General features: G+C 64.5%; 55 protein-coding genes (2 of these 55 only partly in view). 27 read left to right on the top strand and 28 right to left on the bottom strand.

Going from position 1 to position 55,475, the window contains the following annotated elements:
• Together HZZ16_RS08460 and HZZ16_RS08455 are read right to left on the bottom strand one after the other, a co-directional pair.
• On the bottom strand, window positions 1–1,281 hold the 5' portion of the coding sequence (locus HZZ16_RS08460; protein ID WP_197948017.1) for a caspase family protein. The gene continues 543 nt to the left of window position 1, outside the view; the window shows 1,281 of its 1,824 coding nt (coding positions 1–1,281); it begins with the start codon at window positions 1,279–1,281; its stop codon lies off the left edge, out of view.
• Between the two features lie 220 nt (window positions 1,282–1,501).
• Entirely contained in the window at window positions 1,502–2,209 is a 708-nt protein-coding gene (locus HZZ16_RS08455; protein WP_197948016.1) for a hypothetical protein, read from the bottom strand.
• Window positions 2,210–2,431: 222 nt separating this feature from the next.
• On the opposite strand from HZZ16_RS08455, the gene HZZ16_RS08450 reads away from it, so the two are divergent.
• The 4 genes from HZZ16_RS08450 to HZZ16_RS08435 all read left to right on the top strand — a co-directional run bounded on the left by HZZ16_RS08450 (window position 2,432) and on the right by HZZ16_RS08435 (window position 5,637).
• A complete protein-coding gene (locus tag HZZ16_RS08450; protein WP_197948015.1) occupies window positions 2,432–2,761 on the top strand; it encodes a DUF6949 family protein in 330 nt (109 codons plus the stop codon).
• Between the two features lie 85 nt (window positions 2,762–2,846).
• A complete protein-coding gene (locus tag HZZ16_RS08445; protein ID WP_197948014.1) occupies window positions 2,847–3,377 on the top strand; it encodes a gamma carbonic anhydrase family protein in 531 nt (176 codons plus the stop codon).
• Window positions 3,378–3,509: 132 nt separating this feature from the next.
• On the top strand, window positions 3,510–5,204 hold the full coding sequence (locus HZZ16_RS08440) for a PAS-domain containing protein (protein WP_197948013.1): 1,695 nt from the start codon (window positions 3,510–3,512) through the stop codon (window positions 5,202–5,204).
• Between the two features lie 100 nt (window positions 5,205–5,304).
• Window positions 5,305–5,637, top strand: a complete 333-nt coding sequence (locus HZZ16_RS08435) for a hypothetical protein (protein WP_197948012.1) — start codon at window positions 5,305–5,307, stop codon at window positions 5,635–5,637.
• A gap of 241 nt (window positions 5,638–5,878) precedes the next feature.
• Here the strand turns inward: HZZ16_RS08435 and HZZ16_RS08430 are convergent, their stop codons facing one another.
• From HZZ16_RS08430 to HZZ16_RS08405, 6 genes are all read right to left on the bottom strand, one after another.
• Entirely contained in the window at window positions 5,879–6,373 is a 495-nt protein-coding gene (locus tag HZZ16_RS08430) for a hypothetical protein (protein WP_197948011.1), read from the bottom strand.
• A 181-nt stretch (window positions 6,374–6,554) separates the two neighbouring features.
• Window positions 6,555–7,286 (bottom strand): aspartate/glutamate racemase family protein, encoded by a 732-nt coding sequence (locus HZZ16_RS08425; protein WP_197948010.1) that lies wholly within the window; start codon window positions 7,284–7,286, stop codon window positions 6,555–6,557.
• A 20-nt stretch (window positions 7,287–7,306) separates the two neighbouring features.
• Window positions 7,307–8,185 (bottom strand): ABC transporter permease, encoded by an 879-nt coding sequence (locus tag HZZ16_RS08420; protein WP_025037151.1) that lies wholly within the window; start codon window positions 8,183–8,185, stop codon window positions 7,307–7,309.
• A gap of 3 nt (window positions 8,186–8,188) precedes the next feature.
• Entirely contained in the window at window positions 8,189–9,142 is a 954-nt protein-coding gene (locus HZZ16_RS08415; RefSeq protein WP_197948009.1) for an ABC transporter permease, read from the bottom strand.
• A 5-nt stretch (window positions 9,143–9,147) separates the two neighbouring features.
• A complete protein-coding gene (locus HZZ16_RS08410; protein WP_197948008.1) occupies window positions 9,148–10,437 on the bottom strand; it encodes an ABC transporter substrate-binding protein in 1,290 nt (429 codons plus the stop codon).
• Window positions 10,438–10,481: 44 nt separating this feature from the next.
• Window positions 10,482–11,468: an ABC transporter ATP-binding protein gene (locus HZZ16_RS08405; protein WP_197948007.1), complete on the bottom strand. Its 987-nt coding sequence runs from the start codon at window positions 11,466–11,468 to the stop codon at window positions 10,482–10,484.
• Window positions 11,469–11,536: 68 nt separating this feature from the next.
• Between HZZ16_RS08405 and HZZ16_RS08400 the strand changes: the two genes are divergently transcribed.
• Window positions 11,537–12,244 (top strand): GntR family transcriptional regulator, encoded by a 708-nt coding sequence (locus HZZ16_RS08400; RefSeq protein ID WP_197948006.1) that lies wholly within the window; start codon window positions 11,537–11,539, stop codon window positions 12,242–12,244.
• A 42-nt stretch (window positions 12,245–12,286) separates the two neighbouring features.
• On the opposite strand, the gene HZZ16_RS08395 is transcribed toward HZZ16_RS08400, so the two are convergent.
• From HZZ16_RS08395 to HZZ16_RS08385, 3 genes are all read right to left on the bottom strand, one after another.
• Window positions 12,287–13,264, bottom strand: coding sequence for a Bug family tripartite tricarboxylate transporter substrate binding protein (locus tag HZZ16_RS08395; protein WP_197948005.1), 978 nt, complete (start codon window positions 13,262–13,264; stop codon window positions 12,287–12,289).
• A gap of 90 nt (window positions 13,265–13,354) precedes the next feature.
• Complete coding sequence (locus HZZ16_RS08390) at window positions 13,355–14,185, bottom strand: helix-turn-helix domain-containing protein (RefSeq protein WP_197948004.1); 831 nt, start codon at window positions 14,183–14,185, stop codon at window positions 13,355–13,357.
• Window positions 14,186–14,271: 86 nt separating this feature from the next.
• Entirely contained in the window at window positions 14,272–14,499 is a 228-nt protein-coding gene (locus tag HZZ16_RS08385) for a hypothetical protein (RefSeq protein ID WP_197948003.1), read from the bottom strand.
• Between the two features lie 124 nt (window positions 14,500–14,623).
• Between HZZ16_RS08385 and HZZ16_RS08380 the strand changes: the two genes are divergently transcribed.
• Together HZZ16_RS08380 and HZZ16_RS08375 are read left to right on the top strand one after the other, a co-directional pair.
• Window positions 14,624–16,171: an FAD-dependent oxidoreductase gene (locus HZZ16_RS08380; RefSeq protein WP_197948063.1), complete on the top strand. Its 1,548-nt coding sequence runs from the start codon at window positions 14,624–14,626 to the stop codon at window positions 16,169–16,171.
• Window positions 16,172–16,676: 505 nt separating this feature from the next.
• Window positions 16,677–18,458, top strand: a complete 1,782-nt coding sequence (locus HZZ16_RS08375; protein ID WP_197948002.1) for a CYTH and CHAD domain-containing protein — start codon at window positions 16,677–16,679, stop codon at window positions 18,456–18,458.
• Window positions 18,459–18,563: 105 nt separating this feature from the next.
• On the opposite strand, the gene HZZ16_RS08370 is transcribed toward HZZ16_RS08375, so the two are convergent.
• Window positions 18,564–19,190: a transglutaminase-like cysteine peptidase gene (locus HZZ16_RS08370; RefSeq protein ID WP_197948001.1), complete on the bottom strand. Its 627-nt coding sequence runs from the start codon at window positions 19,188–19,190 to the stop codon at window positions 18,564–18,566.
• 155 nt (window positions 19,191–19,345) lie between these two features.
• On the opposite strand from HZZ16_RS08370, the gene HZZ16_RS08365 reads away from it, so the two are divergent.
• Window positions 19,346–19,534, top strand: a complete 189-nt coding sequence (locus tag HZZ16_RS08365; RefSeq protein ID WP_197948000.1) for a hypothetical protein — start codon at window positions 19,346–19,348, stop codon at window positions 19,532–19,534.
• On the opposite strand, the gene HZZ16_RS08360 is transcribed toward HZZ16_RS08365, so the two are convergent.
• The 3 genes from HZZ16_RS08360 to HZZ16_RS08350 form a co-directional block, all read right to left on the bottom strand.
• Entirely contained in the window at window positions 19,521–20,132 is a 612-nt protein-coding gene (locus HZZ16_RS08360) for a PilZ domain-containing protein (RefSeq protein ID WP_197947999.1), read from the bottom strand. The two genes, HZZ16_RS08365 and HZZ16_RS08360, sit on opposite strands and share 14 nt — an antisense overlap.
• A 98-nt stretch (window positions 20,133–20,230) precedes the next feature.
• The gene (locus HZZ16_RS08355) at window positions 20,231–21,391 is read right to left on the bottom strand and encodes an MFS transporter (protein WP_197947998.1); all 1,161 of its coding nucleotides are present in this window, start codon (window positions 21,389–21,391) and stop codon (window positions 20,231–20,233) included.
• A 52-nt stretch (window positions 21,392–21,443) separates the two neighbouring features.
• Window positions 21,444–22,655 (bottom strand): MFS transporter, encoded by a 1,212-nt coding sequence (locus HZZ16_RS08350; protein WP_197948062.1) that lies wholly within the window; start codon window positions 22,653–22,655, stop codon window positions 21,444–21,446.
• Window positions 22,656–22,887: 232 nt separating this feature from the next.
• Between HZZ16_RS08350 and HZZ16_RS08345 the strand changes: the two genes are divergently transcribed.
• Window positions 22,888–23,637 (top strand): class I SAM-dependent methyltransferase, encoded by a 750-nt coding sequence (locus tag HZZ16_RS08345; protein ID WP_197947997.1) that lies wholly within the window; start codon window positions 22,888–22,890, stop codon window positions 23,635–23,637.
• A 224-nt stretch (window positions 23,638–23,861) separates the two neighbouring features.
• On the opposite strand, the gene HZZ16_RS08340 is transcribed toward HZZ16_RS08345, so the two are convergent.
• On the bottom strand, window positions 23,862–25,013 hold the full coding sequence (locus HZZ16_RS08340) for an acyl-CoA desaturase (RefSeq protein ID WP_311973947.1): 1,152 nt from the start codon (window positions 25,011–25,013) through the stop codon (window positions 23,862–23,864).
• On the opposite strand from HZZ16_RS08340, the gene HZZ16_RS08335 reads away from it, so the two are divergent.
• Both HZZ16_RS08335 and HZZ16_RS08330 read left to right on the top strand, forming a co-directional pair.
• Window positions 24,991–26,142: a zinc-binding dehydrogenase gene (locus HZZ16_RS08335; RefSeq protein ID WP_197947996.1), complete on the top strand. Its 1,152-nt coding sequence runs from the start codon at window positions 24,991–24,993 to the stop codon at window positions 26,140–26,142. The genes HZZ16_RS08340 and HZZ16_RS08335 overlap by 23 nt on opposite strands.
• Window positions 26,143–26,147: 5 nt before the next feature.
• Window positions 26,148–26,552: a VOC family protein gene (locus HZZ16_RS08330; RefSeq protein ID WP_311973945.1), complete on the top strand. Its 405-nt coding sequence runs from the start codon at window positions 26,148–26,150 to the stop codon at window positions 26,550–26,552.
• Between the two features lie 6 nt (window positions 26,553–26,558).
• Here the strand turns inward: HZZ16_RS08330 and HZZ16_RS08325 are convergent, their stop codons facing one another.
• A complete protein-coding gene (locus HZZ16_RS08325; protein ID WP_197947994.1) occupies window positions 26,559–27,299 on the bottom strand; it encodes a metallophosphoesterase family protein in 741 nt (246 codons plus the stop codon).
• 272 nt (window positions 27,300–27,571) lie between these two features.
• Here HZZ16_RS08325 and HZZ16_RS08320 point away from each other — a divergent pair, with 272 nt between their 5' ends.
• Window positions 27,572–29,428, top strand: a complete 1,857-nt coding sequence (locus HZZ16_RS08320; protein WP_197947993.1) for a DEAD/DEAH box helicase — start codon at window positions 27,572–27,574, stop codon at window positions 29,426–29,428.
• A gap of 73 nt (window positions 29,429–29,501) precedes the next feature.
• Here HZZ16_RS08320 and HZZ16_RS08315 read toward each other — a convergent pair whose 3' ends face one another.
• Both HZZ16_RS08315 and HZZ16_RS08310 read right to left on the bottom strand, forming a co-directional pair.
• A complete protein-coding gene (locus HZZ16_RS08315; RefSeq protein ID WP_197947992.1) occupies window positions 29,502–29,774 on the bottom strand; it encodes a hypothetical protein in 273 nt (90 codons plus the stop codon).
• 129 nt (window positions 29,775–29,903) lie between these two features.
• Window positions 29,904–30,410, bottom strand: coding sequence for a GNAT family N-acetyltransferase (locus HZZ16_RS08310; protein WP_197947991.1), 507 nt, complete (start codon window positions 30,408–30,410; stop codon window positions 29,904–29,906).
• 365 nt (window positions 30,411–30,775) lie between these two features.
• On the opposite strand from HZZ16_RS08310, the gene HZZ16_RS08305 reads away from it, so the two are divergent.
• Window positions 30,776–31,267, top strand: a complete 492-nt coding sequence (locus HZZ16_RS08305) for a phasin (protein WP_210342388.1) — start codon at window positions 30,776–30,778, stop codon at window positions 31,265–31,267.
• 278 nt (window positions 31,268–31,545) lie between these two features.
• Here HZZ16_RS08305 and HZZ16_RS08300 read toward each other — a convergent pair whose 3' ends face one another.
• Complete coding sequence (locus HZZ16_RS08300) at window positions 31,546–32,334, bottom strand: Crp/Fnr family transcriptional regulator (protein WP_246510012.1); 789 nt, start codon at window positions 32,332–32,334, stop codon at window positions 31,546–31,548.
• Window positions 32,335–32,552: 218 nt separating this feature from the next.
• Window positions 32,553–33,107 (bottom strand): PAS domain-containing protein, encoded by a 555-nt coding sequence (locus HZZ16_RS08295; protein WP_197947989.1) that lies wholly within the window; start codon window positions 33,105–33,107, stop codon window positions 32,553–32,555.
• A 455-nt stretch (window positions 33,108–33,562) separates the two neighbouring features.
• Here HZZ16_RS08295 and HZZ16_RS08290 point away from each other — a divergent pair, with 455 nt between their 5' ends.
• Together HZZ16_RS08290 and HZZ16_RS08285 are read left to right on the top strand one after the other, a co-directional pair.
• Window positions 33,563–34,366, top strand: a complete 804-nt coding sequence (locus HZZ16_RS08290; protein ID WP_376707556.1) for a rhomboid family intramembrane serine protease — start codon at window positions 33,563–33,565, stop codon at window positions 34,364–34,366.
• Between the two features lie 187 nt (window positions 34,367–34,553).
• Window positions 34,554–34,982, top strand: coding sequence for a CBS domain-containing protein (locus HZZ16_RS08285; protein WP_197947987.1), 429 nt, complete (start codon window positions 34,554–34,556; stop codon window positions 34,980–34,982).
• Here the strand turns inward: HZZ16_RS08285 and HZZ16_RS08280 are convergent, their stop codons facing one another.
• Entirely contained in the window at window positions 34,983–36,029 is a 1,047-nt protein-coding gene (locus HZZ16_RS08280; protein WP_197947986.1) for a patatin-like phospholipase family protein, read from the bottom strand.
• 247 nt (window positions 36,030–36,276) lie between these two features.
• On the opposite strand from HZZ16_RS08280, the gene HZZ16_RS08275 reads away from it, so the two are divergent.
• The 3 genes from HZZ16_RS08275 to HZZ16_RS08265 all read left to right on the top strand — a co-directional run bounded on the left by HZZ16_RS08275 (window position 36,277) and on the right by HZZ16_RS08265 (window position 41,458).
• Entirely contained in the window at window positions 36,277–37,350 is a 1,074-nt protein-coding gene (locus HZZ16_RS08275) for an RgsD C-terminal domain-containing protein (RefSeq protein WP_197947985.1), read from the top strand.
• Between the two features lie 380 nt (window positions 37,351–37,730).
• The gene (locus HZZ16_RS08270) at window positions 37,731–37,925 is read left to right on the top strand and encodes a hypothetical protein (protein WP_025037121.1); all 195 of its coding nucleotides are present in this window, start codon (window positions 37,731–37,733) and stop codon (window positions 37,923–37,925) included.
• 1,070 nt (window positions 37,926–38,995) lie between these two features.
• The gene (locus HZZ16_RS08265; RefSeq protein WP_197947984.1) at window positions 38,996–41,458 is read left to right on the top strand and encodes a putative bifunctional diguanylate cyclase/phosphodiesterase; all 2,463 of its coding nucleotides are present in this window, start codon (window positions 38,996–38,998) and stop codon (window positions 41,456–41,458) included.
• Here the strand turns inward: HZZ16_RS08265 and HZZ16_RS08260 are convergent.
• Together HZZ16_RS08260 and HZZ16_RS08255 are read right to left on the bottom strand one after the other, a co-directional pair.
• Window positions 41,444–42,712, bottom strand: a complete 1,269-nt coding sequence (locus tag HZZ16_RS08260) for a serine hydrolase domain-containing protein (protein ID WP_197947983.1) — start codon at window positions 42,710–42,712, stop codon at window positions 41,444–41,446. The genes HZZ16_RS08265 and HZZ16_RS08260 overlap by 15 nt on opposite strands.
• A gap of 63 nt (window positions 42,713–42,775) precedes the next feature.
• Complete coding sequence (locus tag HZZ16_RS08255; RefSeq protein WP_197947982.1) at window positions 42,776–43,339, bottom strand: nitroreductase family protein; 564 nt, start codon at window positions 43,337–43,339, stop codon at window positions 42,776–42,778.
• A 147-nt stretch (window positions 43,340–43,486) separates the two neighbouring features.
• On the opposite strand from HZZ16_RS08255, the gene HZZ16_RS08250 reads away from it, so the two are divergent.
• Both HZZ16_RS08250 and HZZ16_RS08245 read left to right on the top strand, forming a co-directional pair.
• Window positions 43,487–43,789, top strand: a complete 303-nt coding sequence (locus HZZ16_RS08250) for a type II toxin-antitoxin system HigB family toxin (RefSeq protein ID WP_246510010.1) — start codon at window positions 43,487–43,489, stop codon at window positions 43,787–43,789.
• Between the two features lie 10 nt (window positions 43,790–43,799).
• Entirely contained in the window at window positions 43,800–44,171 is a 372-nt protein-coding gene (locus HZZ16_RS08245) for a helix-turn-helix domain-containing protein (protein WP_194408370.1), read from the top strand.
• Between the two features lie 6 nt (window positions 44,172–44,177).
• On the opposite strand, the gene thrS is transcribed toward HZZ16_RS08245, so the two are convergent.
• Entirely contained in the window at window positions 44,178–46,220 is a 2,043-nt protein-coding gene (gene thrS / locus HZZ16_RS08240) for a threonine--tRNA ligase (RefSeq protein ID WP_197947981.1), read from the bottom strand.
• Window positions 46,221–46,406: 186 nt separating this feature from the next.
• Between thrS and HZZ16_RS08235 the strand changes: the two genes are divergently transcribed.
• Window positions 46,407–47,582, top strand: a complete 1,176-nt coding sequence (locus HZZ16_RS08235; RefSeq protein ID WP_197947980.1) for an MFS transporter — start codon at window positions 46,407–46,409, stop codon at window positions 47,580–47,582.
• Between the two features lie 89 nt (window positions 47,583–47,671).
• Window positions 47,672–48,037 carry a hypothetical protein gene (locus HZZ16_RS08230; RefSeq protein WP_197947979.1) on the top strand — a complete coding sequence of 122 codons (366 nt, stop codon included), beginning with the start codon at window positions 47,672–47,674 and terminating at the stop codon, window positions 48,035–48,037.
• A 24-nt stretch (window positions 48,038–48,061) separates the two neighbouring features.
• Here the strand turns inward: HZZ16_RS08230 and HZZ16_RS08225 are convergent, their stop codons facing one another.
• Entirely contained in the window at window positions 48,062–49,396 is a 1,335-nt protein-coding gene (locus HZZ16_RS08225) for an alpha/beta hydrolase (protein ID WP_197947978.1), read from the bottom strand.
• A 361-nt stretch (window positions 49,397–49,757) separates the two neighbouring features.
• Here HZZ16_RS08225 and HZZ16_RS08220 point away from each other — a divergent pair, with 361 nt between their 5' ends.
• Both HZZ16_RS08220 and HZZ16_RS08215 read left to right on the top strand, forming a co-directional pair.
• Window positions 49,758–51,125 (top strand): APC family permease, encoded by a 1,368-nt coding sequence (locus tag HZZ16_RS08220; protein WP_197947977.1) that lies wholly within the window; start codon window positions 49,758–49,760, stop codon window positions 51,123–51,125.
• A 2-nt stretch (window positions 51,126–51,127) separates the two neighbouring features.
• Window positions 51,128–52,342 (top strand): hypothetical protein, encoded by a 1,215-nt coding sequence (locus tag HZZ16_RS08215; protein WP_197947976.1) that lies wholly within the window; start codon window positions 51,128–51,130, stop codon window positions 52,340–52,342.
• Window positions 52,343–52,364: 22 nt separating this feature from the next.
• Here HZZ16_RS08215 and HZZ16_RS38105 read toward each other — a convergent pair whose 3' ends face one another.
• On the bottom strand, window positions 52,365–52,922 hold the full coding sequence (locus HZZ16_RS38105) for a helix-turn-helix domain-containing protein (RefSeq protein WP_197947975.1): 558 nt from the start codon (window positions 52,920–52,922) through the stop codon (window positions 52,365–52,367).
• Between the two features lie 21 nt (window positions 52,923–52,943).
• Complete coding sequence (locus HZZ16_RS08205) at window positions 52,944–53,243, bottom strand: hypothetical protein (RefSeq protein ID WP_197947974.1); 300 nt, start codon at window positions 53,241–53,243, stop codon at window positions 52,944–52,946.
• A gap of 38 nt (window positions 53,244–53,281) precedes the next feature.
• Here HZZ16_RS08205 and HZZ16_RS08200 point away from each other — a divergent pair, with 38 nt between their 5' ends.
• The 3 genes in view from HZZ16_RS08200 to HZZ16_RS08190 are tightly spaced (at most 50 nt apart) and all read left to right on the top strand, a layout consistent with a single transcriptional unit that may run on beyond the window.
• Window positions 53,282–54,595, top strand: a complete 1,314-nt coding sequence (locus HZZ16_RS08200) for an MFS transporter (RefSeq protein WP_197947973.1) — start codon at window positions 53,282–53,284, stop codon at window positions 54,593–54,595.
• Window positions 54,596–54,645: 50 nt separating this feature from the next.
• Window positions 54,646–55,167, top strand: coding sequence for an MOSC domain-containing protein (locus HZZ16_RS08195; protein WP_197947972.1), 522 nt, complete (start codon window positions 54,646–54,648; stop codon window positions 55,165–55,167).
• Window positions 55,164–55,475, top strand: the start of a protein-coding gene (locus tag HZZ16_RS08190) for a PDR/VanB family oxidoreductase (RefSeq protein ID WP_197947971.1). 645 nt of this gene lie beyond the right edge of the window; the window shows 312 of its 957 coding nt (coding positions 1–312); its start codon is at window positions 55,164–55,166; its stop codon lies beyond the right edge, outside the window. The genes HZZ16_RS08195 and HZZ16_RS08190 overlap by 4 nt, the downstream gene beginning before the upstream one ends.

Raw genomic sequence — 55,475 nt, 5'->3', positions numbered from 1 at the left:
CTTCTGCTCACCGTCACGCTGAGCCTTCTCAGCCGCCTGTTTTGCTGCGAGTTCGGCCGCTGCCTTGTCGTTCGCAATCTTCTCGGCGAGCACCTTTTCGGCGGCCTGCTTGTCGGCCAGCGCCTTGGCGACGGCGGCCTCGGCATCCTTCCTGCGCTGCTCGGCAGCAGCCGCTTTCGCTTCCTCGATCTGCTTGGCCCTCTCCGCCGCAATGCGGGCGTCCTCGGCCGCCTTCGCGGCCGCTGCTGCTTTCTCCTGTTCGGCCTTCTTGGCGCGCTCGGCGAGCAGCCGAGCCTTCTCGTCCTCGGCCTGCCTCGCCTTTTCCGCAGCGGCAGCGCGAGATTCTTCGGCGACGATCTTGCTCAGTTGGCCCTTAGCGAGATCGGTGTAGAAGCCGTTGGGGTAGCGGTTGACGAAAGAGGACCAGACGTCTCGGGTGCCGATTTGGAGCGCCAGCTCGTAGTCGCGCCGGATTTCGCTGTCGGGGTTGGCCTGCGGCCCGGTCGCGACCGGTTTGGCCGGGACCAGGGCCACGTCGTCGCCGCCCAGCGAGCCGTAGACATAGGGTTCCTGCTTGTAGCCGGTGGTCTTCAGGACGTCGTCGCGCACGAAGCCGAACGCCTTGCGCAGATCGAGGCCCGGCGTCGGTAGACGTTGGACCAGAGCGCTGGCGAATGGGCTGTTCTTGGCATCGCCGTCCGAGGCGGTCGAGCCCGCCTTCGCCGCGAAGGCGATCATGGTATTTGGGCTGGTCGGCTCGACCTTGGCGAGGCCGCGGCCGATCGCGCGGGAGGCGACCGTGCGCTTCATGGTCTTGGCAAACGGATTGTCCCGGCAGGCGTCGAGGATGATGAGGCGAAGCTGCTTGGCCGGTTCCACGGCAAAAAGTGCGCGATCGAGCGCAATCGTCTCGTCGAGCACATCGCCGTCGGTCTCCAGCGCGGCATCGATGGGAATCAGGTAGTTCGTCCCGTCCAGTTCAATGCCGTGCCCGGCATAGTAGATAACGGCAACATCTGCATCGCGAGTCCGGCCCGCGAACTCACGCAACGACCTGCGCATGTCGGCGGCGTTGAGGTCGAGCTTGATGTCGACGGCGTCGAACCCGGCCTTCCTGAACATGCTCCCGACCAGGGTGGCATCGTTTGCGGGGTTCGCCAGCCGCGCCACGTTCTTGTAGGCCGAGTTGCCCATGACGAGCGCGACGCGCTTCTCGGCCAGCGCCGGTCCGGCTCCAGCCCAGATCGCAAAAATCAACAAAACAAACAGCCGAAGCCGCATTCCAGCCCCCGAATGCAATGCGTCAGATTATTCGCAGCATGGCCAAACGCAATCCGTGCTCAGTGATATCAGTCACACATCAACGCGGCCATCATGCCCTGTTTTGCCCCGAAGGGTCAATCGATTTTCGAAAAATACGAAAAGTGTCGATGCTGCCCACGCTTGGCTACTGTGCATGGGGTTGTTTTCGACGTTTTGTTTTGGAGCCTCCGGCCGCCGCTCAGCCCCGCGGCCCGCGCAGCTGCGCGGTCAGCTTCTCCATCGCCTCCGCCACCTCGCGCCATTGCGACAGCCAAGCCCTCGGAAAGCGGAAGGTGAGGTCGGCGCCGCCGACGCGGCGCTCGGCGAGGCACATGCCCGGGGTGGCGGCATCGCGCGTGCAGCGCGCGGTGAGCGCGGGGTTTGCGGCCGAATAGAGGTCCTCGCTGCCGTAGGGCGTGTCGGTGCGGAACATGCGCATCGTCAGCCCGTCCGCTGGGCTTGCCGCGGCCTGGTCGAGATAGCGCGGATAGATCGTGGCGGTGCGCTGCTCGGGCGAGAGCGCATCGTGATGGGCCGCAATCGACAGGAAGATGCGGTCGATCGATTGCAGCGCCGCTTCCGCCGTGTCGGAGGTGACGTGCTTGGGCGCGCCGGGCGGCTCCAGCGAGGGATAGAGGAAGTCGAGATCGATGCGCTCCTGCGGGCCCGAGTGCCGCTGGATCTTCATCCGGATCGCGGTCACCGGCAGGTTGAACAAGGTGCCGCCGACGCTCACCGGCAGCTTGTCCGGCGCGTTCGCGCCGGCGCTGCCCCAGGTCGGCCACAGCAGATAGGCGACGAGCGCGACCGCACAGGCCGCAGCCGCGCCGCCGAGCACGATCGGGACGACATGCGCCCGGGTGCGCATGCGGGGGGACCTGAGCGGAGCTGCGGAGAACAATGTCATGAATTGCGCGAGGTCGACCGGAGGTCGGCCGATGGCCGACGAATCAGCGGCGAATATGCCATGCGACCGCGATTTCGCGCAGCGTTCCCGGCCGCTCGGATCGGGACGGCCCCTGCACGGGGCGGCTGGCCGCGTTAACCTTTCCTTAAGGATAATGTAGCGTTAAGGCGCACTCTTTGTCACAGGAAGGCACGCGCGTTGCGTAAGGGCGGAGCACTTCCGATGACACCTGAAGCTCTCAACACCTTCTTCTCGATCGGCATCGGTTTCGCGCTCGCGGGCGCGCTCGTGAACGGATACCAGGCGCTGGCACAGCGGCCCGCCGGCTTCGGCCTGCTGCAGGACGGCGTGGCGCCGAAGACTTTCGCGGCGGTTCCCTTCCTGGTGTTCGCCGCGCCCTTCATCATCATGCGCAACACGCTGCGCGGCGTGCGGGTGGAAAGCCGCCGCGTGGAATTCGTGATGATGGCAACCCTCATCGCCGGGTTCTGGAGCATGATGAGCGGCACCTTCTTCCTGATGACGCTGCGCGCCGCCGGTCTTCTGGTCTGATCCGAAGCGCCTTGAGCGCGGCCGGCCCTTTGCGTCGCGGCTGCCGTTTGGCTATGCCAGTCGTCAACGCGACAGGAGACAGCCAATGGCCATCTACGAGCTCGACGGGCAGGCGCCCGACCTTCCCGCCGACGGCAATTATTTCATCGCCGAGACCGCGACCGTGATCGGCCGGGTGCGCTTGATGCCGGGCGCGAGCGTCTGGTTCGGCGCGGTGCTGCGCGGCGACAATGAGTGGATCGAGATCGGCGAGGGCGCCAATGTGCAGGACGGCTCGACCTGCCACACCGATCTCGGCTTTCCGCTTGTCATCGGCAGGAACTGCACCGTCGGCCACAACGTCATCTTGCACGGCTGCACCATTGAAGAGGGCGCGCTGATCGGCATGGGCTCGATCGTGATGAACGGGGCGAAGATCGGCCGCAACAGCATCGTCGGCGCCGGCTCCGTCATCACCGAGGGCAAGGAGTTCCCCGAGCGCTCGCTGATCATCGGCTCGCCGGCCCGCGTGATCCGCACGCTCGACGACGCCCAGGTGCAGAAGATGGGGAGCGCGGCCCGGTTCTACGTGGCGAACGGTCCGCGCTTCAAGCAGGGCCTGAAGCGGATCGGCTGACCTGCCCGACCGGCTGCGGTTCTCCCCAGCCGGGTCACGGCCTATACCGTAAAAATACAGGTCGGTACTTTAATCCTCTGCTAGCGCGATCACGCTTATCGTCCAGCGTTTTCAACCAGGAGGAGCGGCGCCATGGGAGCTGCGGCGCTGGAATCCGGCCTCGGCGCCGGAACCAAATTTTTGAAGAAATTGGTCCGTTTCATACGCGGCTCCGACACGCTCAGCGTTGCGGAGAAGGTCTACAGCATTGCCGCCTTCCTCGCGATCGTCACCACTTTCCTGCTGGTGATGTCGGTCCAGTCGGTGCGCTTGCAGACGACGTATCGCCACCTCCATGCCACCTCCGCTGAGGCGGCGATCGGCGTCGGGCGCATCAACGCCCTGATCTATGCCGTCGTGATGGAATCGCGCGGCATCTACATGTCCGCCGATCGCAACGCGATGAAGCAGTTCGCGGACGGGCTGGTGCGGCGCAACCGCGAGCTCGCCGAGGCCGTGAAGAGCATGGAGAAATACGTCGGCACCAACGACGCCGAATTGTTCGCGAGCTTCCGCCAGCGCATCATGCAGTTCATCGACTTCCGCCAGGAGCTGGTGCGGCGTGGCCTGGAGATCAGCCCGGCCGCGGCCCGCGAATGGGGGGACAACGACGCCAATCGCTCCCTGCGCAACAAGCTCAACAGCGATCTTGAAGCGCTCGAACGGATCTACCGTGAGCGCGCCAGCGAGGCGGACGCACTCGCCAACGAGAACCGCTACGCCGCCGCCTATCTGTTCGCGCTGGGGCTCGCGGCGCTGATGCTCGCGGCGCTGAACGTCGTCGTCATGCGAAACTCGGTGGTCGGCGCGCTCGCCGATATCACGCAGGCGACCGACCGGATCGCGCAGGGCGACGTCAAGAGCGAGGTGCCGCATCTGCGCCGTCACGACGAGATCGGGCGCCTTGCGCGCGCGGTGCAGAACTTCCGTGACGCGGTGGCGCGCATCTTCGAGCTCGAGGAGCTCGAGCTCGGCACTGCGCAGGCGCGCGACGCGGCGATGACCGAGCGCGACAAGTTTAATGACAAGTACCAGGCCAAGAAGTGGCAGCTTTCGGCGGCGATCAACAGCATGCCGCAGGGGCTGATCATGCTCGACGCCAAGGCCAACGTGGTCGCGATGAACGCCAATTACCGGAAGATGTACGATCTGCCCGAGACGATCCAGACCGGATCGAGCTTGCAGGAGATCCTCGAGCACAGGGTCAAGAGCGGATTGTTCAGCGGCGACGTCGCGAAATATGTCGCGGCGGTTCTCGACCGGATCACAAGGCGCGAGCCGACCGCTTACGAGCTCGCATTGAACGATGGTCGCATCGTCAAGATCTATGAGCGTCCGATGGACGGCGGCGGCTGGGTGTCGGTGCAGGAGGACATCACCGAACAGCGCCAGCGCGAGCGCATTCTCCAGCGCACGGAGCGTCTGCTCGCCACGGTCATCGAGAACGTGAGCGAGGGCATCATTGCCAAGGACGCGCGGAGCCTTCGCTACCTCTTCATCAACAAGGCTGCCGAAAAGCAGATCGGCATGTCGCGCGCCGAGCTCGTCGGCAAGACGGCGCGGGAATTGTTTTCAAAGGAGACCGCCGATCTGATCGAAAAACGCGATCAGCAGCTGCTCGCCCAGCGGCAGCAGCTCGAGCCGATGATCGATACGATCAACAACCCGATCCGCGGCCGGCGCAAGGTGTCGTGGCGGCGCCTTCAAATCGGCGGCGCCGGAGAGGATTCGCATATCTTCGTGACCATGGTCGAGGATCTCGGGGCGGAGATGGGCGCTGCTGCGTAGGGGAGGGGCAAGGCTGTCTGGCCCTTTCAAGCTGATGTGAGGGCACTTGTTCCGGAACAGGTCTTCGTCGCGATCGTTGACCGGCAAAGGAGAATTTCCGATGGCCAGGTCGTGCGCTTCGATCAAGACCGCGATCATGATCCTCGCACTCGCGGCGCTGCCGGCCGCGTCCTTCGCGCAAACGGCCGGCGGCTCTGCCGGATCGAGCGGAACCTCGACGGGATCGACGGGAGGCTCGGTGGGATCGACCGGAGGTATCGCCAATGCGCCAGCACCGCCGCCCGGCACCAACAGCCTGGGGACCGCGCAATCATCCGGTCCAGGGTCCGGCGTCACCACCGGCACCGGCGCGGGTAGCGCGGCTGATGCCACTGTCAACGCCGAGAACCGGCAACTCGACAAGAAGCTCAAGAGCATCTGCCGCGGCTGCTGACGCTCGCGCGGAAGCGAGATGCCGTCGCTGTCACGAAGTCAGGATCGAGGCCTCCGCGTGAGGCGGAATACACCTGAAAAAACAAGGTCGTTGACGCAGTATACCGTCAACGACCTTGCCAGCCCCGGATATTGAAATCGGCTCACGCCATCCGGTAAGGGCGAGCATCGCCCGGAATCATACAGGCGAATGTGATCCAGTTCACAAGTGGCGAAAATAAAGTTCCCGCCCGGTGATCGGCTCAGCCGCGCGAGCGCTTGCGTGCGCTGGCCTGGACGCGGTGCCGCGCCGGTTTCCTGCGGGTAACCGATGGCGTCTCGACCTCGGTCGCTCGTGCACTGGCAAAGGACTGCCGCAGGCCGTCGATGGATTCGTTCAAGGCCGTGACCTGCTCGGACAGGCGCTTGGTGTCGGCCTGTTGCGCCGCCATCAGCCGTTTCATCGTCTGAAGCTGGTCCTGCACCACCTGGAGCTGGTCGATCGATTCCTGCTGGGTCGCCTCCAGTCCCTTGGTCTTCTCGACCAGCTGCTCGGAGGCCTGAGCGGTGCGGGCCTGAAGCTGCCGCGATGCCACCACCCGGTCGCTCTCGGGGGCGGCGCCGGTATAGGCGCGCCAGATCGCGATCGACGTCACGCCCGCGATCAGCAGCAGGAGGGCTGCAGCGGTCAGCGCGATCGGCTGGGCGCCAAGGCGAAGGAGGGGCTTGGACGGCGTGTCCTGGGCGAGATCGATCATCGCTGACAAAACCCAAATTGAAACTTGGTGAGTGGCGAAGACCGGCAACCCAAAGGGGCGACCGGGGCGTCCCGAAAGCCTTACGTTTCGGCAAGGAATGGGACCAAAAAGAGGCTGAGTGAGGAAAAAACCAGGAATCAGCGAGCCTTGCCGGCCCCGAACGGTGCGGCAGCGGCAGGGATCAAGGCTGAAATTGCGAAAACGGCCCGGAGTAGCTCTTCGTGCGCGGTACGGCGTAGGGCCCGAGGCGGGAGGTCGTCAGTCCAAGCCGCACCAGTGATTCCCCAAGCGTCACCGCGGCCGCAACGCCGTCGACCACGGGCAGGCCGTGCGTGGCGGCGAGCTCGCCCGCGAGATCGGCCATGCCGGCGCAGCCGAGCACGATCGCTTCGGCGCGGTCGTCACGGATGGCGGCGGTGATCTCCGCCGAGATCTTGCCGAGCGCTTCCGTGTTGCGCTCTTCCAGCGCCAGCACCGGGACCTCGGCGGCACGGACGCGGGCGCAGCGTTCGGCCAGGCCGTACTTGCGCAGATTGTGCTCGATCGGCACGATGGAGACGCCGAGCGTGGTCACCACGGCAAAGCGCGCGGCGATCAGGCTCGCGAGGTGGAAGCCAGCCTCGCCGATGCCGATCACAGGCGCCTTGGCGGCGGCGCGCGCGGCATCCAAGCCGGTGTCGTCGAAGCAGGCGATGATGTGTGCGTCCGCGCCGTCGCGATCGGCCTCGCGGATGCAGCCGAGCATGCCGGGCACCGCGAAAGCTTCGTCGTAGAACCCCTCGATCGAGACCGGGCCCATCGCCGGCTGACGCGCATCGATCACGGTGTCGGCGAGGGCAACGCTGCGCGCGGCAGCGGCGATCTTCGCCGTCATCGATGCCGTTGTGTTGGGATTGACGACGTGAAGCCGCATCGGAACAGACGAGTCCCTTCTCAGACGAGTCCCTTGCCGGCGTCCGAGCCCTTGGCCGCCTGCCGCTTGTTGAGCACGTGGATGGTGCCGAGCGCAAGCGTGATGACCGTGAACGAGACCGCCGAGATCACGGTGCCGAGCGCGTAGATGTCGGGGTTGGTCACGGTGGTGGTGAGGCCTTGAAGATCCAGCGGCAACGTGTTCACGGCGCCGATCGCCTGGCTGGACCGTGCGAGCTCGTCCCAGGACAGCGTGAAGCCGAACAGGCCGATGCCGATCACCGAGGGCAGGATGATCGGCAGCACGACATGGCGGAACGTCTGCCACGGTGTGGCGCCGAGATCGCGCGCGGCTTCTTCCAGCCGCGGATCGAAGCGGTTGAAGATCGCGAACATGATGAGCAGCCCGAACGGCAGCGTCCATGTCAGGTGCGCGCCGAGCCCGGACGTGAGCAGGCCCATCGAAGTCTCGAAATTCTCGTTCCAATGCGCCTTGATGAGGTCGTCGATGATGCGGAACTCGAGCGAGATGCCGAGCGAGGTGATGATCGAGGGCACGATGAGGCTGGCGATCGCCGAGTAGAACAGGATGCTCTGCGCCTTGAACTTGCGCCGGAACGCCATGCCAGCGGCGACCGACAGCACAACGGTGACGATCATCACGACGATGCCGAGCAGCAGCGAACGGCGGAAGGCGGCGCCGAGATCGACGATGCCGGTGCCCTGGAACAATTTCGCGATCCAGAAGGTCGACACGCCGTTCATCGGGAAGGTGAGGCCGCCCTGCGGCCCCTGGAACGACAGCACGTAGATCGCGATCATCGGCCCGTAGAGAAACAGCACATAGGCCGCGAAGAAGATCGCGAGCACGTAGAACGAGCGCGGGCGTCCTTCCTTCATGCTCTAGAGCTCCTTCTTGATGTCGACGATGCGCGACATCATGGTGATGATCAGGAAGGTGATCGCGAGCAGGATCACGGCGTTGGCCGCGGCGGCGGGGAATTGCAGCGCGTTGACCCGCGTCTCGATGATCTTGCCGGCGGCGGCGATCTGCTGGCCGCCCATCACGCCGATGGTGATGAAGTCGCCCATCACGATGGTGATGACGAAGATCGAGCCGATCACGATGCCGGGCTTGGCCAGCGGAATGATGACGTTGACGAGGGTCTGGAAGCCGCTGGCGCCGGCATCATAGGCGGCCTCGATCAACGACTTGTCGATGCGCACCATCGAGTTGAAGATCGGCACCACCATGAAGAAGGTGAAGAGGTGCACCAGCGCCAGCACCACGGAGAATTCGGAGAACAGCAGCCATTCCACGGGATGGTCGATCAGCCCCGTCTTCATCAGGCCGGAGTTCACGAGGCCGTTGCGCCCGAGTAAAGGAATCCAGGCGATCATGCGGATCACGTTGGAGGTCCAGAACGGGATCGTGCAGAGCAGCGACAGGCCCATCTGCCAGGTCTTGGACTTGACGTGGAAGGCGAGGAAGTAGGCGACCCAGAAGCCGATGAAGAGGGTGAGGGCCCAGACCATGAAGCAGAGCTTCAGCGTCATCAGATAGGTCTTGCCGATGGTGCAGAGGTCGGGAAGCTGCGCGATGCAGCCCTCGAACGTGTCGGTGTAGCCGCGGCCGGAGAAAGCCGGCAGCAGCTGGTATTCGTTGTAGTCCCAGAACGAGACGATGACGACGAAGACGAGCGGAATGAGGAAGAACGCGAGAAACACCAGCATCATCGGCCCGGCCTGGAGCCAGGAGATGAAGGACGGCGACAGGCGCGTCGGCTTTGCGGCGCGCGCTGTGCCCGACCCCGGGATCAAGCCCGGGGCTGCGTGTTGCAGGACTTCTTCCGACATGTCCGTTACGCCGCGATGAACTCGTTCCACTTGCGGACCATGTAGTCGTTCTCGTCCATCACGGCGTTCCAGCACGCGACGCCGCCCATGCGATCCTCGTAGGAGCCGCCGTCACGCACCGCGCCGGCCTTTTCCAGCAGCGAGCCGTCGGGCGCCTTGATGTCCTTCTCGGCCGGCTTGCCTTCCATCCAGTAGGCCCATTCGTAGGGCTCCATGTGCGCCTTCGCGGTGGAGAGCACGGCGGAGTAATAGCCCTGGCGGTTGAGGTAGGCGCCGGCAAAGCCCGACAGGAACCAGTTCACGAATTCATAAGCCCATTCGAGCTTGGCACCCGAGACGCCCTTGGACACGCAGAAGCCGGAAGCCCAGGACCGATAGCCTTCCTTGAGCGGCTGGAAGGTGCAGGGGATGCCCATCGAGCGCACCTTGGTGACCGCCGGCGACCACATCGACTGGATCACGGTCTCGCCCGAGGCCATCAGGTTGACGCTCTCGTTGAAGTCCTTCCAGAAGGCGCGGAACTGGCCGGCCTTCTTGGCCTCGGTCATCACCTTCATGGTGAGATCGATCTCTTCCTTGGTCATGTTGCCCTTGTCGGCATATTTGTACTTGCCGGTGGCTTCCACGACCATCGCGGCATCCATGATGCCGATCGAGGGGATGTTGAGGATCGAGGCCTTGCCCTTGAACTCGGGGTTGAGCAGCTCGGCCCAGGTGCTGATCGGACGCTTGATCAGGTCGGGGCGGATGCCGAGCGTGTCGGCGTTGTAGACGGTCGGGATCAGCGTGACGAACTCGGTCGCCGACGTCGCGAACTTCTTGGAGTCCTTGCCTTCGAGATAAAGCACCTTCCAGGGCGCGGTGCCCTGGCCGCCGATCTTCTTGCCGCCGGGCGTCTCGCCCTTGGTGAAGACGGGCGTAATGTTGTCGAACTCCTTGATCTTCTTGGCGTCGAGCGCAAGGATGTTGCCAGACGGCACCAGCTTCTTCAGCGAGAAATATTCGGTATCCAGCACGTCGAAGGAATTCGGCTGGGTCATGACGCGCTTGGTGACGTCGTCCGTCGTCGCGGTGATGTATTCGATCTTGATGCCGGTGTCCTTCAGGCACTGCTTGGCGATGTCGTCGCCCTCGTTCACGGCCGTGCCGAGATAGCGCAGCACCTTCGCATCGGCCGACTTCACGTAAGGAAAGCCGGTGATCGCGCCGGAGCCGGCGGCGAGGCCGGCGAGACCCGCGGTGCCCTTCAATAGCGTGCGGCGGCTGACGCCGGTCTTCCTGGTCGTCTCGGTCATTTCGCTCACTCCTCTGTGTTGCGCATTTTCCGTGGTGAAGGATGCTATTGCAGGCGTTGCGCCTTGGCGGGATCCCAGGTCGCCAGCACGCGATCGCCCGGACGGAACGGATGCACGTCGAAGGTGGCCTCGGGAACGTGGGAGAACAGGGCGGTGCCGTCGTCGAGCGTGAGCGAGACGGCGATGTAAGAGCCCTGGTACTCGGTCTGGGTCAGCAGCGCCGGCGCGCCGAAGGCGCCGTCGGCGAACGGCACGATGCCGAGCTGATCGGCGCGGACGGCGATGAGATTGCCGGCGTCGCTGAGCACGTTGTGGCCGCCGATGAATCGGGCCACGAATTCGGTGCGGGGATGATGGAAGATGTCGCGCGCTGTGCCCTGCTGCTCGATCCTGCCGTGGTTCATCACCACGATGTGGTCGGCAAGGGCCATCGCCTCTTCCTGGCCGTGGGTGACCTGGATGAAGCTGATGCCGAGTTCGCGCTGCAGCCGCTTCAGCTCGCCGCGCATCTTGACGCGCAGGAACGGATCGAGCGCCGAGAGCGGCTCGTCGAGCAGGAGGATCTGCGGCTCGGTGATCAGCGCGCGCGCGAGCGCCACGCGCTGCTGCTGGCCGCCGGAGAGCTGCGCCGGAAGACGGCCTGCATATTGGCTCATCGCGACCAGCTCGAGCAATTCGCCGGCGCGCTTGTGCCGCGTCGCCTTGTCGATGCCGCGCATCTTCAGGGCGAAGGCGACGTTGTCGAGCACGGTCAGGTGCGGAAACAGCGCGTAGGACTGGAACATCATCGCGGTACCGCGCTTGGCCGGCTCGAGGTCGGTGACGTTCTGCGCACCGAGGATGATGTCGCCTTCGCTGACCGCCTCGTGACCTGCGATCATGCGCAGCGTCGAGGTCTTGCCGCAGCCGGAGGGGCCGAGCAGGCAGCAATAGGTGCCGGCCGGGATCTTCAGGTTGACGTTGTCGACGGCCAGCGTGGCCTCGTAGCGTTTGGTGACGGCGACCAGTTCGAGAGCGGCGGGAATGGCCATGGCGTGTCCGAGGAAGCTCGTCGACTAACATTGCAGGCCGAACGTTCGTCGATCGAGCCCTCACAATCATGGCCGCCAAGACCCGCCAGAAACCCGATGCGCCAGATGCGAGCGATCGCGTCAGCCGTATCCGGGAGGGTGTGACCGCCGCGATCCTCGAGCATCGTCTGCTGCCCGGCACCAAGCTCGGGGAGGACGAGATCGGCGACATCTACGGCGCGAGCCGGACGCTGGTGCGGACAGCGCTGCAGCAGCTTGCGCATGAGGGCATCGTCAACATCGAGAAGAATCGCGGCGCTTTCGTTGCGCGCCCGACGCCGGCCGATGCTCGCGAAGTGTTCGAGGCGCGCCGCCTGATCGAGCCTACCATCGTGGACCACGCGATCGACGCGGTCTCACCGGCCTGGCTCGATCGCCTCGGCCGGCATCTCGACGAAGAGCGCGAAGCGGAATCGCGCGGCGATGCCCGCGCCTCGGTGCGGCTCTCCGGCGAGTTTCATCGTCTCGTCGCGGAGATGAGCGGCCACAGCATCTATCTCGGTTTCCTGAAGGAGCTGATCGCGCGCTCATCGCTCATCATCCTGCTCTACCGCCGCCACGACACGCCCGCGTGCGGCACCGATCATCACGCCGAGATCGTCGCCGCGATCCGCAAGCGCGACAAGGCGCGCGCCGGCGCCTTGATGCTGTCGCACCTGAACGAGATCGAGGCGGAGCTGTTCCTGAAGGATCCCGCCGCCGACGAACTGCGGCTGGCGGACGTGTTGGGAGCGTGAGAAGCGCGCGTCGCCAGCGCACGGGATCCGCGAGTGCGAATGCTATTGTGGCTCCAAGCCGAGATTCTTGATCGACTCCAGCCAGACCGGCCCTTCCTTTTCGTAGAGGGCAACCGAGGATGCGCGATCCATTGCCGGCGAGTCGACGCCGAAGGCCTCGAGCAGCTTCTGGACACGCTCGGTCTTGCCGCCTTCGACCATGAGCTTGGCGAGCAGTTCGATCCGGTCGGGCGGCGTCGCAGCGGGCGCCACCAGGGCTGTGAAGCTCGTCAGCTGGAAGACTTTTCCGGTGACCCCCTGCTCGGTGAACGTCTTGGTTTCCGGCAGTTTCTTCATCCGAACCAGTGACGGCACGGCGATCGCGCGGCCGACGCCAGTATCGAGGACTGGAAGCGCGGCCTGATAGCTGCCGGTCGCGGCCTGGATGACGCCGGACGCCAGGTCCTGCCACATTGGCGCTTCGCCGCGGTAGTGCACGATGGAGATGTCGAGGCCATATTGGCGGTTGAGCTCGGCGATCGCGATGTGCGCGAACGAACCGATTCCATACGAGCCTGCCGTGACCTTGTTGCGGCGCGCATATGCGACGAAATCTTCGATGGACTTTGCGCCGGTGGCGGAATGGACGACCAGCGGCAGATGACCAGATGGCGTGACTGCGACAATCGTGAAATCCTTGTCCGGATCGTAGGCGAGCGACTTCAGCAGCAGCCGGTTTCCGAGCAACGTGGACGAGATCGTGTACATCAGCGTATGGCCGTCCGCCGGCGAATCCTTGACCGATTGGGCTGCCAGCGCGCCGCTCGCTCCCGTCTTGTTTTCGACAACGACCGGCTGTCCGAGCTTCTGAGAGATGTAATCGCCGTAGGCGCGGGCGAATGCATCGGTGATGCCGCCGGCGGGCGTCGAGACGACGATCTTGATGGCTCTGCTCGGCCAGGCTTCGGCTGCAGCCCCGTCAGCCGTGGCTATCACCAGGCTTGCGATTGCAGCGCCCAGCATTCCGACGAATGTCCTCATTTGCCCCTCCCGTTTTGCTCTGCGTCATTGGGCGCCCTGCGGTCGCCGGGCAGAGGTGTCACACGAGCGGAGCCAAATAGAAACAACATTTCACTGTGTGAAATGGCAGTCTCCTGACGACGAAGACGGGCCTGCCGCAGCAAGCTTGGCGGCGAGCGCCTCGGCCAGTGCGGAGGCGACCTTCTTCATCTGCGGGACGAAGCGCCGGAGACCTTCCTCGGGGCTGACGGCCTCGCGGAGCATCATGACGTTCATGCTCGCAAAAAGACGGTTCGGAAGAGCGACGGGAACGCCGATGGCCCAGACGGCGCCGCCAAAGATGCTGCGGCTGTAGCTCTCGTCCATGACTGCAAATCCGGATCTCCGGATTGCGCGCAGCACCTTCGTGAGCTTGGCAGGAGTGCGCGCGAGGTCATTCCAGGGCTCCGGGCTGACGGCAAGGCGCGCCGCGATGCGTTCCTGCTCGGCGGGCTCGCAAAATGCCAGATAGGAGCGTCCCATCGAGGTGCCGAGTACGGGAAAGCGAAAGCCTGGCGGACGGTGGAACAGCAGCGAGCCGCCGACTCGCGTCGTGTGTGCGATCACCATGGAGTCCTGATCGAACACGGCCACATCCGACGGCCAGTGGATCTGCTGGCGAAATTGGTTGAGGATCGGTTCGGCAATGCCGCCGATCCAGTTGGGCTCGTCGTAGCCGGTGCTGAGCAGCAGCGCCCGTCCTGTCGGGGCGTAGCTGGGCGGCCCGCTGCGGCGAACTACATAGCCTTCATGCTCCAGCGTCTCGAGCATGCGAACGATCGTTGCCTTGTTGAGCCCCGTCGCCTTGTGCAGCGAACCCACGGTCGATTGCCGTTCCTGGTTGATGACGCGCAGGATCTCGAGGCCTCTCGACAACGCGATGACGGGACGGAATGATGGCATGGCAGCTCTTTGTGAGGACCGTGCCGCCAGTCAATGATGCAATCGCCGGATCAGTCAACAGGCCAGACCGGTGCCGCATTGGCTCCTCAGCGACCGAGTTCGCTTTCGGCGGCAAGCTGCCCCTCTGGCGTGATCTCGTATTCGCCGTCCTGCTTGGTCATCCATCCTGACCTGACCATCTCGCGCGCAAGCTGTATCGAGCAGATCGGATGATTGCCGCCCGGATGATACAGCCTGTCATTTCGGACGAGGAGGTGCCCGTACAATCGCGCCTGACGCAGCGCCCTGCGCATCCCCGGTGATGGACTTTTCATGCCGGTTCAAGCGCGAGCACGATGAAGGTTCCTAATGAATGCGGCTGTCTTTGGCGTTTCGTTCGGCAGCGCACATAGGAACCGCCATTCTGCTGCATCGTTTGTTCTTCCGAGGAGTAGCGCCATGAACGTACGGGATGAGCACACGCAGTCCCTCTGGATGGACGTATCTGTCGCCGAAGCTCCGGTGCTGTCGCGTACGGTCGCCGTGGACGTCGCCGTGGTCGGCTCCGGAATAGCCGGGCTTTCGGTCGCATATGAACTTGCCAGCCATGGACGTTCGGTCGCGGTCATCGATCGCGGCCGCATCGGCAGCGGGATGACGGCGCGCACCACCGCGCATCTGGCGACCGCGCTCGATGACGGTTACGATGCGTTCGTGCGAGTCCGCGGCCCTGATTGTGCGCGGCGTTACTATCAGAGCGTCGCTGCCGCGATCGATCGCGTCGAGGCCATCCAAGGCGCCGAGCACATCGATTGCGGTTTTAAACGCGTCGATGGCTACTGGGTACAGGCACCCGAAACGTCCGCATCCGAGCTGGATAGTGAATTGGACTGCTGTCGCAAGCTGCAGATTCCGGTCGAAAATTGCGTCGAGCCGACACCCTTCCATAACAGGGGTCAGACGCGTTCGCTGCGCTTTCCGCGCCAGGCGCGTCTGCATCCGACTAAATATCTCGCCGGTCTGGCGAGCGCACTGCAGCGCCGGGGCGCCCAGCTCTATGCCGACACCTGCGTCGAGAGCATCCAGCAACGCCAGGGCAGCATGGTCGTCACCACCGCCTCAGGCTACGAGGTTCACGCCGCCGACGTGGTGGTTGCGACCAACTCGCCCGTCAACGTGCAGGTGGCGATCCACACCAAGCAGGCACCTTACCGCACTTATGCGCTCGCCGCGAAGATTGCGGCCGGCGCCGTGGAGGATGCGCTCTATTGGGATACGCTCGATCCTTATCATTATGTCCGCCTCCAACCGTTGTCCGCCGACGAGGACATCGTGATCATCGGCGGCGAAGATCACAAGTCGGGTGAGGCAAATGATGGCGCACAGCGCCTTGACGCGCTTGAGCGCTGGGCGCGCGAGCGATTGCCGAATTTGCGCGAGGTCACTCATCGGTGGTCCGGGCAGGTAATGGAACCGATCGATTTCGCCGGCTTCATCGGTCGCAGCCCTAGCGAAGAACATCTCTTCATGGTCAGCGGCGACTCCGGGCAGGGCATCACCAACGGGCTGGTGGCAGGCATGTTGATCGCGGATCTCGTCACGGCGGGCGCGAGTCCTTGGGAGGAGGTCTACGCCCCGTCACGGAAGATTCACAAGAATATCAGCGAGTTCATCAGCGAGAACATCACGCCTCTAAAGAGTTTCGCGGAGTATCTCACCGCGAGCGAAATCGCGAGTGTCGAACTTTTGCGGCCGGGAGAGGGGCGCCTCGTCCGCAGCGGCCTGAAGAAGATCGCGGCGTGCCGGGACCGCAACGGGCATTTGCATCTGCATTCGGCAAGCTGCACCCATCTCGGCTGCGTCGTGCACTGGAATTCACTCGAGCAGTGTTGGGATTGCCCGTGTCACGGATCGCAGTTCGCACCTGATGGCACCGCGCTCAATGGCCCCGCAGTGGCGCCGCTGGGCGAGGCCGACAAGCCGGCCAATCTTGAAGCCGCGGAGTGAGCGGTCATCACTGATAAATGCGGTCCGGCCCTTGGCTCGTTGAGCGGCGGCTTGGGGATGCGCTGAGTCCTGAGAGTATCGAGCAGCGCGATGCCGACGCTCGAATGATATTTCTACTCCCGACCGCCGGGAACTGGTTTTTTGCGCCGCGAATCAGAGGGAGGCGGCGCATCCGGCGGAGGGCTTGTCATAATTTCGGGCCTGTCATCAGGCAGGTGACTTCTAAGTGTCTCCAGAACCAGAAAGAATTTCTCGGCTAGCATGAACCAAGCTCGTTGACGCGTTCAACTCGATTTCGAGATCTGCGAGATTTCTATACGATCACTTCCTGTACGCGGCGCCAACTTAATCCGTAACGCCGAGCCAATTGTGACATCCCTCGCCGATATTTGCGCTCGGGGATGTCGCATGTGGACGATGATGCGTTGCGACGTCACCTGACTATTCCTCGCGGCGCTGACCGGCTATATGCTGGCGCTCTGTCATCGAATTGTCAGTTGCCCTAATGCTGAAGTTAGATTCAACACCGGCCCGCAAGACTCCGAGCGCGCCGGGTGGGAATCACGCTCCGAAGGAGAACAAGAGTGCGCAAGTCGCCGCCGGCTTCCTGAGGGAGATTGAACCCGCCGCGCCAGGCGCGGTGCCGGCGATCGAGGGCGCTGTGGGTGATCGGGCGCCATCGCAAGAAATGACGCCTGATCTGGAGCCAGCTCAGCCGAGCGCCACCGCGCCTTCCGGCGGCGAAATCGAACTCAAGCTTCTCGTCGATGCCGATCGCATGGCCGTTTTCAGCGCGGCGCCGGTCATCGCGGCGAACGCACGCAACAGGGGCATTCGAAAACATCTCAAGTCCGTCTACTACGACACGCCCGAGCGGGCGCTCCGTCGCGCCGGCCTGAGTTTGCGCGTACGCCAGAGCGGCGCACGCTTCGTGCAGACCGTGAAGACCGACGTCGCCGACGATCCGCTGCGCCGTGGCGAGTGGGAAGCGAGCGTGCCATCACTTGCGCCCGATCCCGCTCTGGCGATGCCTTTCATTCCGGAGAAGCTTCGCGAGCTGCTCGCAACGCAGCCGCTCGAGGCCGTTTTCACCGCGGACATCCATCGTCATGCGCGGATGATCGATCTGCCGACCGGGACGGTCGAGGTCGCCTTCGACCAGGGCGAGCTGACGGCCGGCGACCGGTCGGTTCCTGTCAGCGAGATCGAGCTGGAGCTGAAGAGCGGCAGCCGATGCGCGATCTTCGAGATCGCGCTGCGCCTTGCGGAGCACGGAACGGTGAAGCCGTCCATCCGCAGCAAGTCCGCACGCGGCTTCGACCTTGCCGCGGACCTGCCGCCGTCGGCGCGCCGGCCGCGCAAGCTTCGCCTCGATCCTTCCGTGACGCTCGACGAAGCCTTCGCGACCATCCTGCGCTCCTGCTTCCTTCACCTGCTGCAATCGCTGCCGGCGGCCGAGGACGGCCGCAATCCGGAAGGCGTGCATCAGCTGCGCGTCTCGCTGCGCCGGCTGCGATCCGCGCTCGACCTGATGCGATCGGTCGGCGCGCTCGGCAATCTCGAGGCGCTTCGCTCGGAGGCCAAATGGCTGGCGCAAGGCCTGTCCGCCGCGCGCGACTGGGACGTATTCCAGCTCGCCACCTTGCCGGCGATCGCAAAAGCCTGTCCGTCGGTCGCGGGCTTCGATGCGCTTGGGCGGGCCGCGGCTCAACGTCAGGCGGAAGCCTATCGCAGGGCTCGCCGTGCGCTCGATGATCGCCGTTGCGCGGTCTTCCTGATCGGTCTCGGCGGCTGGATCGAGACGCGCGGCTGGCGCAACGGCGTCGCGCCCGAAGATCTCGGCCGGCTCGCCGAGCCCGCCGTCAATTTCGCGCAGCGCGTCCTGTCCGAACAGTACGCGAAGGTGCTCAAGCGCGGCCGCCGCTTCAAGTCGCTGACGGTCGACGAACTGCACCGCGTGCGGCTCGCCACCAAGCGGCTGCGCTATCTCAGCGAGTTCCTGCTGCCGCTGTACGAGGATCGTAAGTCCGCGCGAAAATTCGCGCGCCGGCTCGCCGGCTTGCAGGAGGCACTCGGCGTCTTCAACGACATGGCGGTGACGGCCTCGTTGCTCGACGGCCTCGGCGCTGAAGATCGCGACAGCACCATTGCGGCGGCCGCGATCGCCGGCTGGCAGGCGCGGGCATCGATCGGCGTGCAGCAGGGCTTACAGGATAGCTGGCGGGATTTCACCGCCGCGCGCGTGCCCTGGTCGCGCCAGGCGAGCAGAGCTGATCGCGATTCCTAAAAAAGTTGCGGCCAGCCATTTGGGGGATGGCTGGCCGCGCGCGAACCGGTCTGGGACGGGGAGGGGTGGGGATGTGACCGGGTCGCGTAACCTGTTGTCTCGTTCCTACTGATCTTTGGCGCTGGCGGTGGAGACCGCCGGCTTGGTATCGCCCAGCGAGACCCAGACGTTGGGATCGCTCTGCGACTGGCGCTTGACGAAGCGGTAGCCGGTCTCCGTCCAGGCGAGGACATTCTCGTTCTGATTGTCGAGAATGAACTCGCCCTTGTCGGTCTTCACCGTCAGCACCGCGTGGCCTTCGCCCTTCTTGTCGCGCACCACGGTGATGAGCAGGGCCTGGCGAGGCCAACCGGCATCCATCAGCATCTTGCGCTTCAACAGCACGTAGTCTTCACAGTCGCCGTAACCGTCTGTCGGCAGCGACCACTTCTCGATCACGCCCCAGTGCTCCTGGTCGGTCAGAGGCTTGACGGTCTCATTGACCCAGCGATTGACCTTGATGAGGTCGCGCCAAGCCGCCTGCGACATCACGATGTCGCGCGGCTGCAGCGGCGCGCCCTGGCACTGAGCGGCATTGTCCGCGCAGAACTCGACCCAGCCGATCGGCGCACGCGTGGTGTCGCCGAGGCTCGCGTAGAGCAGACGGCCTTCGCCGGCCTGCGCTGCCGCGCTGATCCCGAAGAGCATGGCGACCAGCGCCAGTCTCTTCCCCCGTCCCCTGAAGTCAAACATTGCGGCCCCCGTTTCTTGTTGGGACCACATTTCGCACGGAGCTTTTGAGTTGCCGCTAAGTCGACCAAGTCAAGTCGAGACGAATGAAAGTAAAACGAGCGGCGAATTCGATCTATACTTGAATAGAATTCGCGTAAAATTCGATATGACTGTAATTGATTCAAATTTTATCGATTAACGCGAAAACGCTGGTGGAAACGTTGTTTGCGCGCATCTGCGCTCCCCGCGTTAACCGGTTGCTGCCCGCCGCGGGACATGAAACAGGCGGCGTCCGCATCGCGGAAGCCGCCTTCGAGCCTGGAAATATGGAGGTTTTCGCCTTCCCGCGTTTTACCGCGCGGTAACGCTCTCTTCGAGTGTCTCCGCCGGCTGCTCGTGCATGAACTCCAGCGCGAAGCCGTCCTCGAGGTTTCGGACCACACGGCCCTGGACCCGGCCGAGCAGAACCGTCGATTTCAGCGGCGGCCGGTTCTCGGCAGCGACGGCCGCGCCCGACAGCGAGAGGTCGATGATGCGGCAGGTCATCTTGGTGCCGTCCTCGAGCGTCAGCACCGCGATCGGGTTGCGCGGCACGATACGGTCGTGGCGGCGGTCCTCCGGCAGATTGAGGATGTCGCGGTTGGCGAGCCAGGTCAGCTGCGCGGCGAGCTTGTCGCGCTTGCGCGGCGTCGCACCGATGGTCATGGCGAAGCCGTTGTCGATGATCCGGGTGATCTTGCCCTCGACGCGGCCGATATGGTCGAGATAGGCAACCACGCGGTCGCCGACATTGCCGATGCCGGGGGCGAGCAAGGCGAGGCCGCCCGGCGACATGTTGATCACCTGGCAAGGGAATTCCCGGCGGTCCGGCAGCATGTAGCGGCCGAGCAGGTGCACCTTCACCCGCTGGAAGCGCCTGCGCTCCTCGGCGGCCGGAAGAAATTTTTTGTTCGCTAACGCCATTTCCAACACCCGACCCCCCGCCCGGGCGGAGTCCGGCACGACCCTAAGGTGCATAGGGTTAATGCGCCGTTATCGGCGCGTGAGGAACGCAAGGATGCTCAGGCCGGCTTTGGCCGGCTTGCGGCGATGCGCTCGAACAGCCACAGCAGCAGCGGGCAGACGAGCACCACGGCCGCACCGAGATCGAGCGCCGCGGCCGCGCTTCCGGTCAAGCCGGCGAGGCGCCCGCCAATGGCCGGTCCCAGCATCATCGCCGCATAGAAGACGGTGAGGAACAGGCCCATGCCGATGGCGCGCGTTTGCGGCGCCAGCACGCGCGCCGGCAGGCTCATGATCGGACCGGCCGGCAGGCCGGACACGAGCCCGATGCCGACGACGATCGGAATTACTGCGTCGGATCGTGTCAGCAGGACCAGAAGCAGGGCGATGCCGAGGCTGCCGCCGACGAGAAGAGCATGGGGTCGCCCGGTGCGATCCGCGAGCATGCCGCCGATCGGGACGGAGATGGCCGAGATCCACAGCGCCAGGCTGATCGCCGAGCCGGCCGCGGCGACCGTCCAGCCCCGCTCGACGAGCAGCGACGGTCCGAACGACAAGATCATGGCAAAGCCGACGTTGAAGAGGCCCCAGATCGCGCCGGCGACCATGACGGCGGCAACCGTTGGCCGGTCCAGGCGCGCGAATCTCGCGGCTCCGGCTGTGCTCGCCGGCGGGGGTTGATAGAACAGCAACAGCAGGATGCCAAGCGCAATCGCGGCGCAGACCGCAAGCGAAGCGGCCGCAGGACCGCCCCACGTGCCGATCGCCGGCAAGGTCAGGAGCGCGACGGCGATGCCGGTGGGCCAGGAATTGATGGCGATGCCCATGGCGGTCGCGATTTCCTTGCCGGCGAACCAGTCCGTGGTCATCTTGGTGAGCTGGACGCTCAGCAGCACGCCACCGATCCCGCCGATCAACCGGCCCGCGATCTGAAAGCTCCAACCGTCCCCGAACGCCATTGCCGCGCTGCCCGCCATCATCAGCACGAGAGCTGCGAGCGCCGTCGCCTTGTCGCCGAAACGCGCGCCGATGGCCCCACCAGGCAGCGCCAGGGCGACCCCCGGCGTGAAGTAGAGCCCGATCAGAAGGCCGATATCGGGGAGTCCAACGCCGAACGTCTGCTGCAACAGCGGCGCGACCGCGGCAACACTTTGAAACTGGAACGCCATGGTGAGGCGCACCAGAAAGATGATCGCAAGAATGCCCCAGCGATTACGCAATACTCGTCCCCCAAGCAGGTTGGGGCAAGCTGCGGTCGCGAGGGGGTGGGTGTCAACTACCTGACTTCCGATAAAGGAGAAGGAGCAGAGCTGCCAGCGCTGTAGCCGAGAGCCCGAGCGACCAGTGGATGCCGATCGCCGCGCCTGCTACCCCGACCGTGATGCCGCTGAAGGCCCGCATGCCGAGCCCGGCCATGTTGTAAAGGCCGACGACGCGGCCGCGGATGTCGTGCGGTGCGTTCAGCTGCACCAGCGCCTGCGCCATGGTGTTGAAGGAGAGCTCGAAGAAGCCCGCGAAGAACAATAGCGCGATCGCGACCGGATAGACCGGCACGAGGGCGAAGCCGAGCAGCGCCGCGCTCCACAGCATTGCCAGCGTGATCGCGGTGCGCGGGGTGCCCTTCAGCCGTCCCCAGGATTCCAGCGCGATGGCGGCGAGCACTGCGCCGGCGGCGTCCGCCGCGAGCAGCACGCTGTAGGAGACGCCGGGATCGCCATGGCCGAGATCGCCGGCATAGCCCGGCATCTGGGCGTGATAGGCGTTGCCGATCATGAAGGAGGTGAGGCCGGCAAGCCACGTCATCGCCGTCAGCACCGGCTGGGTGCCGATCGCGCGGATGGTGAGCACGATGTCGGCAAGGCCGCGCACGGCAAAGCGGCGCGCCGCCACGCTCTTGTCCCTGACCGGAGCCCAGAATAGCCAGAGCAGCATCGGCAGATAGAACAGCGTGTTGAAGATGATGCCGTGCGAGGGACCGAGCGTCAGCATGATGAGGCCGCCCACCGCAGGTCCGACCAGGATGCCGAGATAGCGCGCCATCGCGTTCAGCCGCACCGCGCTCGGCAGGTCGGCCGGGCCGACGAGGTCATACAGCAAGAGCTGGTTAGGCGTTTGCCAGAGCACGCCGGCGCAGCCGTGGATCATCAGCAGCAGCATCGCGTGCCACATCTGGATCGTATCGGTCAGGAAGAAGAAGCCCCACCCGGCGGAGGCGATGATGAACAGCAGCATGCCGCATTGAATGATGCGGCGCGGATCGAACCGGTCGGCGAGGCCACCGACCGCGACGGAGAACAAGAGGAACGGCAGCCAGTGCGACAGCACGGCAAATCCGCCCAGCGTCGGCGAATGGAATTTCTGAAACACTACCCAATAGCTGATCACATGCTCGATGTTGTCCGCCATCATCGCCAGCACGTAAGAGGCGAACTGGAGACGGTAGGGCACGGACCTCATCGCCGCGAACGAGCCGGACGCGGCCATGGGATTCTGGGGGAGGAGATTCACGGGAGGACCTGAAGTGAGACTCTTGGCGCCTTACACGTTCGCCGGTTGGCGCTCAAGACAATTGGACGTGCTTGAAGGGCAGCCATGCACTCTTGCCCCGAGGCCCGTGAGTGGCGGTGCGAGCCTTGCGAGCTCCGGCCCACTCACGTCGAGCCACGATGGACCGTCACCTCATGCAGATCATGAAATAGTTCTCTAATATCGTCCCATGGAACAGAACAGTCTCTACGATCGGCCGGATCTCTATGACCTGATGGCTCCGCCAGATCCGATCCTAGAACGCTTCTATGTCGACATCGCGCGTGAACGCGGTGGCCACGTTCTGGATCTTGCGTGCGGGAGCGGTCGCCTGACCGTTCCGTTGGCGCGGGCGGGCCTTGATGTCATTGGAGGCGATCTGTCTTCTGCGATGCTGGAGCGCGCGCGAGATCGCGCCAGAGCAAACGCGGTTGAGCCCGGCTTTTTCGAGTTGGACATGCGCGATTTCGGTCTCGGAGGGCGGACATTCGACACCATCGTCGTCGCCGTGAACTCGATCCTGCACCTGCATAGCCTCAACGACTTCAAAGGCTTCTTCGGGTCGGTCGGCCGACACCTATCGCCGCAGGGCCGGCTGGTGTTCGACGCCTTCCTGCCCAATATCGCCATGCTCAACGCTGATCCCAATAAGCGCGAGTTGATCGGCACGGTGGTCCATGATGGCCTTGGTGCGATCACCGTCGAGGAAACTGCGAGATACGACCCACTCACCCAGATCAGGCACGTGGATTGGTACTGGTCGAGCAAGACGGAGAAGGACTTTTGGAAGGTGCCGTTGCCGATGCGCAGCATCTTCCCGCAGGAGATGCCGTTGCTGATAGCTTCGGGCGGCCTCCGCCTCATCGAGCGCTTCGGAGATTTCGATCGCAGCCCGCTGGCGGCGGGAAGCATGCGGCAGATATGCGTCTGCGGCCTTTAGCCCTGTAGCCCGGACGGAGCGCAGCGAAATCCGGGGCCTCCCGCCGCGCGGAGACTCTTCCCCGATTGCGCTCCGCTCCATCCGGAGCCCAACACTCTCAGCTCGTCATTGCGAGCGCAGCGACGCAATCCAGACTGCCCTGCGCAGGGATTCTGGATTGCTTCGTCGCAAGAGCTCCTCGCAATGGCGGCGTCCGTAGCGCATCGGCCTCGTCATCGCGATAATCACGCAGCATCGGCGACCCCATCGCGCAGCTTAGCCTCGGTCAGCCGCCGCAAGCCGGGCCGTTCCGGTAGGTCGCGCGGCGTCCTGACATTCCACGCCAGCCCGACAACCTCGAGCGATCTGATCAGCCACCAGCCGGGATCGGCCTGTCCCGGCAACAGTCCAAGCTTGGCCGAGCCAGGATAGGCGTGATGGTTGTTGTGCCAGTTCTCGCCCATGCTGATCAGCGCGGCGAGGCGGACATTGTAGCCTTGGGTCGCGACGCCATCGACGGTCCAGATCTGATCGCCGCTTGTGTGGGAGAAGTGGCCGACCAGCCAGTGGCCGGTGACGCAGACGCTGACGCGCACGCAAATGCCCCAAACCAGCCAGTCCAGCCCACCGATTGCAAAGAAGAGGAGGGCCCAGGGCAATTGCTGCAACATCCAAGTGCGTTCGATGAAGGCATAGAACCGGTCACCGGCAAGCCGCGGCTCGAGTCGGAATCTTGGCGGATGGCGCAGCGCCAGCCGGCAATGCAATTGCCACCAGGCATCGCGCCAGAAGCCGGCGCCGTGGCGGGAATACTCATGGCACGCGGGCTGCCGCTGCGCCCAGTCGCGGAAATCGTGCAGGCGGATCATGCCGAACGGCCCGGCCATGCCGACGAGCGTGCCGAGATAGACGAAGAGATGTTCGAGCCAGAGCGGACAATCGAAACTCGCATGGATCAGCTTGCGATGCATGCCGACGGAGTGCCCCGCGCAGAGCGTGACGGCGCTGGTCGCGAGGAACAGCGCCAATGCCGACCAGGAGCAACAAATTGGTCCGAGCGCGACGCCGGCCGCCGTCATGCCCGCCAGCCACACCGACTTCTGCGGCGCCCATTGCACATATCCGTCCAACGGATCGGTGTTAGAGGCGACAAAAATTCGTTCCGAACCCGGTCGCAAATCCATCGATTGATCCCGGCTGGCAGCGGCGCGAGGAGCCGTCCGAAGCAGGCATCGCTCCGGCACACGCAGCCTGCTCACACAACTGCGGTGTGTCAACGCGCCGCGTTGGTATTTCCAATGTCGCAGGGCTGTCATAGGTTGATCGCAGGCCCGCATGATCAAAACACAACAAGCGGGCAGCGAGGAAACAGCCATGCAACAGATCCGCGTCTGCACCCACGCAGGTCCCGGCTCGGAGCCCGTCATCCGCACCGTGCCGTGGCCGAAGGTCGGCCGGAAGGCCGCGCTGATCAAGATCGGCGCCTGCGGGGTCTGCGGCACCGACCTGCACATCCTGAAAGGACACTGGCCGAAGCCGCTGCCCTGGCCGTTCACGCTTGGCCATGAGCTCGGCGGTGTCATCGTCGAATGCGGCGACGAATTTTCCGAGGACTTCATGAGCAAGCCGCTTCAAGTCGGCTCCAAGGTGATGATCCCGCCCTTGATGCCCTGCGGCCGCTGCTATTACTGCATCCATTATCCGCAGACCGCGAACAAGTGCCTGACGCCGGTCTATTACGGCCGCTATCTCGGCTTCGACAAGGCGCCGCATTTGTGGGGCGGCTGGGCCGAATATGTCTATGTCGATCTCGAGATGCTGCCGGGCACCAAGATCTACAAGCTGCCGGACGACATGCCGTTGCGTCTGGGTGCGCTGTCGGAGCCCCTGACCTCCTGCATCCGCGCCTTCAATCGCGCCACGCGCGCCGGCGGCTTCAGCTGGGGCGACACGGTGGTGATCCAGGGCTCGGGCCCGATCGGCATTTTGGCGGTCGCGGCCGCCAGGGAGATGGGAGCGGGGCGCGTGATCTGCGTTGGTGCGCCGGAGGAGCCGCGGCTCAAGCTGACGCGCGAGTTCGGCGCGGAGGCGACCGTGAACATCGAGGAGCTGAAGTCACCGCAGGATCGCATCGATCGCGTGCGGAAAATCGTCGGCGGCTTCGGCGCCGATCTCGTGATGGACTGCTCGGGACATCCGACCGCCGGCCCCGAAGGCATCGAGATGCTGCGCGACGGCGGCACCTATGTCGAGATGGGCCAGTTCACCGATGCCGGCTCGATCGACACCTCCTGGCACCGTATCTGCACCAAGGACCTCAACGTGCTGGGCTCCTGGGGCTTCACCGGCAATGATCTCCCGCTCGGCGTCGACATGCTCTACCGCACGCGTGACAAATATCCGTGGCTGAAGATGCAGACGATCTACCCGTTCACGGAAGCAGGCGTCGCGCAGGCGGTGAAGGACGCGATGGCGATGAAAACGGTGAAGTCGACCATCGTCCCGTGGCCGGAGCTGGTGGAGTAGTTGTGGTGCCAAGCGCTCCTCGCTCTCCCTTCAGCGCCATCCGCGCGATCGATTACACCGTCGTCTTCGTGCGCGACATGGCGGCGATGCGCCGCTTCTACGAAGACGTCCTCGCCTTTCCGCTCTCGCGCGAGCTGTCGCCGAACTGGATCGAGTACAGCCTCGGCAGCAACACGCTGGCGCTGGCAAGGCCAAGCCGCACCGCCGGCGATGCACCGACGCCGCCAGGCAGCGCCTCGCTGCAGTTAGCGTTCAAGGTCTCGGCCGCCGAAGTCGATCAATGCGCCGATGAACTCGTGCGGCAAGGTGTGGCGCTGCTGTCGCCACCGACGAACCAGCCCTTCGGCCATCGCACGCTGTTCTTCCGCGATCCCGACGGGAATTTGCTGGAGGTGTACGCCGAGATCTGAAAGATTCTATTTGACGTATCCGGACAGCATGGCCTGCGCCCAGTCCGGACGGTTGTTGGCGAGCGCGCGCGCCGAGGCGGCCTCCCAGTCGTATTCGAGCGCCAGGAGTTCGACCTGCCAGCCCCTTTTTCCCTTGGTGAGGATCGCGTAGCGGGCGTGAGGCGAGCGGTGTTCCAGTTTCGCGGCAAAGGGAATGTCCGCGAAGACCGGGCATCCGACGCTCCCGGGATTGAGGACCAGACATTCGCGCGGCCCGTCAACGACGGCTTGGCGGTGGCTATGGCCACACAGCACCACGCGCGCCGCCGGCTCGCTCGCAAGGCGTGCCTCCAGCACGTCGCGGCGTGCCGGCACGAAGCGGCCGTCGTCGAGCGCTTCCTCCAGCAGGCACGCCGTGTCGTTCTCGGGCGTGCCATGGCAGGCCAGGATGCCGTCGTCCAGCCGCAGCTGGGACGGCAGGTTGTGAAGTGCACGGCGCTGCTCTGCAGTCAGTGCGTTGCGCGCAAACAAACCTGCCGGCGAGAGCTTGTCGTCCGGAAACTCCTCGATCCAGCGATCATGATTTCCACGAACGGTGGGCAACGACAGCGATTGGAGGAATTCGAACGTTTCCCTCGGCCACAACGGGCTGGTGACGCAGTCGCCGAGGTTGATTGTCCGATCGACGCCCCGCGTCTTGATATCCGCGAGCACTGCCTCCAGCGCGGCGAGATTGCCGTGGATGTCAGAAATGACCGCCAACCGCATGTTTATTCCCCATATGCTCACGTGAGCGTGGCTCGGCTGTCGGCCGATCCCGTCGCACCAAGGTTAATCGAGGTGACCGCGAAAATCCGCTGCAACCTTCAGGCGCGGCTCGCCGTCAAGCCATGCATCAAAGGCATGGTGATTTCCGGGCGCATGGCGTAAAGAGCGCCCAGATCAAATCAGCGTGCGGCCGGGCCGTTTGCCGCGCACGCAGCTTTAGGCGCCCCGGTTCACCGTTTGCGCGCCTGAATTCAACCAAGGTTTCCCATCTCGTGTCTCTTCCGGCCCTGACCCCGCCGCTCGCCCGCGCTTTGGCCGAGCGGAACTATGATTCACTGACGCCCGTCCAACTCGCGGTGCTCGCTCATGAAGCCACCAGCCGCGACCTCTTGGTCTCCGCCCAGACCGGTTCCGGCAAGACCGTCGCCTACGGCTTGGCCATTGCCAAGAACATCCTCGATGACGCCGAGCAGTTCGCACAAGCGGCCGCGCCGCTCGCCTTGATCGTGGCGCCCACCCGCGAGCTCGCGCTTCAGGTTCAGCGCGAGCTGGCCTGGCTCTATGGGCATGCCGGCGGGCGTGTCGTCTCCTGCGTCGGCGGCATGGATCCGCGGCGCGAGCAGCGCGAGCTCGCCGCCGGCACGCACATCGTCGTCGGCACGCCCGGGCGTCTGTGCGATCATCTGCGGCGCGGCCGGCTCGACATTTCCGAGCTCGCCGCGGTCGTGCTCGACGAGGCCGACGAGATGCTCAATCTCGGCTTTCGCGAGGACATGGAATTCATCCTCGAGACCACGCCGCAGACGCGCCGCACCCTGTTGTTCTCGGCGACGTTTCCGCGCGGCATCGTCGCGCTTGCGCGGCAATATCAGCGCGACGCCTTCCGGATCGAGGTCGCCGGCGACGAGGGCGGCCACGCCGATATCGAATACCGCGCGATCCGCATTGCGCCCGCCGACGTCGAGCATGCCGTCGTCAACGTGCTGCGCTTCTTTGAGGCGCCGAGCGCGCTGGTGTTTTGCAGCACGCGCGATGCCGTCAGGCATTTGCAGGCCGCGCTGCTGGAGCGCGGCTTTTCGGTGGTCGCGTTGTCGGGTGAATTGACGCAGAACGAACGCACCCTGGCGCTGCAGTCGCTGCGCGACGGCCGCGCTCGCGTCTGCGTCGCCACCGACGTTGCCGCCCGCGGCATCGACCTGCCGAGCCTCGACCTCGTCATTCATGCCGATTTACCCAACGACGCCGAGGTCCTGCAGCATCGCTCGGGCCGCACCGGGCGCGCGGGCCGGAAGGGGACGAGCGTCCTTCTGGTGCCGCCCGCACGGCGGCGGCGCGCCGAGCTGTTGCTCGATCTCTCTGGGATCGACGCGGTCTGGGGCACGGCGCCGCAGGCGGACGAGATCCGCAAGCTCGATCACGCGCGCATGAAGGACGTGCTGTTCACGGAGGAGACGAGTCCCGACGATTTGGCCCTGGCGCAAGCGCTATTGGCCGAGCGCTCGCCCGAGGATATCGCCGCCGCGCTCGCGCGGCTTTATCGCGCGCGGCTGCCGTCGCCCGAGGACATCATCGATCCCGGCGAACGCAGCGGCAAGCCGGAACGCGGGCGTGATAGGTCCGAACAGGGCGATGACCGCGCCAAGCCGCGGTCGAAGGCTGGGAAAGCGTCGAAGCACGCCATGGCGGAGGGCAGCGTCTGGTTCCGCGCCGCCATCGGGCGGCGCAAGAATGCGGAGGCGCGCTGGCTGCTGCCGATGATCTGCCGCCGCGGCGGCATCGACAAGCGGGACATCGGCGCCATCAAGATCATGGACACCACCACCGAATTCGAGATCTCGAAGCAGGTCGCGGAGTCCTTTGCCGCAAAGATCAAGCGTCCCGACAAGGAAGACAGCATCCGCATCGAGCCGATGGCAGACGTCTCGCAGCGCCAGGCGCCGACGGAAGGGCACTCATTCAAACCACGCGGCAAACCACCCGGCGAGCGCGGAGCGAATTTCGACGATGCGCCGCGTTTCGGAAAGAAAAGGAAGCATCGCGACAAGCAGGCTCGCGCGGAGCCGTCGGTCACGCCCTGGCCCGTGAAGGGCTCACCGGGAAAGAAGACAAAGAAAAGGCATCGCGGCTGAGCGCCGCCGTTCCGGACGGACGGCAATGATACCGCCGGATTGGCACCGGCGGCATCATCTGAAAGGTCAGGTGTCAGCGGCCACCGCCACCGCCACCGCCGCCACCGCCACCGCCGGCATCACGCATGGCCGAGCTGTAGCGAGGATCGATCTGCTTCATGTAGGTCGGCGAGATATCACGATTGGGGCGGCCTCTGCTTGCGGGCGTCTCGACCAGGACGCTGCAGCCTTCGAAGAAGGCGGTGTCACAGAGGGGCCGGTACTGTGCCGCATTGGCGCTGGTCGCGGTGAACGCGGCCGTGCCAACGCACGCAATCAAAGCAAGTTTCGACAATGTGAGTTTCATGGACATTCTCCAGCCTCGGTTCGGCGAGACCGGAACGGCTCGCACACCCCTTCGACGGGGCCTGTCCTGACCCGGTTCGATGCGGCGGCTTCACGGCCGCGTGAGCCGGCGGGCGATCGGGGAGGGACGTTACGTTGCAGCGAGGCCGCGCAGCATGTAGGTCGCGCCCTCGCCGTAGGAGGCCAGCTTCGCGCGCAGCGCCGCATCCGCCGTGACGGCACGGAAGCCAAGACGCTCCCACAGCGGCCGCGTGGTGTAGACCGAAACCAGCGCGAGCGTTGCGATTCCGGATGCGCTCACCATGTCCGCAAGCCAGGCCATATAAGCGCGCGTAACCCCACCGCGAAAATCGGGGAGTACAGCGACGTCGTGGACGTAGAGGCAATCCGCGCGATCGGGCAGTTCATGCAGGAAAGTGTCGAGCGGCGGAATCTGACGCTGCATCCAGGGATGCGCCAGTCCGTAGCCGACGATGTCTTGGGGCGTATCAAGCACGCCGCAGCCCTCCGGACAAAACCGCATCTTCTCCGCCAGCACCTCGGCGCGTTCGGGCAACGCAGGATGGATACGCGCTGCGATCGCGCTGATTGCAGCGAGGTCCGAGGTGCGTGCGGGACGCCAATGCGGCTTGCTCATGTCGGTCCGTCTCACTCACTCCGGTTTATGCCGCCTGCAGGAATACGGCGCCTCGCGCAGCGTCCTACCCTATCGCACTGATCTCAAGTTGGGCGCATGCAATTGCGACAACTTTAGAGATGCGGAACACGGTCTGCGCCGCTTCGTCGCAGGAATTCGATTAATTTACACTGAGAGTCTGAAAGCGAACCGAACTGCGGACTCTCCTCGTTCATAGTTTGCCCTGCAAGGGGGACGGGGGCGGTTATCCGCAGCAACAATCCCACCGCATTGAAAGTAGCAGTATTGGTGTCCTGGTGCGGCACGCGCACCTCGACGCCCCGGGGAGTCTTCAATCCGTTATCTAGTTTCGCTTGAAAGGATGAATGCCCGTGAGTGATGCCAATGTGAAAGTCGAGACGAATGCTGCTCCGCAAGACGTGGGGGGCAACAGAAGCGCAAAGCTCCAGTTCGACGTACCGTTCTTCAACGTGCAGACGATGTTCGGCAGTTTCGCCGAGCAGGGCGCCACGCGGGCCCAGGCAAATTTTGCCAAGGTGAGAGCGAGCTCGGAGGAAGTCACCGCAGCTCTCTGCGATGCTTGTTCGACCAATGCCAAGCGTGCCGCCGACTACGGCATCAAACTCGTCGAAATATCCCACATCAATACCGCCTCCACGCTGGACTTCATTTCCCAGCTTGTGGAAGCGAGGTCCTTTGCTGATCTCATCAACCTCTCCACCGCCCACAGCCGCAAGGCTTTTGAAGCAACTTCGGCTCAGAGCCGCGAACTCTGGGATCTCGCCCAGAAGGTCGCGACCGAAACGGCCGAGCCGATCAAGCAGAGCTTCAACCGGGTATTGCGTAGCGCTGCTTGAATCAAAGCGGTTGGCCGCGCGGATCGGCTGGACGAGCGTCTCCACAAGAAGAGCAGCCGTCCAGCCGATTGCGGCCTCCCTTTCTGTTGAGGTGATGGCAAGCTGGAGGAAATCGCGATGGGTATGGTGATGATCAAGTGCCCGGAAACGGGAAACGCCATTCCGACGGGCATCGAGATGGATGGCGAGAGGTTTCGGTGCAGCGCGGTGTTCTTTTCGCGCACCTATTGCAGGATGTGCGCCGCGACGCACGAATGGTTCGCCAGAGAGGCTTGGGTCTACGAGACGGTCTTGGCGAAGGGCGGGTCCGGAGGCAGGCAGCCAATCCGCGCCGGCGCGGCGTGAAGGATCCTTGGCGCATCCTGCGAAACGATCCGCTCGATCCTGCGGCTCATCACCTTGTAGCACTCACAGGCGATGATCTCGAGCCGGTGCCTGTCGATCTCCAGCTGGCCACGCCGGCTGGATTTGATTGCCCGGGATGAGCGCAACGCGCTTACCACGTGCGTGACCGTGGTACGGCGGACGCCGAGCAATTCCGACAGCGTCTCCTGTGTCAAGGGCAGGATGTCACCGCCATCTGTCCGGTCGTGGATGTGCAGCAGCCAACGGGCGAGGCGCGCCTCGACGGAATGCAGAGCGTTGCAGGCTGCGACGTGTTGGAACTGCGTCAGCAGCGTCCTGGTGAGAATCTGAACCGAGCTTGCAATGGCGGGGCTGCGTTCGAGCGCAATGTGAAATCGTGCGGGCGAGATCTGCAGCGCCGTCCCGGCCACGCGGACGACAGCAGTCATGGGTGATCGGGTCGGGCCGAGCGCCGTCATGAGTCCGACGGCGCCGTCGTTGCCGATCACGGCAGTTGCCGCCGTCTGTCCGTTCGGCAACTCCATGATGAGCGCGATCGCGCCGCTGCAGGGAAAGGAGAGGTGCTCGATCTTGTCGCCCGATCGAACCAGGATCGCGTCGTGCTGGAGCTCCACTTTTCGCAGATGAGGTGCAAGCAACGCGAAATCGGCCGGCGGTAACGCAGCTAACAACCGATTGCCAACTCTGGTCGCGTGCTCCATCACGGGAATCGTCCCTGGACGGAGGCTCGGCAGACGCATCTTCACCGACCGAGCCGCGTTGCCGCCCGCCACGGCAACGAATTGAACGTGTCTTAGGAGCTAAGGTTCCTCCGACGTGTTGGCAAGGCGGCACGCGGATACGTCTGATGATTACGATCAGGCGTTCGAAGATCGGGCCTGCCGTATGCAAAGCTGCCCGTCTGACGCGAGCGACGCTCCTAGCGCAGCCCCTCATACACCATCAGCCCGCGAGCGATCTGCAATTTGCGGATGGCGCGCGGCAGCAGTTTCTCCGGCTGGTGCAGGTAGCGCCAGGAGGTGAGGGTGAAGGCAGAAAGCGTGCCGCATTCGTCGTCGAACGGCGCGAGCACGCCGGTGACGCTCACCGGCGTATGCGGGCGGGCGTTGAAGGGCAGCAGCAGAAGCTCCAGATGCGCCTTGCTGCCGTCCTCGCGCGCGGCGGTGACACCGGCGATCGCACCCAGCGTCTCGTCGGCGACGATCGTGGTGATCTCCTCGATCTCGCCGCGGCTCGCATCGGCGAACAGCGCCGCAAAGCTGCGGTCCTTGAGGTCTGTTCCTGCAAGCGCGCAGACGCGCGTGCCGGCGACGCGGAACGGGAAGCCGAGGTTTGGCTCGCAGGACAGCACGAAGATGTCGCCGAGCAGGCCGCGGACCTCGGCCGGGTCGATATCGGCCCGGTCAGGGGCCCGCGCAGTGCCGCGCTTCTTGTCCCAATACGCGAAGAACGCGCGGCTCGACGGATGTTTCATGATTGAACGCTCGCCCCGGGGTGCAACCTCGAAGGGACAGACCTGTCCCGCTTCAGTGCACCCGCGATCCCTTCTGTTGTTGTGCAGGAGGGGATTTGCAGCGTCCATGCCGCCGGCGCGTTTTCAGGCTTCTTGGGCCGGCCTTTGCGTCGTTAACGTTAAATTAACTATGCACTTCGTGTCGGCCGCGCGCCTGCTATGGTGATCGCGGTCGCAAGCCTCGCCGCTTTTCTCCAGGTTCTCGGCGGGGCCTGTACAGGGCGTCAAACAGTTTGGTCACGGGCCGCGGGGAGGGGTGGGGATACGCCTTATCTCTCCGGCTACCGGAAGATCGACACGGACAGGCAGGGCTTTTCCCAGGGCCCTGCCTTTTCCTTTTGTGCACTTGCGCAGGGACGGCAAAGGCGACTATCTCCAAGCCTGTCGCCCCGATGTCGCCCGAAAGCGAAGCTGCCTTGGATTCCCCGCAAGATTCGTCTCCGGACGTGCCGGCCGTCGTGGAGGCTCCGCGCGAGCCGATCCTGACGCTGCCTCCGGCGCTGACAGCCTATATCCTGCTGCTGGCGGTGATCCATCTGCGGGTGCTGTTGCCGCCGGAGCTCGAGAACTGGACCATCGACGTCTTCGGTTTCATCCCGAAGCGCTACGATTCCTCGCTGCTCAATCTGCAGATCCCGGGCGGGGCGGGGGCGAAGGTCTGGACCTTCGTCACTTATTCGCTGCTGCACGCCAATCTCACCCATCTCGGCTTCAACGTGCTGTGGCTGCTGCCGTTCGGCAGCGCGTTGGCGCGGCGTTTCGGCACCATCAGGTTCTTCGTTTTCCTGGCCGTGACGGCGGCGGCCGGCGCGCTCGCCCATCTCATCACCCATGAGCATGCGGTGGCGCCGATGATCGGCGCCTCGGCCTCGGTGTCGGGCGCGATGGCAGCCGCAATCCGCTTTGCCTTCGTCCGCGGCAGCTTCCTGTCGTTCAGCCGATCGGATGCCGATACCGCCGCGAAAGTTCCGGCGCTGCCGCTGTCGCGCGCGCTGCGTGACGGGCGGGTGGTCGGCTTCCTCGCAGTGTGGTTCGGCGTCAACATCATCTTCGGCGTGGGGGCGATCGGGGTCGATGCAGAAACCACGAGCGTGGCCTGGCAGGCGCATATCGGCGGCTTCTTCGCCGGCCTGTTGTTGTTCGCGCTGTTCGATCCCGTGCCGCGCGTGCGAAGCGATGCTGCGGACGCGTCATCACGGGACGTTTCAGACCGCATTTGAAGCGGCGCTTGCGACGCGGCCCGAATTCATCCATCATTCCCGCGAAGAATGTTCCGAAGCGACACGTCTTTAGCGACGATGCTTGGCAAAGCGCACGAGCGTGAACCGGCGCTGTAACTGTTAGTTGAAGACTCGCGAACAAGTCCGGACCGCCAAAGGCGGACGGCTCCGATTCAGGGAGGCGACAATGACGGTACGTTCCATTCTGAACACCAAGGGCCACCAGATCGTGAGCGTCGAGCCCGACGCCAAGCTGGCGGACGCGATCAAGCTGCTGGCTGAGAAGAAGATCGGCGCGGTGCTGGTGATGGACCAGAGCCGGGTCGAGGGCATCCTGTCGGAGCGCGACATTGTGCGCGTGCTCGGCGAGCGCGGCGCCGGCGTGCTGGAGGCGCCGGTCTCGGAGGTGATGACCCGCAAGGTCGTGACCTGCAAGGAGACCGACACCGTCGCCGAGCTGATGGAGGTGATGACCACGGGCAAGTTCCGGCACCTGCCCGTGATCGAGAACGGCAAGGTGGTCGGCCTGATCTCGATCGGCGACATAGTCAAATGGCGTGTCCGCGAATATGAGACCGAGCAGGAAGCCCTGCGCGACTACATCAAGACCGCCTGATCAGGCCTGCTCGTCCGCTTTCGGCGCAGTGCCCGCGGGCGCCGGCGCCAGCACGTGGATCGCCTCCTGGATGGACTCCAGCGCGCGCTCGGCGGCGCGCGCGCCATGTGCGATCAGGTCTTCGGCGCGGTGGAAGTCGAACCAGCCGAACTGGCCGACCCGCGGCGTGATCAGCATGTCGGGCGGATCGCCGGCAAGACGGGCGCGGGTGATGCGGTCCTGCATGATGTTGAAGGCGTCCACCATCACCGAGGAAATGCCGGGCCGGCCGCCAGCGCCGAAGAACTCGCGCTTCACCGTCTTCTCGGGCGAGAACAGGCGCGAGAAGCGCCGTTTGGTCGCCGGCTCCTCGGCCACCGGCACCACCGGGCTGGGCACTGCGCCGTGCGAATAGATCGTGGTGGAATGGGTGAAGATGTCGCTGGAAAGATTTGCGGCGATGACGATTTCGGCGCCGAGCGCGCGGGCGGCCGAAACCGGCACCGGGTTCACAAGTGCGCCGTCGACCAGCCAGCGGTCGCCGACCAGCACGGGCGCGAAGATGCCGGGCAGGGCGTAGGACGCGCGCATGGCATCGACCACGCGGCCGCGCGTCAGCCAGATCTCGTGACCGGTGCGAACCTCGGTCGCGACGCTCGCGAACTTGATGGGCAGGTCCTCGATCAGGATCTGCCCGATCGCCTCCTCGAGCCGGGTCGCGAGCTTCTCGCCCCCGAGCAGGCCGGAGCCGTTGAGACGGATATCGAGGTAGCCGAGGATGTTGCGCATCCCTTGCAGGCTGCGCCCCCATTCTTCGAACGTATCGAGCCGGCCGGCCGCGTGGAGGCCGCCGACCACAGCACCGATGGACGTGCCGACCACGACATCGGGCACGATTCCGTTGGCAATCAGGGTCCTCAGGATACCGATATGGGCAAAGCCGCGCGCCGCGCCGCCGCCGAGGGCAAGGCCGATCACCGGCCGGCGGATGCTGCCCAAGCCGACTTTTTCGCCCACTTTCTCGCCGTTCGAGCCGTTCGCGCCCCGGCCTTTCAATCTGTCCAGCACCGAAACTCTCCTACGCCGGGCCAGCCCGCATCGTCAGACTAGGCATCGCATTTGCTCTCCGCCATATCAGGGGCGAAGCATGGTTTATGCCGCTTTGGAAAGGGCACAGGGCAGGAATATGGCGAGGAGCGGTTGCTTCCGAACTAATCACGCAGCCGTCAAGCAGGTTCCACCGAAGTCCCGAAGCCGTATTCCCTGGGGTTTCAGAGGCTTGAATTTGCCGCGTTTTCGGTGAAAAGCAGGGAGCATGACACGCGGGGGTGACGGCATCAGCGGACGGCGGCGCAGCGGCAGGCTGCTGCCGGCGCTGATCCTTGGCGCTTGTCTCTTTATTTCCGGCCGAAACCCCGCCCAGGCGCAGCTTTTCTCGGATCGTCCGCCGCCGGTGCCGCCGGCCTCGGTGCCCGACCCAGGTAACGCCGTCAGCCTGGCGCCGCCTTCCGGGCCGGGCGCGGGACCCCCAAGCCTGCCGCCGACCCTGATGCAGCCGGCGACCCCGAGCATGCCACCGCCTGCAGTCTCGACCGTGCCGCCGGCCGCCCCGCTGAATGCGGCTGTGCCCGGACAGGGCGTGCTGTCGCTGACGGCGAAATACGGCAAGGACTCGGCCCCGATCACCAGCGGTCTGGTCTGGCGCGTGTTTGCCGACCGGCCCGACGAGAACGGCACCTTCAAGCTGATCCGCGAGGACCGCAGCGGGACGCCGAACATCGTGCTGCCGCCCGGCAATTATGTCGTCCACGTCGCCTTCGGTCTCGTCAGCGCGGTGCGCACCGTCAGCCTGAAGTCCGAGACCAATCGCGAATCTTTCGTCCTGCCGGCCGGCGGCCTGCGCATCGAGGGCCGCGTCGGCACCAGCCGCATTCCGCAGAACCAGATCTCGTTCGCGATCTACAAGGGCAGCCAGTTCGAGGCGGGCGAGCGCGCCTCCCTGGTGCCGAACGTCGCCGCCGGCGACGTCGTGCTGATCCCGGAGGGCACCTACTACATCGTCTCCAACTACGGCGATGCCAATTCGGTGGTGCGCTCGGACATCCGCGTCCAGGCCGGCAAGCTCACCGACGTCACCATCACCCACCGCGCCGCCGTCATCACGCTCAAGCTGGTCAGCGACAGGGGCGGCGAGGCGCTCGCCAACACCGCCTGGTCGGTGCTGACCCCGGGCGGCGACGTCATCAAGGAATCGATCGGCGCGTTCCCGCGCGTCGTGCTGTCCGAGGGGGAATACCGCGCCATCGCCAAGAACGAGGGCAAGGTCTACGAGCGCGGATTCAACGTCGTCAACGGCGTCGACGGTGAAGTCGAAGTCATCGCGCGCTAGGGGCAGCCGGCGACGAGAGGCTCCGGCACGACGATTCTCATCGCGCGCACGGATGTGCGTCTTCTATTACCGTCACCTTCAGCGGGTTTCTGCCAAGTAACCTCCGCCGCTTCTCTGTGTTCTCATTTTGAACACGGGTAGTGTCATCAATCGCGTGCAGGGGCCGGGAAACACCTGCGTCACCGGCTTATTCCAGCAGCGGCGCGTCTCACTCGACCGTGGACGAGTCTCCACGACCGTGGACGATATGTATTTCCGATAATCAATTTTATTCTCTTTCCATCCTGCTGCGCTATATGTCTGGCGTCCGTCTAACGGGGAGGCCGGAGCAGGCGCATGCCTTGCAGGACCGGCATGGAGCAGGGACCAGGCTCGTCGGCATGTTCGAAGTGATCCTCACCAGGCGCAAGCGGTTCGGCTGGCGGTGGCAGGTGTGCGACCAGTCCGGCAAGATATTTGCCGACGGTTTCGAGCGCACGCGTCCGTCCGCCAAATATCAAGGCGAGCGCGCATTGTTCTTCCTGCTGTCCCAGGCCTATTTGCGCAACCGCTCGGCGGCCTCCAGCGAGGATTAGTGGGGTAGGCTACGATCCCTTGCGTTGCCCGACGGGCAAAACACGCGAGCGCTAGGTCAACGCATTCTGCATAAAATATTCCGCTTTGCCGAAATTCGGAAACAGCGTATATCTTGCCGCACTCCGGCCCAAGGAAGAGGGGCGTATCGCGATCGTCACGAACGCGGGCCGGGCGGCGGTGGACTCTGATGGCGTTGGCGCGAAAGGGTTTGCAGGGCGGGCAACCGTGAGCAAAGACCTCGCGCATACGACCGGTGCCATCGGCGTACGGCAAAATCGTGTGGTCCTGGCGCCCGGGGTCTGTGCGCCAAGTCTTGCGGTGATGTGAGCGGCCCAACCGGGCCCATGCGTCAGCCATCCGCAAGGCGACGGGGGCAATAGTGCATCGCTCCCCGGGGAGAGCACGACATAAGCCGTAAAGCCACTGCGCAGGGAAGGCCGGATGTTTGGCTTCACCTGTATGCCGCTGTGCAAATTCTTCGTTGCCACCTTTCGCACAGTGGACCGTGGGTGCCCGGCCGGCACCCGGTCTTCCCTGCGCCCTTTTCACAGAGGGCGAAGCCAAAAGGCAGAGCTCGGGCGAGATGCGCCGCGAGGATGCGAAACTGTGTCTGCGGGTGAAATGCCGGTTGCGGAATGGCGCCGACGCCACTTGCTCCGTCATTGCGAGCGCAGCGAAGCAATCCAGAATCTTTCCGCGGATACATTGCTGGATTGCTTCGCTGCGCTCGCAATGACGATGGTGGAGGCAGCTGTGTGCCGCAAACTTACGTCTCGTGCCCCGGACACAGCGCAGCGCCTCTTTGGCGGTGCGTTGCAGAGCCGGGGCCCATGCAGCAGCGAGCACGTCGCCTCCTGGATCCCGGCTCTGCGCCGCACCGCTTACGCGCTGGGTCGCGTCCGGGACACGAGAGCAGCTTCGCGCAACTGTCAGAGTCTCTAACGCCCGCTAACCAACACCTGACTTAAAACTGTCATAATCACTGAATGGAACCCGCGCCTGCGCGCTTTTTACACGTCGTTAAGCGCGCCTGCATTGGATGCGGCGTCAAAGTGCGTTGGGGACTGCAATGACTGCCGCGAAGAAGATGCCGGGAAAACCGGCCGCCGAAATGTTCGACGACATCCCGGTGCTTCAGCGCAAATGGCGTGCGGCGTTGAAGCCGGGCGAGCGGCTGCCGCGCTACGAGGACGTCATGCTTGGCAGTCTCGGGCGGCTTGCCGACCACATCGCGCTCTTGAAAAACGATGGCCTGCTCGAGCTGTCGCGCAGCGGACGCTACGTGCAGAAATGGCTCGGTGAGGAGCGCTGGGACATTCCGGTCGCCGAACTCTCGCCGGACTGCGCCACGGCGCTGTCGGAAGCGGCGGCGAGCGCGCTGGCGGCCGGACGGCCGCACCAGGCGAGCGCGCATTGCGTGCGCGACGGCATGGTCAGGACCTACGACGTGCTGGCGCTGCCGACGTCCTCGCGCTGGGGCGCTACGCTGATCGGCGCCTATGTCAACGAGCGCGGCGCGCAATACAATCTCCTCGACGCCATCTTTTCCGCGACCGACGACGCGGTGGTCTCCCTGGCGACGCTGCGCAATGCCGCCGGCAAGCCGTTCGACCTTCAGGTCGTGCACCACAACAAGAGTGCGGGTGAGCTGCTGAAGGTTGCAGGCGCAAGCCTGTTGTGGCGGCGGATCGGCGAAGGCGGCACGCTGCTGGCTTTGCCCGAGGTGATGGAATTCCTGCTCAAGGCCGTTTCGGGCGGCCGCTGCGAGCAGCTCGAGCTCGAGAGCGAGGGGCGCTACCTCAGGCTCAGCGCCACGGCCTTTGCCGACGTGGTCTCGCTGACCATCTCCGATGTCACCATCCTGAAGCGGCGCGATGCTTCGTTCCGCCTCCTGTTCGACAATAATCCAATGCCGATGTGGGTGTTCGACGCGGAGACCAAGGAGTTCCTCAGCGTCAACGACGCCGCGGTCCAGCACTATGGCTACAGCCGCGCGACCTTCCTGCGCATGAAGCTGCACGAGATCTGGCCGGAGGACGAGTGGGACAGTCACGCCGCGGCGCTGGAGCGCCTCGGCGACGCCTACCACTCCTCGCGCAACTGGCGGCACTTGCGCGCCGACGGCAGCGAGATCGAGGTGCTCACCTTCGGCCGTCGCGTCGCCTTCGACGAGCGCGATGGCTATCTGGTGGCGGTGGTCGACATCACCGAACGGCGCAAGGCCGAAGCGCGCATCGCCTATATGGCGCATCATGACGGGCTCACCGATCTGCCGAACCGCGAACACTTCCAGGAGCGCCTGAAGCAGGCGCTGGACCAGGCTGCGGGAAAACGGGTCGGTGTGCTCTACATCGATCTCGACCTGTTCAAGAACATCAACGATTCCTTCGGTCATCCGGTGGGCGATCGCCTGTTGAAGCACGTCGCCGAGCGCCTGACCATTGCGGTCCGCGGCACCAATCTCGCCGCGCGGCTCGGCGGCGACGAGTTCGCCGTCATCTTGGCTGCCGACGTCTCGCCGAACGAGGCCAGCGCCTGCGCGTCCCTGCTGATCGACATGCTCAAGGCGCCTCACGACGTCGATGGACAGGAGATGGTGATCGGCGCCAGCATCGGCATCGCGCTGTCCCCGGGCGACGGTACCACGCCGGAGGAGTTGATGCGCAATGCCGACATGGCACTGTACCGGGCGAAGGCCGACGGCGGCGGCGTGCACCACTTCTTCGAGCGTGAGATGGACCTCCAGGCGCAGAGGCGCCGCGACATGGAGCTGGATCTACGCCGGGCGTTCGCCAACGGCGAGTTCGAGCTGCACTATCAGCCGCTGGTGTCGATCGCCTCCGACCGCATCTCCGGATTCGAGTCGCTGCTGCGCTGGCGTCATCCGGACAAGGGCATGATCTCGCCCGCGGAATTCATACCCGTCGCCGAAGACATCGGCCTGATCACCCAGCTCGGCGAATGGGTGCTGCGCGAAGCCTGCACCGAGGCGGTGAAATGGCCCGTCGACGTCAAGGTCGCCGTCAACCTGTCGCCGGCACAATTTCGCAGCCGCAACCTGGTCCAGGTCGTGATCTCGGCCCTGGCGCAGTCCGGCCTGTCGCCGAAGCGGCTCGAGCTCGAGATCACCGAGTCGATCTTCCTGGCCGAGACCGACGCCAATGTCGCCACCTTGCACCAATTGCGCGAACTCGGCGTCGGCATTTCCATGGACGATTTCGGCACCGGCTATTCCAGCCTGAGCTATCTCCGCAGCTTTCCTTTCGACAAGATCAAGATCGACCGCTCTTTCGTCAAGGATCTGGCGCAGCGGCCCGACTGCGGTGCGATCGTGCGCGCGATCTCCGGGCTCGGCCGCAGCCTCAACATCACGACGACCGCGGAGGGCGTGGAGACCGAGGATCAGCTCGACTGGCTGCGCGCCGAAGGCTGCAACGAGGTGCAGGGATTTCTGTTCAGCGCCGCGCGGCCCGCGGCCGAGATTGGAAAGCTCCTCGCCGATTTCGGCCAGCGCACCTCACGGGCGGCGTAATGCGGGCGGATAGCAATCGTAGACCAGCGCCTTGAACGCGGGCGTGATGCGGCCGCGCTCGTTCTGGGTCTGCTGCATCATCAGGTAGACCATGTCGAGTTTGGGATCGACGCCGAAATAGGTGCCGCTCCCCGAGTCCCATTTCAACTCGCCGAGCGAGCCCGGCGGCGGCGGTCTTGCATTGCCGGGATCAGTGCGCACCGCAAGTCCATAGCCGTAGCCGAAACCGTCGCCCGGAAAATAGAAATAGTCGCGTCCGACGCCGGAGCCCGGCCCGATCTGATCGGTCGTCATGGCCTTGAACGCGGCGGGGCTGAGAAAGCGCCTGCCCTCGAGCTCGCCGCCGTTGAGCAGCATCTGCGCAAAGCGCTGATAGTCGGTGATGGTCGAGAGCAGGCCGCCGCCGCCGGACTGCCATTCTGGATGGTCCAGGCGGTCGCGCTCGCCGGCGAGCAGGATGAAGTCGTTCGGCAGCGGCCGCGCCATCCGCGCCAGCTCGTCCTCGCCCGCGAGCGCGAATTTGGTGCTGTTCATGCCGAGCGGATCGAAGAGGCGTGCTTTCAGGAAGTCGTACAGCGTCTGGCCCGAGATGATCTCGATGACGCTGCCGAGCACGTCGGTGGAATGGCCGTAGCGCCACAGCGTTCCGGGCTGCCGCGCCAGCGGCAGTTTGGCGATGCGATCGGCGAATTCCCTGTTGTTGAAGTGACCCTCGAAGATGTTGGCCATCTTGTAGGCGTGCTCGACCCATTCGCTGCCGATATAATCGTAGCTGATGCCCGAAGTATGCCGCAGCAGATCCTCGATGTTGACGGGGCGGTCCGGTGGGTCGAGGTCCAGCTCGACCGTGCCGTTGGGCAGGGTCACCTCGCGGCCGACCTTGGTCCCGGCAAACAGCGGGACGTATTTCGACACGGGGTCGGTCAGCGCAAGCTTGCCCTCGTCGATCAGCATCATCGCGCCAAGGCACGTGATCGGCTTGGTCATGGAGTGGATGGCGAAGATCGTATCCGGCGTCATGGCAACGCCAGTCCTGGTGTCGCGCACGCCGAAGCACTTCAGATAGACCGGCTTGCCGTGCTGCTGAACCAGGATCACCGCGCCCGGCAGGCGGCCGCTTGCCACCTCGTTGTCGAAGAACGCCGTGATGCGGTCGAGCCCGTCGGGCGAGGGGGCGGGGATATCGGCGGCCGGGCTTCGCGCCATCGTGCCGGCCAGCATGGCCGCCCCGACCAGAAATTCACGGCGTCTCATCCGCACCTTCCTCCCTCGGCGGGATCAAGCCGCAAGACGCTCGATGCGTCAACACAACATCGATTAAAAACGTGTCACGATGTCCGACAGCGACGGACGCGGACGGTCCTCGTTCGGCCTCGTCGGCTTGCCCACGTGAATGAAGCCGGCGAGCTTCTCATCCGGCTTGAGGCCGAGGCCGTCGAGCACATCGCGGTCGAACGCGAACCAGCCGGTCAGCCAGCAGGCGCCGTAGCCGAGCGCGGTGGCGGCCGTGACGATGTTCATGGCGCTGGCGCCCGCCGACAATTCCTGCTCGAACGCCGGCACCTTCGGATGCGGCTTGGTGAAGCTGACGATGCCGATCACCAGCGGCGCGTCCATCAGGCGCTTGCGTTCGGTCTCGACGTCGGCCGCCGGCGCTCCCGGATTCTTCCTGGCGAAGACCCGCGCGATCACCTCGCCGGCCCGTGCACGGGCGTCGCCCTCGAAGATGATGAAGCGCCACGGCGCGAGCTTGCCGTGATCGGGCACGCGCGCCCCGATGGTGAGGATCGTCTCGAGCTCGGCCGCCGACGGGCCGGGCCCGGTCATCTCGCGCGGTTTGACCGAGCGGCGGGTCTTCAGGAGTTCGATGGCGTCGGGCACTGTGGCGTCCTTATGGCTTTCTGTTCTCGCTCGGAGATAGGCCCGGCAGAGGACGAATGGAAGGGATTTTAGAGCGATTATGAGATCTGATGGCACTCCGGCCAGAAAGTTGTGGTCCCAGTTTGGGACTATGCTAAGATGAAGTGAATGAGGATCATCGCGCTCAGCACGATCAAGGGCTTTCTCGATCGAGCGGGCGGAGTCTCCGATGCTCGCGAACCCATGATGGCCTGGTTTCGGCAGGTAAAGCAGGCCGATTGGGCGAGGCCCGCGGACGTCAAGCGAGATATCCGAACCGCCAGTATCCTTAGGGATGGCCGCGTCGTCTTCAACATCGCCGGTAACAAATATCGCGTTGTAGTCTGGATCAACTATCCATATCGCGTGGTCTATATCCGTTTTGTTGGAACACACCGGCAGTACGATGCAATCGATGCGCAAACCATTTAAGAGGTCGATAATGGAAATCGCGCCAATCAAGTCTAACCGAGACTATCGTCGCGCGCTCAAGGAGATCGAGACGTTGATGAGCGCGCGCCGGAATTCGCCTGAGGGCGACCGGCTCGATGTGCTTGTGACGCTCGTGGAGGCGTGGGAGCGGAAACATTACCGCCTGGATCTTCCAGACCCGGTCGAAGCCATCAAGTATCATATGGAGCAGAGCGGCCTGCAGCCGAGGGACCTGATTCCCTTTATTGGCAGCCGCAACCGGGTCCACGAAGTGCTCAACCGTCGGCGCGAATTGACGCTCAGCATGATACGGCGCCTGCATGAGGGGCTCGGCATTCCCGCCGAGTCCCTCATCAAAGTTGGGCAGGATAGAGCCGCTTGAGCGACTTCAGACGGCGCCGCGCATCCGCTTCACGTCCGGCGGCGTCGCCTCGTCGACCAGGGTGGCGATCGCCTCGGCAGTCGTCATCACTTTCTGGCCGTCGCTGCCGAGCCGGCGGACCGAGACGGAATGCGTCTCGGCTTCCTTTTTGCCGACCACGAGCAGGGCCGGGATCTTGGCCAGCGAGTGCTCGCGGACCTTGTAGTTGATCTTTTCGTTGCGCAGGTCGATCTCCGCCCGAAGCCCTGCGCGCCGCGCCTGCTCCAGCACCACCTTGGCGTATTCGTCGCCTTCCGAGGTGATGGTGGTGACAACCGCCTGCACCGGCGAAAGCCAGAGCGGGAAGTTGCCGGCGTAGTGCTCGATCAGGATGCCAATATAGCGCTCCATCGAGCCGCAGATCGCGCGGTGCACCATCACCGGCGGTTTCTTGCCGCCGTCATGATCGATGTAGAACGCGCCGAACCGCTCCGGCAGATTGAAGTCCACCTGCGTGGTGCCGCACTGCCAGTCGCGGCCGATGGCATCGCGCAGAACGTATTCGAACTTCGGCCCGTAGAACGCGCCTTCGCCCGGATTGATCTCGGTCTTGATGTGATTGTTCTGCGACTGGATCTCGCGCAGCACCGTCGCCATCACGCGTTCGGCGTGATCCCACATCGCATCGGTGCCGACGCGTTTCTCCGGGCGGGTCGAGAGCTTCACCGTGAGGTCGCCGGTGAAGCCGAAATCGGCATAGGTCGACAGGATGAGATCGTTGATCTTCAGGCACTCCTCGGCGAGCTGGTCCTCGGTGCAGAAGATGTGCGCGTCGTCCTGGGTGAAGCCGCGCACGCGCATCAGGCCGTGCATGGCGCCGGAGGGCTCGTAGCGGTGCACCACGCCGAACTCGGCGAGGCGCAACGGCAGGTCGCGATAGCTCTTGAGGCCGTGCTTGAAGATCTGGACGTGGCCGGGGCAGTTCATCGGCTTGAGCGCGAACCAGCGCTTGTCCTCGGCCTCGTCGCCGGCCGATTGCGCCGCGAACATGTTCTCGCGATACCAGCCCCAATGGCCCGAGGTCTCCCACAGCACCTTGTCGAGGATCTGCGGCGCATTGACCTCGTTGTAGTCGCCGGAGAGACGCCGGCGCATATAGGCGATCAGCTGCTGGAAGATGGTCCAGCCCTTCGGATGCCAGAACACGACGCCCGGACCTTCCTCCTGGAAATGGAAGAGGTCGAGCTCGCGCCCGAGCTTGCGATGGTCGCGCTTCTCGGCTTCCTCGATCTGCTTGAGGTAGGCGTCGAGGTCCTCCTGCTTGGCGAAGGCCGTGCCGTAGATGCGCGTCAGCATCGGGTTGTTGGAATCGCCGCGCCAATAGGCGCCGGCCACCTTCATCAGCTTGAAGGCGTTGCCGACCTTGCCGGTCGAGGTCATGTGCGGGCCGCGGCACAGGTCGAACCAGTCGCCCTGGTAGTAGATCTTGATCGGCTCGTTGCCGGGAATGGCGTCGACCAGCTCGACCTTGAAGGCCTCGCCCTTGTCGCGGAACACCTGCTTGGTCTTCTCGCGGTCCCAGACTTCCTTGGTGAAGGGTTTGTCGCGCGCGATGATCTCGCGCATCTTCTTCTCGATCGCGGCAAAATCTTCCGGCGTGAACGGCTCGTTGCGGAAGAAGTCGTAATAGAAGCCGTTCTCGATCACGGGGCCGATCGTGACCTGGGTTCCCGGCCACAGCGTCTGCACCGCTTCCGCCAGCACGTGCGCGCAGTCGTGCCGGATCAATTCGAGCGCGCGCGGGTCGTCGCGATTGACGAGCTCGATCGTGGCGTCGGCTTCAATGGGATCGTTGAGATCGGCAAGCATGCCGTCGAGCGCCATCGCGACCGTGCGCTTGGCCAGCGACGGCGAGATGCCCTTGGCGATATCGAGGCCGGTGATGCCCTTGTCGAACTGGCGCTTGGCGCCGTCGGGGAAGGTGAGGGTGACTTTGGGAGCGGGGGTCACGGGCTTCAAATTGGAGAGGCTGTACTGGAAGCCGGACTCGGACTTGGGCTGGTCGGACATTGCTTTCTCCTGAGGCTCACTCCTGCGAACGAACGCAGGTAAGCGGGAACGAGCGATATATCAGGCGATTCGGCCTGTGCAATCCGGCATTTCCAAGAAAGTGGCGGGCAAAACCCGGGGCGGAGCCCGCAACTATTTGGCGTTGTACCCTTTAACCCATCGCAGGCCGCCGCTACATGCGTTTGCATGAAAAGCGCCCCAGCCGCCGCCCGTTTCGCGCCAACCGCCCTGATGCTCGGCAATCTCGTGACCGGCTGCTCGGTCTTGGCGCCGGCGGGCATGCTGCCGGAATTGTCGGCGGGGCTTGGGATCAGCATCCACGCGGCCGGGCTCCTGATCACCTTCGGCGCGGTGACGCTGTGCATCGGCTCGCCGCTGACGGCGTGGCTGACCAGCCGCATCGAAAGGCGGACCCTGCTCGCCACAACGCTGGCGGTGCTCGCACTCGGCAATCTCGCCTCCGCGTTTGCGCCCGATTACACCAGCCTGCTGATCATTCGCCTCGCGATGCTCGCAGTCGGCGCGCTCTATACGCCGCAGGCCGCCGGCACGGCTGCGCTGATCGTGACGGCGGAACGGCGCGGTAGCACCATTGCGTACATCTTCCTCGGCTGGTCGCTCGCAGCCGCCGTCGGCCTGCCGCTGATCACCTTCATCGCCAGCCGCTACGGCTGGCGCGCGGCCTATGGCGGGGTCGGCGCGCTCGGCTGCGTCAGCTTGCTGCTGTTGCTGCTGCGTCTGCCGGCGGGCCTGCAGGGCGCACCGGTCGATCTCAAGACATGGGCCGCCGTCGGCCGAAGCAGGACGATCCTGCTGCTGCTTGCGATCACGATGCTGCAAATGTCGGGGCAATTCGTCGTATTCACCTATATGGGGCCGCTGCTCAACAAGCTCACCGGCGCCGGTTCCGATGCGATCGGCTCGATATTTGCGCTGTACGGGATCTGCGGCTTCCTCGGCGTTGTCGTCGCCACCCGCATCGTCGACACTTCGGGGCCCTATCGTACCTCGTTGCTGTTCACCTGCATGCTGCTTGCCGGGATGAGCGGCTGGGCCCTCGGCGCAGGCTCGCTCGTCATGATGGCGGGCGCGGTGGCGATCTGGGGCCTAGGCTTTGCCTCGACCAATTCGATGCAACAGGTGCGGCTGGTCGCGGCTGCGCCGCCGCTGGCGTCGGCCACCGTCGCGCTCAACACGTCCGTTCTCTATATCGGCCAGGCGGTCGGCTCCGCCGTCGGCGGGCTGCTGTTCGCCCGCGAGCTCCTGCATGCGCTCGGCTTCGTCGCGGTCGGTTTCGTCGTGCTGGCACTGATCCTGGTGGTCGTGACCCGGCCCAGGCGGGCGGCTGCCGCCAGCGCCTGAACGCAGCAGGTCGTGTGCGCAAGGCGCTTGGCAAACCTCGCACGGGAGCGGTAGAAGGCCGGCGTGGGGATCAAAGAGAGTTGACTGAGATGAGGATGATTCTGGCGGTTGCCGCGGTGCTCTATTCAGCCTCCGTATTTGCGCAGACCGAGAAGCCACCCATGGTGGGGGACAAGCCGCTGGTGCAGGTCAAGCCGAAAGGCACCAAGGAGGCTGCCGCCGCTCCAAAGGGCAAGCCGCAATCGATCGCCGTCCGCCTCCAGGCCTGCCTCGAAATCGACGACGGCACCAAGGATCGCCTCAACTGCTACGACGCGGTGATCCCGCCGGCGCCGAAGCCGAAGCCGGCCAAGGCCAAGGGCTATGCCGACTGCCGCTTCCTCAAGGAAGAGGACGAGCGGCTGGCCTGCTTCAACGGCTTTGCCGAGAGCATCCCGAAGCTGCCCAGGAACTGATAGTCGGAACTGATATTTGCCCGGCTAGGGTTTTGTGGAGGCGACGCGCGTCAGCGCGAGCGACGGCGTCGCCGCCATCTTCACCAGCACGTCCTTGAGCGGATCGCGCGTCCAGGCGCGCGTGACATAGTCGCGATGGGTGATGCCCTCGCCGGTTTCCACGAACACCACGCTGCCGGGTCGTAGCGGCCCATCCATGTCCTCGGCGACGCTGATGCCCTTCTGGCGGAGCATGCTCATCAGCTCGCGGTCGCGCCGCGCGGTGTAGCGGGTGTAGGCGCTGACGAAGAAGCCGGAACGGTGGTTCTCGATCCAGGACGCGAACTTGTCCATCTCGCCATAGACGGCATCGAGCAGCACCACGCCGCGGACGCGGTCGCTGATGCCGCCGACCTCGAGGCTCCAGGCCGTCGGCAGGAAGCCGCCGCTATAGCCGACGATCACGATCGGCATGTTGGCGAAGGCGCGCGCGCTGTTGGGGTCGCCGGTGAGGCGGGCCAGATGGGTCGCCGACTCTTCCATGAAGCGCTTGAAGCCGCCCGGCTGCCAGAATTTTCCGGCGCTTGAATCGGCGGCGTCGACCGCCATCTGCGGCGCAAGCAGGATCGCATTGGCGCCGGAATCGGTGACCTGTTTCGGCACCATTTGCCGGTCGCGCACGTCGCGCTCGAGCGTTGCGCCATTGCCGTGAAAGAACACCACGATCACGCCCGGCTTGCGCAGGTCGAAATGCTCGGGCACGTGCACCAGCACGCGGCTGTCGCTGTAGGTCTCGTCGTGCCAGTAGACGCGGCCGGAATAGCTGCGGTGACCGCGGCGGTCGCCTTTGGAAATGTTGAGGAAGGGCGCGTCCGAGGCGGGGTTGTTGCCGAAATAGGGGAAGGCCGACGACTTCATGCTGACGAGCGTCGTCAGGTCCTCGCGGGCGGGGCGCTTGTACGGGACTTGCGGCTCGAGCGAGGCCACCTTGTAGGGCGCCTGCTCCGGTATCTGTCGCTGGACTGCGCTCTTGGGCGAGAAGTCCGACATCTGCCGTTGCAGGAAGCTTTCACTCGCCGAGGGAAAGCGCTCCCTAAACTGCGGGGCAGGGAAGCGATCCTCGAACGTGTCGCCGCTTGCCACGCGCGCGTTCGACGTCTGCGAATTGGTCTTGGCGACCACTTGGACGTTCGCCTGGACATTCGCCTGGGAGTTCGCCGCCAGCGCCGCCGGATCCGGCGCCTTGCCGCATTGAACGAGCGTCAGGGACAACGGCACCATGGCTGAGATCAGACCGGTCCGGAGCGCACGACCATGCCGACCGGACGGTGTCCGATCGGCTTGATCATCAGCTCTCAGTTTAGGAGCGCCCCCGGCCATCCACCCATGACCCCAAAGTCACGACCCAAGTCTTAGGTCCCAAGTCTTACGTCCCAAGTCACACGTCCATCGGCAATCTTGAAACAATTGAGCCGACTGGCGTTTAGGCGACGTTAAGCGTCCGGAGAAACTTCCCCACATCCGGAACGCTCGAAAGGACCATGCAATCGTGTCCTGATTGTGGGGAAGGGGAACGGGCAATTCCGGGTAAATCCAACGCCATCGTCCAAAAACGCGCGCTTGCGGTGTTTCGGTACCTGCTTTCGTTGCCTCATTTAACCCTTGTTAACCCTGCTTGATTTGACTGGGCCAAGTGCACGATGCGCTCCACAAGGCGAAGCGCCTGAGGTTAGGGACCCCGATGACGGCATCAGATGCGGGTACCCCGCCCTGGACGGACCGGCTGACCGGAAGGGGGGCCGGGGTCTCCGTTCCGGTCGCCACCGCCATCGTCGTCGCCGACATGATCGGGGTCGGCGTCTTCACCAGCCTCGGCTTCCAGGTCAAGGACATCCCGTCCGGCTTCTCGATCCTGCTGCTCTGGACGGTTGGCGGCGTCGTCGCGCTGTGCGGTGTGTTCGCGTACAGCGAGTTGGGCGCGATGTTTCCGCGCTCGAGCGGCGAGTACAACTTCCTCGGCCGGGCCTATCACCCGGCCTTCGGCTTCCTCGCCGGCTGGGTGTCTGCCACGGTCGGCTTCGCGGCGCCGGTCGCGCTCGCCGCGATGGCCTTCGGGGAATATGCCAAATCGGTCGTACCCGATCTGCCGGCGATTCCGCTCGCCATCGGCGTCGTGTGGCTGGTTTCGCTCGTGCAACTGACCGGCGTCAGGCACTCATCCACGTTCCAGCTGATCTCGACCGTCCTCAAGGTCGTGCTGATCGTCGCCTTCCTGGTCGCCGGCTTCGTCATCGCCGCGCCGCAGCCGATCACCTTCGCGCCCCAGCCGGGCGATATCGCCCACATCATCAGCGCGCCGTTCGCGATCGGGCTTGTCTTCGTGATGTATTCGTTCTCGGGCTGGAATGCCGCCACCTACATCATCGGTGAGATGAAGACGCCGCAGCGGAGCCTGCCGCGCGCGCTGCTCGCGGGCACGCTGATCGTGCTCGTGCTGTATGTCGCGCTGAACGCGGTATTTCTCCATTCGACGCCGGTCAGCGCGCTCGCCGGCCAGCTCGACGTCGCCAGTGTCGCCGGCACCGCCATCTTCGGCAGTCTCGGCGGGCGGATCGTCGGCGCCATGATTTGCTTCGGTCTGATCTCCTCGATCAGTGCGATGATGTGGATCGGCCCTCGCGTGATGATGACGATGGGGGAGGACATTCCCGCCTTGCGCGTCTTCTCCAAGCGGTCGGCGAGCGGCGCGCCGGCCTATGCCATCCTGCTCCAATTGGCCATCGCCAATCTTCTGCTGTTCACGCGCAGCTTCGAGGCGGTGCTCGATTTCATCCAGTTCGCGCTGTTGTTCTGCTCATTCTTCACGGTCGCCGGCGTCATCAAGCTGCGTGTCACCGATCCCGATCTGCCGCGGCCCTATCGCGCCTGGGGATACCCGTTCACGCCGCTCGTTTTCCTGCTCGTGACCGCGTTCATGATGTACTACCTTCTGACGGAGCGGCCGGTTCAGTCGCTGTCGGGAATGCTCGTCATGCTCTCCGGCCTTATGATTTACGCTGCTTTCCACAGGCGGCGCGTCGCCGCTGCCGCATCACCACATCGCGAATAGACATGCTCCGCCCCCTGAGAATTGCGGCCGTTGCTTTCGTCCTCCTGGCTGCGGCCGTCTCGTCCGCGCGTGCCGCAGACGTCACCTTCGATGACACGGCGCGCTTCCTTGCGGGCATGCAGCCTTCGGCGGACTCGCCGCTGGTGCCGCTCACCAGGGACCCGGCCTGGCAACGTCACGCCAAATTCTTCGACGGCGCCTTCGCTCAGCTCGAGCAGCGTCAGATCTCGAAGATCCGCAACTGGGCCGACCTCAATCTGGCCGCGCCCCGGCCGACCATGTTCTACCTGTTCAGCGGGCCCGATTTCCTCTACGCCAACGCCTTCTATTCCAAGGCCAGCACCTACGTGCTCGGCGCGCTGGAGCCGGTCGGGGCGGTGCCCGATTTGACGCGGCTGTCGCGCGGTTCGGTCGGCGCTGCGCTCTACAACGTCGAACGCTCGCTCGGCTCGATCCTGAGCTTCTCGTTCTTCATCACCAAGCAGATGAAGGTCGACCTGAGCGCCAACCAGGTCAACGGCACCTTGCCGATCCTCTATGTCTTTCTCGCCCGCTCCGGCAAGACCATCCGCAACGTCGAGATGGTCGCGCTCGACGACAAGGGCGGGCTACATGTCGGCGACGACAATCCCGGACGAAACGCGACGCGCGGCGTCCGCATCAGCTTCGCCGGCAGCGACGGGGAAACACGCACGCTGTATTATTTCTCGACCGACCTCTCAAATTCCGGCGCACGTGCCGCGGGCTTCCTGAAATTTTGCGAGACGCTCGGGCCCGGCAACAGCCTGATCAAGAGTGCGTCCTACCTGTTGCACTCCGGCAATTTCACCGTCGCACGCGACTGGTTGCTCGCCAACAGCGCCACCATCATCCAGGATGATTCCGGCATTCCGCTCGTGAACTACAATGCACGGCAATGGCGGTTCTTCCCGTTCGGCCGCTATCTCGGTCCCATCGACGAATTTCCCGGCCGCTACCAGGAGCGCTACGCCGAGCTGTTCACGCACGCCCAGCCGATCGATTTCGGCGTCGGCTATCGCTGGCGCATGCATGAATCGAATTTGCTGCTGGCGGTGAAGGTGCCGGGCAGCGAGACGTCACCGGCTGCGGAGACCACTTCGGCCGCCGAGCCGGCGCCAAAGCCGCCGCGCCCGAAGCGGCTGCGGCCCCCGGAGTCGGTCCCGCCGTCACAGGGACGTTTTTTCTGGTTTCGCTAGGCTCTTTGCGGGAGACGGGAGGTCAAGAGGCCTGGGCTACGACGACCAGCACTTCGGCCTTCTGCCGGCCGAGGCTCCTGACCTCGTGCGGCGTCTCGCCTGAAAAATACAGGCAGTCCCCCTTGCCGAGGACAAGCTCTTCGCCGTCGAGCTTGATCGCGATCTTGCCGTTGACGACGAACAGCAGCTCCTCACCCGCATGCGAGGCGCGCGTCGCCGCCTTGTGCGGCGGGCTCAGCAGAAATGGCTCCATCATCTTGCGGGTGCGACCGGTCGCTAGCGGGACCACGCCAAACGTGTTCTGGAACAGCGGTACATTTCCGTCCTGGCGGCGGAACAGCGTGTAACGCGGCGCCGGTTCGGCGTTCGGATCGAAGAAGTTCGCGACATTGACCTCCAGCGCGGCCGCCATTCGTAGCAGTGCGGCGAGGGAGGGGATCTTGAGGTTGCGCTCGACCAGCGAGATGTAGCCGCGTGTGAGATCGCTCTGCCGTGCCAGCTGGTCCAGCGTCAGGCCCTTGGCAATCCGCGCCTGGCGGATGTTGGCCCCGACCGCCGTTGCCTTGCTGACGTCAAGCACGAAAAGAATCTCCCGAACTGCTCAGGCCCCGTTTTGCAACAGATGGCGCCGGACCGCCAGCCCGGCGGCCGGCAAGGCGCCGCCGCCGGTCGCCGCCAAGTGTATTCCAAAGGAAAACTTATGGGCAAAAATTTCAGGCAGAGGCGCGGATATTGTGGGCAGGTGGACTGGTATATCGCGGAAATCAGCAAAATATAGATGCAATTCATCGACTTTGCCGCGATCGGCGGCATTTGCTGCGTTCCGATGCGTTGATTTCCAACAGTAAACATGATCGATTTTACCGCCGTGGCTGCCGGTGGGCGCCACGGACTGAGCCAACTGCTTTTCCCTGGCGCCGGTACCTTTTGGAGAGATCGATGACCGTAGCAGACGACGTAACCCTGAATGGAGCGCCGGACGAGGCGGCGAGCTTGCGGCGGATCGTGTGGTCGAGCGTGATCGGCACCGCGGTCGAATGGTATGACTTCCTCATCTATGGCACGGCGACCGCGCTGGTGTTCAACAAGGTCTTCTTCGCCGCCGGCAACGCCACGCTCGCCACCATCGCGGCTTTCGGCACCTACGCCGTCGGCTTCCTGGCGCGGCCGCTCGGGGCTGCGATCTTCGGGCACTACGGTGATCGCGTCGGCCGCAAGGCGATGCTCGCGATCACGATCATGGTGATGGGCATCGGCACCTTCCTGATCGGCCTGCTTCCGACCTACCAGCAAATCGGCATCGCCGCACCGCTCCTGCTGCTCGGATTGCGCTTCCTCCAGGGTATTGGTCTCGGCGGCGAATGGGGTGGTGCAGTGCTGATGGTGGTGGAGAACTGCCCGACGCACCGCCGCGGTCTGCTCGGCAGCATGGTGCAGGTCGGCAATCCCCTCGGCAATCTTGCCGCGATCGGCATGTTCGCGCTGGTGGCGAGCCTGCCGGAAGCTGACTTCATGACTTACGGCTGGCGCATTCCCTTCCTGATTTCGGTCCTGTTGGTCGGCGTCGGTCTCTACATCCGCCTCAACATGGAAGAGACTGCGGCCTTCCGTCAGGTGCAGGCCAAGAAGGAGGTGGCAAAGCTACCGCTGGTCGAGATCTTCAGACATCACCGCCGGCCTTTCTTCACTGCGGTCGGTCTGAAGATCTCCGAGATCGCCTATGCCAGCATCGGTGGCGTGTTCGTCATGTCATACGCCACCGCCAATCTCGGCCTGCCGCGTGCGGTCGTGCTGAACGGGGCGTTCGCCGCGTCGCTGGTCGCGTTGCTCGCCATCCCGCTGTTCGGCTGGCTGTCCGACCTTCTCGGCCGCAAGACGATGTTCTATGCAAGCTGTCTGTTCTCGGCGCTGTTTGCCTTCCCGCTGTTCTGGCTGCTGGACACTCGCGACCCGACCATCGTCATCTGCACCATCGTGGTCGCGATCACCTTCGGTCAGATGGTCATGTTCGGCATCGGCGCGCCCTGGTACTCCGAGCTGTTCACCGCGCGCCTGCGATACAGCGGCGCCTCGCTCGGGTTCCAGGTCGGAGCAGCCCTGAGCGGCGGCTTGACGCCGCTGATTGCAGCCACTCTGATGGCCTGGAGCGGCGGCGCAACCTGGCCGGTCTCGTTGCTGCTGATCGCCTGTGCCGCCATCACCGCGACCGCGACCACGTTCGCCCCTGAGATGGCGAACAAGGAACTGACCTGATCCCCCGGCGCCGCCGCCGGCGGCGCCACCACGTCTCACAAGGATTCGTCATGCTCAATACGATCAACGCCGCTCCGGCCCAGGGCGCAGCACAGCTCGGCTGGACCGGCGTGGTGCGCTTCCTCCATCTCGCCCCGCGCGCGTTCCTGCCAATGCGTGCAGTCGAGACGCTCACCCTCGTCGCCGGCAAGGGAATCGAGGGCGACCGTTACATGATCGGCAACGAAGAGGGGTTTTACTCGCACAAGCCCGAGGAGGGCCGGCAGGTCACCCTGTTCGAGCTCGAGACCTTGGTTGCGCTGAAGCGCGACGCCGGGATCGAGCTCGGCCCGGAAGAGCATCGGCGGAACGTCACGGTGGAGGGCGTGCCGCTGAATCATCTCGTCGGCCGCCGCTTCTGGCTGGGCGAGACCCTGCTGGAAGCCACCCGGCTGTCGGTGCCGTGCCGGCATATCGAGGAGATCACGGGCAAGGCGATCTTTGATCCCCTCATCAACCGCTCGGGCCTCAACTGCAGGATCCTGCAAGGCGGCACCGTCACGGTCGGCGACATCGTACGGAACGCGGCATGAGCGCGCGCCCCATTACGACGGTCAAGACCGTCGTTACCGACATCGAGGCGGCGGGGACAGGGATAAAACTGTTCACGCTGGCCGATCCCGACCGGTGGGAATTGCCGCCGTTCAAGCCTGGCGCGCATATCGATCTGCATCTGCCGAACGGGCTGGTCCGCACCTATTCGCTGTGCAATGAGCCCGCGGACAGCGCGCGCTATGTCATTGCGGTCAGGCGCGAAGCGGATGGGCGCGGCGGGTCGCGGGCGCTGCACGACGAAGTCGGCATCGGCGACGTCATCGGCGTGTCGCTGCCACGGGGCGGA

Origin of the sequence: Bradyrhizobium glycinis (assembly GCF_016031655.1) — a bacterium.
GTDB classification, from domain to species: Bacteria; Pseudomonadota; Alphaproteobacteria; order Rhizobiales; family Xanthobacteraceae; genus Bradyrhizobium; species Bradyrhizobium glycinis.
This window is presented reverse-complemented; position numbering and strand designations above follow the sequence as displayed.

Coding starts and splice junctions, on each gene's coding strand:
- HZZ16_RS08455 (WP_197948016.1), bottom strand. CDS start 2,209: ATGACATTGTTCTCCGCAGCTCCGCTCAGGTCCCCCCGCATGCGCACC.
- HZZ16_RS08450 (WP_197948015.1), top strand. CDS start 2,432: ATGACACCTGAAGCTCTCAACACCTTCTTCTCGATCGGCATCGGTTTC.
- HZZ16_RS08445 (WP_197948014.1), top strand. CDS start 2,847: ATGGCCATCTACGAGCTCGACGGGCAGGCGCCCGACCTTCCCGCCGAC.
- HZZ16_RS08440 (WP_197948013.1), top strand. CDS start 3,510: ATGGGAGCTGCGGCGCTGGAATCCGGCCTCGGCGCCGGAACCAAATTT.
- HZZ16_RS08435 (WP_197948012.1), top strand. CDS start 5,305: ATGGCCAGGTCGTGCGCTTCGATCAAGACCGCGATCATGATCCTCGCA.
- HZZ16_RS08430 (WP_197948011.1), bottom strand. CDS start 6,373: ATGATCGATCTCGCCCAGGACACGCCGTCCAAGCCCCTCCTTCGCCTT.
- HZZ16_RS08425 (WP_197948010.1), bottom strand. CDS start 7,286: ATGCGGCTTCACGTCGTCAATCCCAACACAACGGCATCGATGACGGCG.
- HZZ16_RS08420 (WP_025037151.1), bottom strand. CDS start 8,185: ATGAAGGAAGGACGCCCGCGCTCGTTCTACGTGCTCGCGATCTTCTTC.
- HZZ16_RS08415 (WP_197948009.1), bottom strand. CDS start 9,142: ATGTCGGAAGAAGTCCTGCAACACGCAGCCCCGGGCTTGATCCCGGGG.
- HZZ16_RS08410 (WP_197948008.1), bottom strand. CDS start 10,437: ATGACCGAGACGACCAGGAAGACCGGCGTCAGCCGCCGCACGCTATTG.
- HZZ16_RS08405 (WP_197948007.1), bottom strand. CDS start 11,468: ATGGCCATTCCCGCCGCTCTCGAACTGGTCGCCGTCACCAAACGCTAC.
- HZZ16_RS08400 (WP_197948006.1), top strand. CDS start 11,537: ATGGCCGCCAAGACCCGCCAGAAACCCGATGCGCCAGATGCGAGCGAT.
- HZZ16_RS08395 (WP_197948005.1), bottom strand. CDS start 13,264: ATGAGGACATTCGTCGGAATGCTGGGCGCTGCAATCGCAAGCCTGGTG.
- HZZ16_RS08390 (WP_197948004.1), bottom strand. CDS start 14,185: ATGCCATCATTCCGTCCCGTCATCGCGTTGTCGAGAGGCCTCGAGATC.
- HZZ16_RS08385 (WP_197948003.1), bottom strand. CDS start 14,499: ATGAAAAGTCCATCACCGGGGATGCGCAGGGCGCTGCGTCAGGCGCGA.
- HZZ16_RS08380 (WP_197948063.1), top strand. CDS start 14,624: ATGAACGTACGGGATGAGCACACGCAGTCCCTCTGGATGGACGTATCT.
- HZZ16_RS08375 (WP_197948002.1), top strand. CDS start 16,677: ATGCTGAAGTTAGATTCAACACCGGCCCGCAAGACTCCGAGCGCGCCG.
- HZZ16_RS08370 (WP_197948001.1), bottom strand. CDS start 19,190: ATGTTTGACTTCAGGGGACGGGGGAAGAGACTGGCGCTGGTCGCCATG.
- HZZ16_RS08360 (WP_197947999.1), bottom strand. CDS start 20,132: ATGGCGTTAGCGAACAAAAAATTTCTTCCGGCCGCCGAGGAGCGCAGG.
- HZZ16_RS08350 (WP_197948062.1), bottom strand. CDS start 22,655: ATGGCCGCGTCCGGCTCGTTCGCGGCGATGAGGTCCGTGCCCTACCGT.
- HZZ16_RS08345 (WP_197947997.1), top strand. CDS start 22,888: ATGGAACAGAACAGTCTCTACGATCGGCCGGATCTCTATGACCTGATG.
- HZZ16_RS08335 (WP_197947996.1), top strand. CDS start 24,991: ATGCAACAGATCCGCGTCTGCACCCACGCAGGTCCCGGCTCGGAGCCC.
- HZZ16_RS08325 (WP_197947994.1), bottom strand. CDS start 27,299: ATGCGGTTGGCGGTCATTTCTGACATCCACGGCAATCTCGCCGCGCTG.
- HZZ16_RS08315 (WP_197947992.1), bottom strand. CDS start 29,774: ATGAAACTCACATTGTCGAAACTTGCTTTGATTGCGTGCGTTGGCACG.
- HZZ16_RS08310 (WP_197947991.1), bottom strand. CDS start 30,410: ATGAGCAAGCCGCATTGGCGTCCCGCACGCACCTCGGACCTCGCTGCA.
- HZZ16_RS08305 (WP_210342388.1), top strand. CDS start 30,776: ATGCCCGTGAGTGATGCCAATGTGAAAGTCGAGACGAATGCTGCTCCG.
- HZZ16_RS08300 (WP_246510012.1), bottom strand. CDS start 32,334: ATGGAGCACGCGACCAGAGTTGGCAATCGGTTGTTAGCTGCGTTACCG.
- HZZ16_RS08295 (WP_197947989.1), bottom strand. CDS start 33,107: ATGAAACATCCGTCGAGCCGCGCGTTCTTCGCGTATTGGGACAAGAAG.
- HZZ16_RS08285 (WP_197947987.1), top strand. CDS start 34,554: ATGACGGTACGTTCCATTCTGAACACCAAGGGCCACCAGATCGTGAGC.
- HZZ16_RS08275 (WP_197947985.1), top strand. CDS start 36,277: ATGACACGCGGGGGTGACGGCATCAGCGGACGGCGGCGCAGCGGCAGG.
- HZZ16_RS08270 (WP_025037121.1), top strand. CDS start 37,731: ATGTTCGAAGTGATCCTCACCAGGCGCAAGCGGTTCGGCTGGCGGTGG.
- HZZ16_RS08265 (WP_197947984.1), top strand. CDS start 38,996: ATGACTGCCGCGAAGAAGATGCCGGGAAAACCGGCCGCCGAAATGTTC.
- HZZ16_RS08260 (WP_197947983.1), bottom strand. CDS start 42,712: ATGAGACGCCGTGAATTTCTGGTCGGGGCGGCCATGCTGGCCGGCACG.
- HZZ16_RS08250 (WP_246510010.1), top strand. CDS start 43,487: ATGAGGATCATCGCGCTCAGCACGATCAAGGGCTTTCTCGATCGAGCG.
- HZZ16_RS08245 (WP_194408370.1), top strand. CDS start 43,800: ATGGAAATCGCGCCAATCAAGTCTAACCGAGACTATCGTCGCGCGCTC.
- thrS (WP_197947981.1), bottom strand. CDS start 46,220: ATGTCCGACCAGCCCAAGTCCGAGTCCGGCTTCCAGTACAGCCTCTCC.
- HZZ16_RS08235 (WP_197947980.1), top strand. CDS start 46,407: ATGAAAAGCGCCCCAGCCGCCGCCCGTTTCGCGCCAACCGCCCTGATG.
- HZZ16_RS08230 (WP_197947979.1), top strand. CDS start 47,672: ATGAGGATGATTCTGGCGGTTGCCGCGGTGCTCTATTCAGCCTCCGTA.
- HZZ16_RS08225 (WP_197947978.1), bottom strand. CDS start 49,396: ATGGCCGGGGGCGCTCCTAAACTGAGAGCTGATGATCAAGCCGATCGG.
- HZZ16_RS08220 (WP_197947977.1), top strand. CDS start 49,758: ATGACGGCATCAGATGCGGGTACCCCGCCCTGGACGGACCGGCTGACC.
- HZZ16_RS08215 (WP_197947976.1), top strand. CDS start 51,128: ATGCTCCGCCCCCTGAGAATTGCGGCCGTTGCTTTCGTCCTCCTGGCT.
- HZZ16_RS08200 (WP_197947973.1), top strand. CDS start 53,282: ATGACCGTAGCAGACGACGTAACCCTGAATGGAGCGCCGGACGAGGCG.
- HZZ16_RS08195 (WP_197947972.1), top strand. CDS start 54,646: ATGCTCAATACGATCAACGCCGCTCCGGCCCAGGGCGCAGCACAGCTC.